The organism is Calditrichota bacterium (assembly GCA_013151735.1).
In the GTDB taxonomy this organism is placed as follows: domain Bacteria; phylum Zhuqueibacterota; class JdFR-76; order JdFR-76; family BMS3Abin05; genus BMS3Abin05.
The window spans coordinates 1-57,671 of sequence record JAADHR010000017.1 but is presented as its reverse complement, the minus strand read 5'-3'; the positions used below and the strand labels follow the sequence as shown (position 1 = coordinate 57,671).

General features: G+C 47.2%; 50 protein-coding genes and 1 pseudogene (1 of these 51 running past the window's edge). 5 read left to right on the top strand and 46 right to left on the bottom strand.

The features are described from left to right. Positions 1–65 carry the 5' portion of a 23S rRNA (adenine(2503)-C(2))-methyltransferase RlmN gene (gene rlmN / locus GXO76_00910; protein NOY76404.1) on the bottom strand. It extends 979 nt beyond the left edge of the window, so 65 of the gene's 1,044 nt are visible here — the first part of the coding sequence; the start codon lies at positions 63–65; the stop codon falls past the left edge of the window. A gap of 220 nt (positions 66–285) precedes the next feature. Between rlmN and GXO76_00905 the strand changes: the two genes are divergently transcribed. The 3 genes from GXO76_00905 to GXO76_00895 all read left to right on the top strand — a co-directional run bounded on the left by GXO76_00905 (position 286) and on the right by GXO76_00895 (position 3,198). Beyond that, a complete protein-coding gene (locus tag GXO76_00905) occupies positions 286–1,284 on the top strand; it encodes a MoxR family ATPase (protein ID NOY76403.1) in 999 nt (332 codons plus the stop codon). Positions 1,285–1,304: 20 nt separating this feature from the next. Further along, on the top strand, positions 1,305–2,216 hold the full coding sequence (locus tag GXO76_00900) for a DUF58 domain-containing protein (GenBank protein NOY76402.1): 912 nt from the start codon (positions 1,305–1,307) through the stop codon (positions 2,214–2,216). A gap of 67 nt (positions 2,217–2,283) precedes the next feature. Beyond that, a complete protein-coding gene (locus GXO76_00895) occupies positions 2,284–3,198 on the top strand; it encodes a calcium/sodium antiporter (GenBank protein NOY76401.1) in 915 nt (304 codons plus the stop codon). Here GXO76_00895 and GXO76_00890 read toward each other — a convergent pair. From GXO76_00890 to GXO76_00800, 19 genes and pseudogenes are all read right to left on the bottom strand, one after another. Then, the gene (locus GXO76_00890) at positions 3,195–4,043 is read right to left on the bottom strand and encodes an SDR family oxidoreductase (GenBank protein NOY76400.1); all 849 of its coding nucleotides are present in this window, start codon (positions 4,041–4,043) and stop codon (positions 3,195–3,197) included. The genes GXO76_00895 and GXO76_00890 overlap by 4 nt on opposite strands. A gap of 98 nt (positions 4,044–4,141) precedes the next feature. After that, the gene (locus GXO76_00885; protein NOY76399.1) at positions 4,142–4,924 is read right to left on the bottom strand and encodes a 2-(1,2-epoxy-1,2-dihydrophenyl)acetyl-CoA isomerase; all 783 of its coding nucleotides are present in this window, start codon (positions 4,922–4,924) and stop codon (positions 4,142–4,144) included. A 109-nt stretch (positions 4,925–5,033) separates the two neighbouring features. Beyond that, positions 5,034–5,579, bottom strand: a complete 546-nt coding sequence (locus tag GXO76_00880) for a DUF1648 domain-containing protein (GenBank protein ID NOY76398.1) — start codon at positions 5,577–5,579, stop codon at positions 5,034–5,036. 82 nt (positions 5,580–5,661) lie between these two features. Further along, entirely contained in the window at positions 5,662–7,107 is a 1,446-nt protein-coding gene (locus tag GXO76_00875) for a TrkH family potassium uptake protein (GenBank protein NOY76397.1), read from the bottom strand. Further along, on the bottom strand, positions 7,104–7,868 hold the full coding sequence (locus GXO76_00870; protein ID NOY76396.1) for a hypothetical protein: 765 nt from the start codon (positions 7,866–7,868) through the stop codon (positions 7,104–7,106). Before GXO76_00870 ends, GXO76_00875 begins: the two co-directional genes overlap by 4 nt. 235 nt (positions 7,869–8,103) lie before the next feature. Then, positions 8,104–9,615, bottom strand: a complete 1,512-nt coding sequence (gene glpK / locus GXO76_00865; GenBank protein NOY76395.1) for a glycerol kinase GlpK — start codon at positions 9,613–9,615, stop codon at positions 8,104–8,106. Positions 9,616–9,629: 14 nt separating this feature from the next. Beyond that, positions 9,630–10,607 carry an NAD(P)H-dependent glycerol-3-phosphate dehydrogenase gene (locus GXO76_00860; GenBank protein ID NOY76394.1) on the bottom strand — a complete coding sequence of 326 codons (978 nt, stop codon included), beginning with the start codon at positions 10,605–10,607 and terminating at the stop codon, positions 9,630–9,632. 2,077 nt (positions 10,608–12,684) lie between these two features. Next, a pseudogene (locus tag GXO76_00855) lies at positions 12,685–12,915 on the bottom strand (hypothetical protein). 183 nt (positions 12,916–13,098) lie between these two features. Next, complete coding sequence (locus tag GXO76_00850) at positions 13,099–14,070, bottom strand: aldo/keto reductase (GenBank protein NOY76393.1); 972 nt, start codon at positions 14,068–14,070, stop codon at positions 13,099–13,101. 323 nt (positions 14,071–14,393) lie between these two features. Continuing rightward, positions 14,394–16,991 carry a PorV/PorQ family protein gene (locus GXO76_00845; GenBank protein ID NOY76392.1) on the bottom strand — a complete coding sequence of 866 codons (2,598 nt, stop codon included), beginning with the start codon at positions 16,989–16,991 and terminating at the stop codon, positions 14,394–14,396. 1 nt (position 16,992) lies between these two features. Next, positions 16,993–20,181 (bottom strand): hypothetical protein, encoded by a 3,189-nt coding sequence (locus tag GXO76_00840; GenBank protein ID NOY76391.1) that lies wholly within the window; start codon positions 20,179–20,181, stop codon positions 16,993–16,995. Between the two features lie 594 nt (positions 20,182–20,775). After that, complete coding sequence (locus GXO76_00835; protein NOY76390.1) at positions 20,776–22,296, bottom strand: trehalose-6-phosphate synthase; 1,521 nt, start codon at positions 22,294–22,296, stop codon at positions 20,776–20,778. An 8-nt stretch (positions 22,297–22,304) separates the two neighbouring features. After that, entirely contained in the window at positions 22,305–23,381 is a 1,077-nt protein-coding gene (locus GXO76_00830; protein ID NOY76389.1) for a mechanosensitive ion channel family protein, read from the bottom strand. Between the two features lie 198 nt (positions 23,382–23,579). Continuing rightward, positions 23,580–24,392, bottom strand: a complete 813-nt coding sequence (otsB, locus tag GXO76_00825; GenBank protein NOY76388.1) for a trehalose-phosphatase — start codon at positions 24,390–24,392, stop codon at positions 23,580–23,582. Next, positions 24,389–25,228, bottom strand: a complete 840-nt coding sequence (locus tag GXO76_00820) for a carbohydrate ABC transporter permease (GenBank protein ID NOY76387.1) — start codon at positions 25,226–25,228, stop codon at positions 24,389–24,391. Before GXO76_00820 ends, otsB begins: the two co-directional genes overlap by 4 nt. Further along, positions 25,225–26,079, bottom strand: coding sequence for a sugar ABC transporter permease (locus GXO76_00815; protein NOY76386.1), 855 nt, complete (start codon positions 26,077–26,079; stop codon positions 25,225–25,227). Before GXO76_00815 ends, GXO76_00820 begins: the two co-directional genes overlap by 4 nt. Further along, positions 26,076–27,302 carry an extracellular solute-binding protein gene (locus GXO76_00810; GenBank protein ID NOY76385.1) on the bottom strand — a complete coding sequence of 409 codons (1,227 nt, stop codon included), beginning with the start codon at positions 27,300–27,302 and terminating at the stop codon, positions 26,076–26,078. The genes GXO76_00815 and GXO76_00810 overlap by 4 nt, the downstream gene beginning before the upstream one ends. Positions 27,303–27,459: 157 nt before the next feature. Beyond that, on the bottom strand, positions 27,460–28,701 hold the full coding sequence (locus GXO76_00805; GenBank protein NOY76384.1) for a glycosyltransferase: 1,242 nt from the start codon (positions 28,699–28,701) through the stop codon (positions 27,460–27,462). Then, entirely contained in the window at positions 28,698–29,375 is a 678-nt protein-coding gene (locus GXO76_00800) for a hypothetical protein (protein NOY76383.1), read from the bottom strand. Before GXO76_00800 ends, GXO76_00805 begins: the two co-directional genes overlap by 4 nt. A 224-nt stretch (positions 29,376–29,599) precedes the next feature. On the opposite strand from GXO76_00800, the gene GXO76_00795 reads away from it, so the two are divergent. Then, on the top strand, positions 29,600–31,102 hold the full coding sequence (locus tag GXO76_00795; protein NOY76382.1) for a B12-binding domain-containing radical SAM protein: 1,503 nt from the start codon (positions 29,600–29,602) through the stop codon (positions 31,100–31,102). Positions 31,103–31,217: 115 nt separating this feature from the next. On the opposite strand, the gene GXO76_00790 is transcribed toward GXO76_00795, so the two are convergent. From GXO76_00790 to ndhC, 26 genes are all read right to left on the bottom strand, one after another. Further along, entirely contained in the window at positions 31,218–32,072 is an 855-nt protein-coding gene (locus GXO76_00790; GenBank protein NOY76381.1) for an RNA polymerase sigma factor RpoD/SigA, read from the bottom strand. 80 nt (positions 32,073–32,152) lie between these two features. After that, positions 32,153–33,205, bottom strand: a complete 1,053-nt coding sequence (locus tag GXO76_00785) for a hypothetical protein (GenBank protein ID NOY76380.1) — start codon at positions 33,203–33,205, stop codon at positions 32,153–32,155. 8 nt (positions 33,206–33,213) lie between these two features. Next, positions 33,214–33,516 (bottom strand): DUF59 domain-containing protein, encoded by a 303-nt coding sequence (locus GXO76_00780; GenBank protein NOY76379.1) that lies wholly within the window; start codon positions 33,514–33,516, stop codon positions 33,214–33,216. A 180-nt stretch (positions 33,517–33,696) separates the two neighbouring features. After that, positions 33,697–34,806, bottom strand: coding sequence for an Mrp/NBP35 family ATP-binding protein (locus GXO76_00775; GenBank protein NOY76378.1), 1,110 nt, complete (start codon positions 34,804–34,806; stop codon positions 33,697–33,699). A gap of 35 nt (positions 34,807–34,841) precedes the next feature. After that, positions 34,842–35,297 (bottom strand): Rrf2 family transcriptional regulator, encoded by a 456-nt coding sequence (locus GXO76_00770; protein NOY76377.1) that lies wholly within the window; start codon positions 35,295–35,297, stop codon positions 34,842–34,844. Between the two features lie 150 nt (positions 35,298–35,447). Continuing rightward, positions 35,448–35,789 (bottom strand): 50S ribosomal protein L19, encoded by a 342-nt coding sequence (gene rplS, locus GXO76_00765; protein NOY76376.1) that lies wholly within the window; start codon positions 35,787–35,789, stop codon positions 35,448–35,450. Between the two features lie 66 nt (positions 35,790–35,855). Then, positions 35,856–36,572 carry a tRNA (guanosine(37)-N1)-methyltransferase TrmD gene (trmD, locus tag GXO76_00760; GenBank protein NOY76375.1) on the bottom strand — a complete coding sequence of 239 codons (717 nt, stop codon included), beginning with the start codon at positions 36,570–36,572 and terminating at the stop codon, positions 35,856–35,858. 7 nt (positions 36,573–36,579) lie between these two features. Continuing rightward, positions 36,580–37,101, bottom strand: a complete 522-nt coding sequence (gene rimM / locus GXO76_00755) for a 16S rRNA processing protein RimM (GenBank protein ID NOY76374.1) — start codon at positions 37,099–37,101, stop codon at positions 36,580–36,582. 22 nt (positions 37,102–37,123) lie between these two features. Next, positions 37,124–37,354: a KH domain-containing protein gene (locus tag GXO76_00750; protein ID NOY76373.1), complete on the bottom strand. Its 231-nt coding sequence runs from the start codon at positions 37,352–37,354 to the stop codon at positions 37,124–37,126. 125 nt (positions 37,355–37,479) lie between these two features. Next, positions 37,480–38,049: a 30S ribosomal protein S16 gene (gene rpsP, locus GXO76_00745; GenBank protein ID NOY76372.1), complete on the bottom strand. Its 570-nt coding sequence runs from the start codon at positions 38,047–38,049 to the stop codon at positions 37,480–37,482. 46 nt (positions 38,050–38,095) lie between these two features. Then, a complete protein-coding gene (gene ffh / locus GXO76_00740; GenBank protein NOY76371.1) occupies positions 38,096–39,430 on the bottom strand; it encodes a signal recognition particle protein in 1,335 nt (444 codons plus the stop codon). Between the two features lie 151 nt (positions 39,431–39,581). Then, the gene (locus GXO76_00735; GenBank protein NOY76370.1) at positions 39,582–41,084 is read right to left on the bottom strand and encodes a leucyl aminopeptidase; all 1,503 of its coding nucleotides are present in this window, start codon (positions 41,082–41,084) and stop codon (positions 39,582–39,584) included. Between the two features lie 195 nt (positions 41,085–41,279). Continuing rightward, positions 41,280–42,746 (bottom strand): NADH-quinone oxidoreductase subunit N, encoded by a 1,467-nt coding sequence (locus GXO76_00730; protein NOY76369.1) that lies wholly within the window; start codon positions 42,744–42,746, stop codon positions 41,280–41,282. A 46-nt stretch (positions 42,747–42,792) separates the two neighbouring features. Continuing rightward, a complete protein-coding gene (locus tag GXO76_00725) occupies positions 42,793–44,358 on the bottom strand; it encodes an NADH-quinone oxidoreductase subunit M (protein NOY76368.1) in 1,566 nt (521 codons plus the stop codon). Between the two features lie 37 nt (positions 44,359–44,395). Beyond that, positions 44,396–46,345, bottom strand: a complete 1,950-nt coding sequence (gene nuoL / locus GXO76_00720; protein ID NOY76367.1) for an NADH-quinone oxidoreductase subunit L — start codon at positions 46,343–46,345, stop codon at positions 44,396–44,398. A gap of 114 nt (positions 46,346–46,459) precedes the next feature. Further along, positions 46,460–46,762: an NADH-quinone oxidoreductase subunit NuoK gene (gene nuoK / locus GXO76_00715; GenBank protein ID NOY76366.1), complete on the bottom strand. Its 303-nt coding sequence runs from the start codon at positions 46,760–46,762 to the stop codon at positions 46,460–46,462. Positions 46,763–46,862: 100 nt separating this feature from the next. Next, positions 46,863–47,387: an NADH-quinone oxidoreductase subunit J gene (locus GXO76_00710; protein NOY76365.1), complete on the bottom strand. Its 525-nt coding sequence runs from the start codon at positions 47,385–47,387 to the stop codon at positions 46,863–46,865. Positions 47,388–47,392: 5 nt separating this feature from the next. Further along, positions 47,393–47,914: an NADH-quinone oxidoreductase subunit I gene (locus GXO76_00705; GenBank protein ID NOY76364.1), complete on the bottom strand. Its 522-nt coding sequence runs from the start codon at positions 47,912–47,914 to the stop codon at positions 47,393–47,395. A 55-nt stretch (positions 47,915–47,969) separates the two neighbouring features. Further along, positions 47,970–49,025: an NADH-quinone oxidoreductase subunit NuoH gene (nuoH, locus tag GXO76_00700; protein NOY76363.1), complete on the bottom strand. Its 1,056-nt coding sequence runs from the start codon at positions 49,023–49,025 to the stop codon at positions 47,970–47,972. A 297-nt stretch (positions 49,026–49,322) separates the two neighbouring features. Then, complete coding sequence (locus tag GXO76_00695) at positions 49,323–50,897, bottom strand: molybdopterin-dependent oxidoreductase (GenBank protein ID NOY76362.1); 1,575 nt, start codon at positions 50,895–50,897, stop codon at positions 49,323–49,325. Beyond that, positions 50,884–52,188, bottom strand: a complete 1,305-nt coding sequence (gene nuoF / locus GXO76_00690; GenBank protein ID NOY76361.1) for an NADH-quinone oxidoreductase subunit NuoF — start codon at positions 52,186–52,188, stop codon at positions 50,884–50,886. Before nuoF ends, GXO76_00695 begins: the two co-directional genes overlap by 14 nt. A 24-nt stretch (positions 52,189–52,212) precedes the next feature. Further along, positions 52,213–52,686, bottom strand: a complete 474-nt coding sequence (gene nuoE / locus GXO76_00685) for an NADH-quinone oxidoreductase subunit NuoE (protein ID NOY76360.1) — start codon at positions 52,684–52,686, stop codon at positions 52,213–52,215. A 71-nt stretch (positions 52,687–52,757) separates the two neighbouring features. Then, a complete protein-coding gene (locus tag GXO76_00680; GenBank protein NOY76359.1) occupies positions 52,758–54,002 on the bottom strand; it encodes an NADH-quinone oxidoreductase subunit D in 1,245 nt (414 codons plus the stop codon). Between the two features lie 12 nt (positions 54,003–54,014). Continuing rightward, a complete protein-coding gene (locus GXO76_00675) occupies positions 54,015–54,530 on the bottom strand; it encodes an NADH-quinone oxidoreductase subunit C (GenBank protein NOY76358.1) in 516 nt (171 codons plus the stop codon). A 3-nt stretch (positions 54,531–54,533) separates the two neighbouring features. Continuing rightward, complete coding sequence (locus GXO76_00670; protein NOY76357.1) at positions 54,534–55,019, bottom strand: NADH-quinone oxidoreductase subunit B; 486 nt, start codon at positions 55,017–55,019, stop codon at positions 54,534–54,536. Beyond that, a complete protein-coding gene (gene ndhC / locus GXO76_00665) occupies positions 55,010–55,375 on the bottom strand; it encodes an NAD(P)H-quinone oxidoreductase subunit 3 (GenBank protein ID NOY76356.1) in 366 nt (121 codons plus the stop codon). Before ndhC ends, GXO76_00670 begins: the two co-directional genes overlap by 10 nt. Before the next feature lie 228 nt (positions 55,376–55,603). On the opposite strand from ndhC, the gene GXO76_00660 reads away from it, so the two are divergent. Continuing rightward, positions 55,604–57,190 (top strand): hypothetical protein, encoded by a 1,587-nt coding sequence (locus GXO76_00660; protein ID NOY76355.1) that lies wholly within the window; start codon positions 55,604–55,606, stop codon positions 57,188–57,190. The last annotated feature ends 481 nt before the right edge of the window (positions 57,191–57,671 follow it).

Sequence of the window (57,671 nt, the reverse complement as noted above, 5' to 3'; positions counted from 1 at the left end):
CCGGTCGCGTTCACAAAATGCTCAAGCTCAGAGAGCGTCATCCCCTTTAGGTTCATTTTTTCCATCGCCATTCCCGTTCATTCCAAATTTATTTTTTAATTTAGGGATTTCGCTTCCGTAATGCAAGGAAAAAGAATTGATTTTCTGAAAAAAATATTGTACTTTTTAGCCACGATTAAGGCGTCAGACGCATCTCCGCGCCTGATTGATCTGATTAAAATATCTCGTTTTCATAAAACAGGTCTCTGTAAAAACGAGACTCTTTTTTTCAGCTTTGGAGGATTTATGGCCGTTAAAGTCAAAGAATTAAGTGATATTGAAAAATTAGAAAAACTGAAATCCGCTTATCAGGACATTTTGCAGGAAATTGCCAAGGTCATCATCGGGCAGAATCAGGTCATCAACGAAATTTTGATAGCCCTGCTTTCCAGGGGTCATTCCCTGCTTGTGGGGGTACCGGGTCTGGCTAAAACACTGCTCATCAGCACGCTGGCCGAGGCGCTTGACCTCAAATTTAACCGCATTCAGTTTACTCCTGATCTCATGCCTTCGGACATCACGGGGACAGAAGTGATTGAGGATGATATTTCCACGGGCAAAAAGGTCTTCAAGTTTGTTAAGGGACCCGTGTTTGCCAACATTGTGCTTGCCGACGAAATTAACCGAACGCCGCCCAAAACGCAGGCGGCCCTTTTGCAGGCCATGCAGGAACACGAAGTTACCGCCGCCGGAGAGACGTACAAACTTTCCGAGCCCTTTTTCGTCTTGGCCACACAGAACCCCATCGAACAGGAAGGAACCTACCCACTGCCGGAAGCCCAATTGGATCGTTTTATGTTTAATCTCTGGGTGGATTATCCTTCGGAAGACGAGGAGGTTCAAATCATCAAATACACAACCTCTGCTTACTTTGAGAAACCCAAAAAAGTGATGAGTGCGGAGGAAATCATTGATTTTCAAAACCTCGTAAGACGGGTACCGGTGGCCACAAATGTGGTTCAGTTTGCGGTAAAACTGGTTCGATTGACCCGGCCCAATCAGGACGATGCCCCGAAATTTGTAAAAGACTGGATTGAATGGGGAGCGGGGCCGCGCGCGTCTCAGTATCTAATTCTGGGAGCAAAGACGCGGTGCATTCTGGAGGGACGCCCCACACCGGAAATCGAGGACGTTAAGGCAGTGGCTGTTCCCGTGCTTCGGCACCGGCTCGTCACTAATTTTAACGCCGAAGCCGATGGCGTTTCTCCCGTGACCATTATTCAAAAATTGCTGGAAAAAGTGTAGGGATTCCAAAAAACAAACTCATGACGGCAGACAAACGAAAAACCTATCGCAAATTTCTTCACCCGGATGTTGTTTCCAGATTGTCAAATATGAATCTTCGGGCACGTTTGGTGGTGGAGGGATTTATTATTGGCCTTCACCGAAGTCCCTACCACGGTTTCAGTGTGGAATTTTCCGAGCACCGCCAGTACATGCCGGGCGACGAGCCCAAACGCATTGACTGGAAGGTTTACGGAAAAACCAACCGATTTTACGTGAAGCAGTTTGAGGAAGAAACCAACCTAAAATCGTACATCCTTCTGGATGCCTCCGCCTCGATGGGATACAAATCGGGACGTATTTCGAAACTGACATACGCCAGCTATCTGGCCGCCTCGCTCACGTATCTGATGCTCCGGCAGCAGGATTCCGTCGGGCTGGTAACCTTCGATCAAAAAATCCGAAAGTACATTCCTCCTCGGGCCGTGTCCAACTACCTGCACGTTATTTTGGGTGAGCTGGACAAAATCCGAAGCGGCCACGAGACAGATGTGAGCGAAACCTTTCACGAACTGGCCGAGCGAATCAAGCGCCGGGGGCTCATTATCGTGCTGTCCGATCTGTTCGACGATCCTCATCGTGTGCTCTCGGGGCTGAAACATTTTCGCCATAAAAAACATGAGGTCATTGTTTTCCACATTCTGGATCCCATGGAGCGAACGTTCACCTTTAAGGGTGAAACCATTTTTAAAGACCTGGAGACAGGGGAAGAAATCTCGACCCAGGCCTGGCACATCCGAAAGGACTACCGCGAACAGATGCAGAATTTCATTGAAACATACAAGCGCCACTGTCTGGAGAACAGAATTGACTACGTGCTTATCGACACGTCTGAACCCTTCGACAAGGCCTTGTTTGATTATCTGGTGAAACGAAAGCGGATCGGTGGTTGAAAAAATAATCTGTCGCGACATTTATGAACAGGCGCAATAAACTCTTATGTAAGGATTTATTCGTTTCATGCTGTTAAATGTGCTACTGCTTTTGATTTCCGTTTTCCTGCTCTGGATGGGTGCCGATTGGCTCGTCGAAAGTGCCTCTTACATCGCCAAAAAACTCAACATCTCCGAACTGGTCATTGGATTAACGGTTGTGGCATTTGGTACCTCTGCCCCGGAATTTGCGGTTACCATTGGAGCGGCTTTAAAGGGACACGCCGCTATTTCCGTGGCCAATGTGGTGGGTTCCGATATTTTTAATCTGGGCTTTATTTTGGGGGGCGTGGTTCTGTTTCGTCCCATTTTTCTTGAAAAAAAGGTGCTCTGGCGCGACGGCTCTTTTCTTCTCCTGCTTTCCGTTTTGTTGCTGGTTTTCTCGTTAAACGGGCGATTTTCCCGCCTGGACGGAGGGATTTTTCTTGTACTTTTTATCGCATATTTGCTTTACCTCTATTTTTCAAAAGAAGAAATCATTGAAGAGGTCCCAATGAAACACCTGGGGTGGAAGGCTTACCCCATGCTGATCATCGGCCTTGCATTCATTTTGGGAGGAGCACACCTTCTGGTGGAAGGCGCCACATCCATCGCCCGGCATTTCGGTGTTTCGGAATGGCTCATTGGCGTGACCATTGTCGCAGCCGGCACCTCTACCCCGGAGCTGGCCACATCCATTGTGGCCACCTACAAGCGAAAACCCGGCCTGTCCATCGGGAATTTGATCGGAAGCGACATCTTCAACATCTCCGGCGTTCTGGGCCTGGCGGCTTTTCTGCGCCCCATGCGGGCCGATCAGGAGATCACCTTCAACCTCTATCTGATGCTTGGGATGATCGTTCTGCTCTTATTCTTTATGCGCACCCGCTGGAAGCTTTCCCGCTGGGAGGGAGCGTTTCTCATCCTCTTCGGACTCATCCGCTGGCTGATCAATATCCGTTAGCGCTTCTTTCGCAAGGCGGCAAACATCTTCTTCAACTCGTCTCTTGGCATCAGTTGTGCCAGAAAATTAAACTGTCCCGCCTGCAAATGTTCCCCTCCGTCAATAGTTACCGTTTCACCGGTAAGATACGGCGCCAAATCGGACATCAAAAAAACAGCCAAATTGGCCAGTTCAATATGCTCACCGTACCGGCCCGTTGGGATTCGCTTCAGATAAATTTCTTCCAATTTCGGATCGGGCATAAGGCGCGCCCAGGCCCCTTTGGTGGGAAACGGCCCGGGGGCAATCGCATTTACACGAATACCGTACGTGGCCCATTCAAAAGCCAGGGTTTTGGTCATGGCTTCCACACCTGCTTTTGCTGCGGCTGAAGGCAGGACAAAGGCCGAACCAAACTGCGTGTAGGTTGTGACGATGTTCAAAATGGTCCCCTTTTCTTTGGCACCGATTAAATGACGGCCAAAATGCTGGCTGCAATTGAACGTTCCGTGCAGTACAATATCCACCACAGCTTTAAACCCCTGAGGCGAGAGGTCTTCCGAAGGCGCGTAAAAATTGCCCGCAGCATTGTTTACCAAACCGTTGAGAACGCCAAATTCGCCCACCAGCCGCTCAACCATCTCACCCACGGCCTTGTAATCCCGAACATCCACCACGTGCGTGAGAATTTTTGTCCCAAATTTCTTCAGTTCTACGGCCGCATCCAGCAGCTTCTGTTCGGTGCGTCCGCAAATGGCCACATTCGCGCCCAGCTCTGCAAATCGCCTGGCCATCGACAATCCCAGGCCGCTGCCGCCACCGGTAATCAGAATGGATTTTCCTTTCAACGTGTCTTTTGTAAACATGGTATCCTCCCTTTCTATGAAACCTTATTTTTCCACAACAACAGAAAGACCCTCCGGCAAATTGGGAATCGCTTTAATAATTTACCAATTCTTCCCGCCTACCGGGTTTTCCATTTGGGCGGGCGCTTTTCCAGAAAGGCCCGGAATCCCTCAAAACCGTCTTCGCTCAAAAAAATCTCCCGCTGCAGCTCTGCCTCCCGCACAAGGGCATCTTCAAAGGAACCCTCCCATCCCGACCAAAAGGCACGTTTCATCCGGGCGAGCGCCAGAGGGGCCTGTCGGGTTAGCTGTCTGGCCAATTCTTCCACGGATTCTTGGAACTGGGCATTGGGATAAATCCGGTTGATAAGCCCCATTTCAAGCGCTCTGGCAGCATTCAGGGTTTCGCCGAGCATGGCCAATTCCATTGCGCGGCCCAGCCCCACAATCCGCGGCAGGGTGTAGGTCCCGCCACCATCCGGAATGAGCCCCACGTGAATGAATATTTCGGAAAATTGTGCCCGTTCCGAGGCCACACGTAAATCGCACATCAGTGCCAAATTCAGCCCAATTCCGGCGGCAATGCCGTCAATTGCCGCAAGAACGGGCAGCGGGCTGTTTTTAATCGCCAGAAGCGCGGGGGAGTAGGCGTCCATCATAATCCGGTAGGCATCTTCCGGGGATACGTTTGCAGCGAATGCGGCCTTAATATCGGCGCCGCTGGAAAAGGCCCCCTCACTACCAGAGATTACAATCACGCGGGACCCGTCTTTTTCGGAGGCTTCAATTTCTTCACGCAGCCGAATCATAGTCTGGGCATCCACCGCATTCTTTACTTCCGGGCGGTTCAGGGTGAGCCAGCAGATTTCATCCTTGCGCATTACACGAATAGTTTCACTCATCTTTTCCTCCCGATTTTCGGTTCATACGCCCCCGGCACGTTCCACAGAACCTGAACATTGTGTTTTAAGACCCACGTTTAAACTGCACAGCAATACCATCCTGAATTTCCTACAGACCTTTTTTGTTTTGGGGACGTCGAAATCTCAAAAATAAACCCGCCGTCCAGAGAAAAATGAAGAGGAGGTAGAGAAGGGCCGGCGTCCAGGCGTTCATGCCTGCAGAATAGTTTTGAGGATTCAAATTGTAGTCAATCACATCCTGCAGCAGGACAAAGATAAAAATCAGGGTGGCGTTTCCAAACCACAAAAGAAAGCTGTTGATGACCCGCAGACTTTTATCCCGCCTCTCAGGAGCCAGCCAATATGCCTTGTTGGGCAGATTGATGAACGTGTTTGGAATTTTGTTCATAATAAATCCGGAAAAATAAAAAAGAAGCGCCAGAAATCCCACGAGAAAGACATCAAGCCGAAGGAAGGCCTGTTTACTCATCCACCCATTGGGTTTTCCGGTGATGTCAAAATGAGAGACCACTTTGTCCGGCAAATGGGAATAGGCAGAAAGAATTTGCCACAGTAACAGCAGCACAATTGCCCAAAACACATACCGGGCCGTTCGTTCCAGGCTGAGCCACATGCGATCGCTAAAAGCATTCATTTTTACCTCCCGAACACACCTGTTTGCTGCAAAGCCATTCCCCCCGCAATTCCTTAATCGGGCTGCGGGAGGAACCGAATTCTCACGCGTGGCGCCAGGTTTTCGGAATAAAGAAAATAATCAAACCAAAAATCTCCAAACGCCCCAATAACATCGTTAATGTGAGGGTTAATTTTCCAAGAGCAGGCAAAGCGGCGAAATTGGATGTTGACCCCACCGTTCCCAGGCCCGGCCCGACGCCTCCCATTGTGGTTGCCGATGCTGAGAATGCGGAAATAATATCCATTCCGAGGGCGGTTAAAATCAAAGTAGCCACAAAGAGAATGCCCAGATAAACCGCGATATAAAGAACACTCATGGCGACGGCATCGTCCCCGATTTTTTTCTCCCCCATTCGAATGGGGAGAATGGCTTTGGGATGCTGGAATTGCCTGATTCTTCGAACAAATGCCTTACTGAAAATCACGATCCGATCTACCTTGATTCCACCGGATGTGGATCCGGCACAGGCACATTGCATCATGAAAAAAAGCAGCAGCAACTGGGAAAGAGGCGGCCAGATAGCCGTGTTGGTAGTTGCAAATCCTGTGGAGGTTCCAATTGACACGATTTGGAAGGCGGCATATCGCAGAGACTGCCACCAGGACTGAAAATGCGATCCGTGAATATTTATGGCGGAAAGCAGAACACCCACGCCAAGGGCACTTATGTAGTACCGAACAACAGGCGATTTCCACAGGGGTTTGGGATGAGCCGAAAAGGCCATGTAAAGCAATCCAAAGTGGGTTCCCGAAAGAACCATAAAAACAATAATCGTCAGCTCAATGGAAACACTGTGATAAAAAGCGATACTGGTATTTTTGGGAGAAAATCCACCGGTTGCGATGGTAGCAAAAGCGTGCGTTACGGCATCGAAGAGATTCATCCCAAACAGGAGGAGGAAGATCGTTTCCAGAACGGTTAGCCCTACGTAAACACTCAAGAGAATTCTCAGTGCTTGTTTGGTACGATACTGAAAATTCTCCATGGCCACCGGTGACATTTCCGAGCGGTACAGTATTCGACTGGCGGCTCCCATTGACGGCAACACGGAAAGTACAAACACAATAATTCCCATTCCACCGATCCAGTGGGTGGCATTTCGCCAAAACAAGAGCCCCAAAGGAAGGGCCTCGATATTATTCAAAATAGAGGAACCCGTCGTCGTGTAGCCCGAAACGCTTTCAAACCAGGCGTTAATGAAACTGAATTCCCCTCCCCAAATAATGTAGGGGATGGTTCCTACCAGACATGAGAGCAGCCAGCCGGACACCACAATCGCCAGTCCCTCATTATTGGAGATGTCCTTAATGGGGGGAACAAACAGAAGCGGGAACAAGCCGAAAAGGAGTACCAACAGGGCGCTGTAGGTTAACGGGATCAGAGCAGCATCGCCGTTTGCGGCCGAAATTCCCGCAGAAATAAATAAAAAAGCCGCATTTAACAGAAGGACATACCCGTTGTAGCGAAAGATGACGTGAAGTCTCATTCTTCAATCTCGCCGTAGTTCATTTTTGAGACCAGAGTCGTAATGGTCGATGCCAGTTCCGCCACCTCATCATCCGTTTCAATTTCAACCTCAAAGGGTCGTCTTTGATCCAGGAGATTTTTTAACCCCTTCGTAATTTTGACAATGGGAGAAAGCAGATAATGATCAATAAAAAAATTGAAGAGAACCAAATAGATGATGGCAGCCAGCATGGCCACCACACCCGGCATAATGATATGATGAACATTGTTCTTTAAGTTTATACCCGTTTTGTACATGTCCCGGTTGCTGATCCGAATGATTTGATGAAGCGATTCTTCGATCCTTATTTCTTTTGGCATCACCTGACGGGCGTACCAGTCCAAATTTCTTTCTCTTTTTGTACCAACAATTGGTTTTTCCCAGAGCAACCGAAAATCACCGTAGTTTTTTTTGATGGAATTTACAAGCGTCCTTTTAGCGTCTGTCTGGTTATGTTTCTCAACCCGCCTCAGATCGATCTGAAAAGCCGAATCGGCCAGGCTTAAGCGCCGGCGCCCTTCTTTCCATTTCCCCTGCAAGAGCTGCAAAATAGCCTCGTTTTCGTTTCTCAATGAAAGGAGCATGCGTTGGGCCGCCTGAATCCCCTTGTAATTTGCGTCCAGTGTTTCCTGAACCGACAGGCGCATGGAGTTTACCTGGTAAATGGACCATATTTCGGCCATGGTCAGAACAACCGCAAGAATTAAAAATCCGATAAAAATCTTCAGTCGCAGCTTCATAAAAATACCTTCAGATTTGATCTCACGCAGATGGATTTGTTTGATCTGTCCCAATAAAACGGATGTCAATTTAAGAATTTTAAGGAAAAGTTGCAATAAAAAATCGGAGTGAAAACATTTTGGGCAATTTTAGTCCGTTTGGTTCGCAATAACAAATACTCATTTTATTCTCAAAAAAGGACTTTTGATACAACCCCCAAGCCAGGGCCTGTTATCCTGTCAAAATCGATTTGGGTCACCCTTCATTTCCGGAGGCACGGTCCTCCGCTGCATTGGCCCAATTCAAGGCCCGCCGGACAGCCTCCTTCCATTTGCGATAAAAGGCTTCCCGGGTTTGGCGGTCCATGGCCGGATCGAACGTCCGGTCAATTTTACGAACCGTCAGAAATTCCTCTTGCGACCAAAAACCGAGGGTCATTCCCGCCAGGCCTGCCGCACCAAAAGCTGTGGTTTCGGTCACGACCGGCCGTTCCACCTGCATGGGCAAAATATCTGCCTGAAATTGCATGAGAAAATTATTTTTGGCCGCGCCTCCATCCACAGCCAGCTTTTTAAAGGGCCGGCCGCCAACCACGTGCTGCATTTCCTCAATCACATCCCGGGTCTGATACGCAAGTGCCTCCAATGCTGCCCGCACAATATGGGCGGGTCCCGTTCCGCGGGTAATTCCCAGAAGGGTTCCTCGGGCGGATGGATCCCAGTAGGGCGCACCCAATCCCGCCAGGGCCGGTACAAAATACACCCCTCCGGTGTCGGATACAGACGTCGCCAGTGGTTCGGACTCCGCTGCTGATTTCAGAAGTCCCAGGCCGTCCCGCAGCCATTGAATGGCCGCTCCTCCGATGAAAACACTCCCCTCCAGCGCGTAGGTTGTTTTCCCATTGATTCGCCAGGCAATGGTGTTCACCAATTTCCCGGAATTGGGGATGTCGCTTCCCGTGGACGTCACCACAAAAAGCCCCGTGCCGTAGGTGTTTTTAATGATGCCCTCCTGCCAGCCTCCGTGGGCAAAAAACGCCGCCTGCTGGTCACCCAGAATTCCGGCAACGGGAATCTCTCGCCCCAAAAGTTCTTTTGTGGTGTGGCCAAAAATCGCCCCGCTTTCCTTCACCTCTGGCAGAATCGCTGCCGGAATATCAAAAATGCGGAGCAAATCTTCATCAAATTCAAGTGAATGAATGTTGTAGCACAGGGTTCGGGAGGCATTTGAGGGTTCGGTGGCGTGCTGTTTTCCGCCCGTCAGATTCCAGAGGATCCAGGTGTCGACCGTTCCAAAAGCCAGGTCGCCGGAAACCGCCTTTCCCCGGGCGCCCGGAACATTTTCCAGAATCCATTTAATTTTGGTTGCGGAAAAATACGGGTCCAGAAACAAACCCGTTTTTTGTTTGATCGACTCTGCGTGCTCCTGCAAGGCGTCGCACATCGACGCCGTCCGCCGGCACTGCCACACAATGGCGTTGTAAATCGGCTTGCCGGTTTTCCTATCCCACAAAATGGTTGTCTCTCGTTGATTCGTAATGCCAATAGCCTCGATATTTTCTGATCCAACCAAGCTCACCACATCCAGAAGAGCCTTGTGAGTGGTCATCCAGATGTCCATCGGATTGTGCTCAACCCAGCCGGGCTTCGGAAAAATCTGAGGAAACTCATAATAGGACTTGGCCAGAATGTCCCCCTCTTTTGAAAAGGCAATTACCCGATTCCCGGTCGTCCCCAAATCTATGGCCAACACCACCTTTTTCTTCATATCCGCTCCTTAATCTATTCGACAAAGTCCTTAATAAACATCTGAACAAAGGTTTCGGCGCTCAGGCGCTCGTGAATAACATCCCACAACCCTCTCGCCAGGGGCATCGAACAATGGTGCTTTTCTGCAAGATACAGCGTCATCTTGAGCGTATTAAATCCCTCAGGCAAAACTCCCATTTTCTGTTCGATTTTCTTGAGAGAAAGCCCCTGCGCCAGAAATTCGCCCATCCGTCGATTGTGGCTGTGCTGGCTCAAGGATGTCGCCAGCAGATCGCCCATCCCTGCAAGATACAGGAAGGTTTCCTTTCGAGCCCCCAGAGCCACCCCTATTTGAGAAATTTCCTCCAGAGCAACCGTCAAGTAAGAGGATCGGAAATTCACACTGTCAATGGCCAGTCCGTCAAAAATTCCCAGACCAATGGCATAAATATTCTTCAGGATTCCACCCAATTCGACGCCAATGGTGTCGTCCGAAAAACGAACCCGAAAATAATCATTTTCCAAAATTCGGGCAATTTGTAAAAGACCGCTTTTGTCTTCGCCGGCAAGCATAACCAGGGTTGGCAGACCGCGGGAAAACTCATTGGCAATAGACGGGCCGGACAGCATCACATGTTGGTTGCCGGGAAAAAGAATCTGCAGCATTTGAAATGAGGTTAAGAGCGTCTCCCGGTCAATCCCTTTGGTCAAATCTACAAACACCTTTCCGGTGGTCTTGTTTGAAAAGGGTTTTAGCACCGATTGAAAAAAGATCGATGGAATGGCCACAAAAATAACCGGACACGTCTCAAACACCCGCTTCAGATCACCGGTCGCTTTTAAGTTGGGATCCAATGTAATACCAGGTAAAAATGGGGTGTTCGTGTGGTTACGGTTGATTTCCTCAACCACACGGGCGTTGTGTTCCCATCCAAGCACAGCGTGTCCGTTTGAAGCCATTACATGTGCAATGGCTGATCCCATATTTCCAAGACCGACCAAACCAATCATTAGGCAGAATCTCCAATCTTTTTGCTCGATTCCAAACGGAATCATTCCATTTTATAAATCATCCCATCCGAATCGAATCAACCGGCTATCCCGCTCCCCCGCCGCCGCTGGCTGCACCGCCGCCTCCTCCGGCAGAAGCTCCTCCGCCTGCTCCCGAAGCCGAACTTAATGCAGAGGTGGTTGCCGAAATAGCAGTTAAAAATGAGTGACTAAACGCCTCCGAGGAAAAGGTTCCGCGGCCGGTGTAAATATACCATCCAATATAATTCTGATAGGTTTCTTCCGGAATTTGTTCCACTAATTTTTGAATGGATTTTCGGGGCACGCTCAGCGTAACGGAATAAATCAAATAATCGTTTATTGTATCGAGCAGCTGGGAGTGATCGCCTTGCAAGAATTGTGTCTTTTGAAGGTATTTTTTCAGTGCTTTCCACTGCTGTGCCAGAGCTTCGCCCTCTTTTGTCCGGTGAGGAATGAAAAAAGACAAAATAAGAATAAGAAGACCCGTCACTCCCAAAACAACAGCCCACTCCTCCACAAGAAATGCAGCGGGAACCGTCAAAGCAAAGAATCCGACAGCAAGCACAACAGAAAGGATCATTCCGCGTCTGCTGGTTTCGTCGAACCAGTTTTTGGCTTTTGCAGCGTTTTGAACATCTTTTTTCCAGTTTCGGAAAAATTTTAAGAATTTATTTCGATTCTTTCGGATGGATTCCAGATCGATTGATGAATTTCCGCCCGCCAACTCATCAAACAGGAAGGAAATCAGATGCCTCTCAAAATCCAATAACGTGTCCTTTTGCTCTTCGAAAGCCTTTCGGTTCAATTCCAGACGATAGTGTGGTTTTTTCCGGGTCTTTCCCCAGATGGATTTTTTTTCGTCTTCATCCTCGTAAAAAGTCAAAATACCCATTTGGGCAAACCTCAGAATGGTTCCCATCAGGGCATTCCCGTAAATTTGCCGATTGTTCATCAGATAGCCCACAAAAGCCGGGGGCAACCGCTCCGGGATATCGGAGGACATGTAGTTTTTGTGGATAACCCCGGGACGCTTTCCATATTTTTGGTAGATACGCCACCACAGCAGCAATCCGAACAAACTCAGACCGATGATCACCCATCTTCCGGACGCTTTTCTCTGGCGTCGATTTTTCTCTTTCCGGATGACCTCCTGCCGTGCCTGGTTGGCCTGCGCTGCCCATTTTGCTTCTTCTTGCAGAATCTCGTCTTTCACCCGCTTGTGAATTAGCGGCAATTCAGGAAATATTTCCGGCGGGTACAAGGCTCGCACTTCCAGATACGACTTTTTGGGCAGCCGGACACATTGGATATCAATCGTCCCGTCGACGCCAATGTGAGACGAGGCCCAAAGCGGCCCGTGCACCCATTCTTTTATTTCCGATCGGGTTAATGTAACGGGTGGAATCAGAGAAATCTCAATGCGGTGCTGGGGGATTCCCCAATCTTTACTGATAAATTGATAATACAAAACGGCCGCATCCTCATACCGTCGAACCGCATTCTCAACCCGATAGTGAATCGTAAAAGTCCGCGTTTGATTTTTGGCTTTAAAAAACCATCGAATTTCCGTTTGATTTTTTTTCTGAATAATCTGGTAGGTGCCCGGTTTTTTCGATTGAGAGAAACGGTAGGACTGACTTCCCTCGGATATCAAAAAATCTGCAAATTTCACCTGTCCATTTAAGGGAAACGTGCGGTAGGCAAAGTGGAAACGGCCTCTAAATTTGAATGCGCGCGTCTCTGTTACGCTCATACTGCCATCGGATTGCAGCCGGGCCTGAATGGCCACACGGGTGATAGCATACGTTTTGTTTCCTGCCAGAAGCCGCCCATTCTGAAACATGAGGGAAAAGAGAAGAATCGTGACAAGAATAGCAATTCTTCGAATACTTTTTCCTGAGATGCGGGGCATAAAAAAAGTCCTTTGTTTGGGAATAAGAAACCCAAGATAGCGACCGATTAAATGATACTATCTTTTGGGTAAAGAGCGAACCTCCTGAACCACATTCCACACCAGACAGGAAGATACGGGAGTTTTTGCGAAGTTTTCCCAGTTTCGGTTGAGTATCCCGCCCAGATATTGACCGGTAAAAAACGCTCCCACTAAAACAGGGTAGGAAATCAGCTGAAATCCCAGTCCGCTGAAGATGCGCAGCGCAATAACAAACGGCACTGGAATATGAACAGCCAACGCCCACTGTAAAGAAAATTTTTTCACGTGGGCCCGCCAGTACCCAAATGGCAGATTCAAGATAAAAATAGCCACTGCTACCCAGAAAAGTTTCATTGGAACCAACCCCTTTAGTTTTAAAGAATGAGTCTGCTCTAAAAAGCCTTTGCTCACGAATTTTCACGAATGGGTTCTGTTGGAACTAAATTCGTGCTGTTTTGTCATTCGTGGTTTTTAGAGCGAATTCAAGAATGAAACCAACTTTTACAATCCGTTTTGCAAAAAAAGTATAATCACTTTTTACCAGGCATACGCCTCCGGTGCCTCACCGCCGGGGCCCGGCCAGATTTCATCCAGTTTCTGAAGCACCTCATCCGACAACCGAATTTCAAGCGACCGCTGCGCCTCTTCCAATTGCTCACGCGTTCGTGGACCAATGATGGGAGCTGTAACCCCCGGCCGGTTCAACAGCCAGGCCAGAGCCACGTTGGCCGGACGTTCTCCCATGTCAGCGCAGAGGGTTTCGTACGCCTCAAGTTTGGAGTGGTATTTTTTCACTTTTTCCAAAACAAGTTTCTCAGCTCTTCGACCCTGAGAGAGTTTGTTCAAAACACCCCCCAGAAGTCCTCCGCCAAGCGGGCTCCAGGGAATAATTCCAAGCCCAAGTTCACGGCAGACAGGTACCACCTCCAGCTCAATTGTCCTGGCCGTCAAATTGTAAAGACTCTGTTCGGAAATCAAGCCCATAAAATTTCTCTTTTTAGCTTCGCATTGCGCATGGGCGATCTGCCAACCGGCAAAATTACTGCTTCCAAAATACAGGACTTTCCCCTCCCGATGTAATTGTTCCATTGCCTGCCAGATTTCTTCCCAGGGGGTCTCACGGTCGATGTGGTGCATCTGATATAAATCGATATGATCGGTTCGCAGCCGTTTTAAACTGTCCTCACATGCCCGTTTGATATGGTAAGCGGAAAGCCCCCGGTCATTTGGACCCTCCCCCATCTTGCCATACACCTTTGTGGCCAACACGATACGTTCACGCCTGCCATTTCCCTGGGCCAACCATCGTCCGATGATTTGCTCGGTTACACCCTCCCCTATTTTCCAGCCATACACATTGGCGGTATCAAAAAAATTGATTCCCAGCTCCAGGGCCCGGTCCATAATAGCAAAACTGTCCGATTCTTCCGTTAGCGGACCAAAATTCATCGTACCCAAACAAAGACGGCTCACTTTTATGCCACTGCGTCCGAGATGTGTGTACTCCATATTCGTTCCTCCCTGAGTTCTTTAGCGGGTTCGATAAAAATTCTTCTTGCCCCCACGCAAAATCTCATAAATTAATCTATCAAAACAAAATGCCGTTTGCGGAATTTCGTTTTTTAACCAAACACTTATATTAAATTGCAACATATTTGGGGAAAATTCAAGTAAAATTTGGGTTGGTGTGGCAAGACGTCCCCGGCACGTACTATGAACACAAAAAAGGCCATCCCGGATGGGATGACCTTTTTAATCGTTCCCCTAAATTGGTTCTTAATTCAAAAGGTGCAAAACACTGTTTATTACTGAAAAAGATTGAACTCGAGCCTCTATTTACACGGCCTCGGATGAATCACAATTCTCCGATTTTTTTGCCGGCCTTCTTCTGTTTTATTCGTAGCAATGGGCCGTCTTTCCCCATATCCAATGGTGTAAATATGGACCTCTTTTACTTCTGAAGCCGCGTGTTGTCTGAGCCAGGTTATGAGCCATTTTTTCACTGACTTAGCCCGCCGAATGGAGAGACGCATGTTATAGGCGTCGGAACCGATGCTGTCGGTATGTCCCTCAATGCAGATTGGGATCCGGGGAGAGGCTTCAATAAAATTGGCCCACTGTTCCAAGAGCTTCCGGGCCTGCGGCCTGACATTGGAACTGTCAAATCCGAAATACACGGCTGTGTCGGGTGTTCCGATTACAAGAACAGAGACGCTGTCCACATTATTAAAAAAGGAGGTATCGTTGATGGCCGTCACATTGCTCTTGTTTAAGAATGGTTTGGGATTTCTATCTACGAAATCCGGTGCTTTGGCCTTGAGTACGATAACGAGAGAATCTCCCGTAGCCAGGGAATCAAACTTCCAGAACAGCAGATTACCCGAAAGAGAGTCCGGTTGAATAGAGGTGCTTACAATTTTTATCCCTGAGGGCAGCTTATCTTTGATCGAAATGGATCGGGCTGGCCGGGGCCCCTTATTCTTCACATTAATTTTATAGGAAAATTCTTTTCCGGCCATAATCGTTTTGGGAACCGGAAGACGGGTCACTTTTTCGCTATTTTCGGATCCCTGTTGACGGGACAGCTTAATTTCCACCCTGCGGTTAATCGCAAATTCTGCCTCCGTTGTGGCATTCTTTATAAGAGGCCGGCTTTCGCCGTATCCGATGGCCGTTAACCGGGACGAATCCACAGCCGGTACGGCAATCAAATAATCCTTTGCACGATCGACACGCCGCTGAGACAGCCTTAAATTGTAGGCGGCAGATCCGCGTTTGTCGGTGTGTCCCCCCAGTTCCACGTGCGTGGATCGGAGCTCCTTGGAATTGAGAGCCATCCCAAGAATGTTTAGCATTTCTTTTGCGCGGGGAGTCAATCGAGCCGAATCAAACGGAAAATGAATATTTACATCCAGCGGAGGAAGAGCAGCCGTTTTGGCCAGCATCAGGTCAGCGGTTGTGTCCGGAGGAACGGGAATCTCTTTGGCTATCACTCTAAAATGTTGAATTTTTTGTCCCGATTTTACTGCAAACCGAATGTGATCATCGTCATCTCTTGCCCAAACCGACCAAAAATAATTTCCGATTGGCAGGGGTGACAACTCCACACGAAATTTGCGCCGCTCCTTACCTTCATGAATTTTCACAGAGGGCGTCAGCGCAAACACAACGGCGTCTTCTGGTTTTTGGGAGAGATCAACCTTTTTTTGATCCAATTTTTTCAGATAATTAGCCAGACTCAGGCTGTCTTTTGTCAGATAAAATCCGTACTGCACCTCATCAAAAAGATCGGGGTCGCGAGTTACTTGCCAGCGAAGGGTAACGCTGTCTTCGGTGGTGTAGGTTTCAATCTTCCCGGGTGTTTGATACTCAAATTTTTCGGGACCAATCGGATAATCGGTTACACTGATCCGAGAAGCATTCGAGAAGAAATCCATATTTTGAAGGGCGGCAATATCAAATTTGAGTGCGTGTTTGCGCCCCGGCAGAAAATCTTTCAAAGCCGTGCTGTAATCGTCCAGCCGAATTCCCATTCCGAAAGAATATTTACTAAGAAGGGCATTTTGAAAATTGTAACCGCCGCGGATGGAAATTCTCTTACCAAGGGAAATTTCAGAACCCAGGCTCAATGATGTTTTTTCATCGCGGATTTTCCGAACATCCAGCGAAAGTTGAATCTGGAATCCGTTATGAGTCCCGGTGTAAAAGGCCACACCGCCACGGTACGTCCGCGGCAGCGGTGTGGCTACATCGATAAACCGCATGGAATTTCCCAACTGGGTCACGGCCAATCCTGCAGAAAAAATACCATATTTAAACAAACCATTTTTCCAATTCAGGAAATGAAATCGGTGCGTCCGGTACAAAACCCCCATGTCCAAAATCACGGCATTAGCGGTGTACTGCGCCAAATTGCTACGAAAGTATTTCGCGTTAATACCAAATGAAACATTCCTTGAGAATCTTGGAAAGGACGACCCCACACTGACCAGGGCCAGCAAATCACTGGCAGATGCCGGTGGAGTTGCGCCTCGGGAACTGTCAAATTCTTTTACGCCCTGGTAATTCACCCCGAACATGATGCGCGATCTGTTGTTCCAAGGAAGCGACAAACCCCGCCCATAATTTAATGAAATGTTGTAGATATCCGTAATCCATTTCGTGTAGGTTAAAGAATACTGCCACTCACGCGCAAATCCTGTGGCCGCCGGATTGGCATAATAGGCATAATCTTCATCCAAAAGCCCCGTCAGACTCCCGGACATGGATTGCTGCCGAGCACCTGGCAATATCTTTAAAAAGGCCACACCGGAACGAACCTGTGCAACGGAATTTCCTCCAATCGCACTGACCACAAGCGCAAAAACGATCGCTAAAGCAATTTTGAAAACAGATGTTTTCTCGTTGGTAATTCTATTCACTCGTTTCATGTTACCTCACCAGAATTACTTTTTTCCAACAGTTCAAATTGCCGGATTTAATCGTAATAATATACACGCCGCTGCCAACTTTCTTGCCATCTGGCATTTGGCCATTCCACCGATAGGTGTTCCATCCGGCGGAAAAATCGCCTTCAACAATTTTCATAATATGGTATCCGGAAATATCGTACAGATCAATTCTTGCCCGGCGGTTGGAACTCAATTTAAATCGTATTCCGAGTGGAGTCCCTACTTCTGCCTTGAAAACATTTCGATCCAACAGACAATCATTACTGCTCTTCACTAAAACCCGAGCCTGAGCTGTTTGACGATTCCCGCAACGATCTTGCGTGTGAAGCTCAAAAATAATGGCCTCCTGAAGCGCCCGTGTAATAAGCCGTGTTTCGGTAAATACCGGCTGGAGCGTGATCCATTGATCCGGAACATTTCCGGTACGACGGATAAAGGCATCGGCGTAACTGGAATCTATTTTTCCATTTACAAACCGGACATCAACATCCCAGGATACCACGCCCTTGGGAAGCCAGACACGTACCTGAACGCTATCCCCTACTTCCACAAAAGCCGGTGAAACCTCTATTTTAGGAGATTCCGGAGAGAAAAATGCACAAGAATTGAATCCAAACACCTGGGTGCTATCCGCATTGTTTGCCTGGTTCGTATCGTCATCCGCCTGTACCATGGCCTTGCTAAAAAGCTCAACCGGAGCAGCCGGAAGTTTATCTGAAACGCGAGCGGAAAATGTGAGATTAACGGTTTCCGATGGAGCCAGTTTATCAAAAGCCCAAAAGACTGTATCGCCATTTACATATTGAATAGCAGGGGAAAAATGGTTAAACGTAGCCGAGTCGGGTTGGGTGGCCCAAATCCGGACATGTCGGGCCGTGTCCGGGCCTGCATTTCTAACCATAATTTCGTAGGAATAGGATGTGCCCTCCAATACAGCAGGAACCGTTTTCCCCTGGTAGACCACAGAGGTATCGGTATGAACCGTATATTTCAGGCTCACATCACATTTTTCAATAATTCTCTTTACAAAAAGCGTATCGCGCACCAATCCCGCATGTCCGCAAGCATCCTGCGTGCGCAATTCAAAAACAATGGGTTCCTGATTTGCCTCTGTCAAAAGCTGTGTGTTGGTGAAACTCGGCCGGATGGTCAACCACTGGTCGGCCACATTGCCGGTTGACTGGATAAACGCATCCCCGTAGCTTGAATCGACGCGGCCGTCCACCGTGTACACACGAATGTCCCACCAGGTGACGCGTTTGGGAAGGCGCACGCGGACCACTGCGCTGTCTCCTTCAAATACCGAATTCGGCACAAGCTGGATTTGCGGCGCTTCCGGGGTAAAAAATGTACACCGATCAAACGCCAGAACCCGTGTACTGTCGATATTATTCGCCTGATTCGTATCCGCTTTGGCCTGTATTCCGGCTTTGCTCAGCAATTGAATAGGGGAAACAGGAATAGAGTCCGCTACCGTTGCTTGAAATGTAATTTCTCTGTCACTTCCGGGAGACATTTTATCAAATGTCCAGAAAGCCGTATCCGACTTTAAAACCTGAGGAGAAGGCACAAAACTGCTCCAGGTTACAGAATCCGGCCGGATAACCCAAAGCCGAACACTCCGGGCGGTATCCGGCCCGGTATTGGTGAGATCAATTTTGTAGGAATAGCTTTCTCCTTCCATCACGGCAGGAACATCCGCCCCCTGATAATGAACGATCGTATCCGTTTGAGCCGTGTAGTTCAGGGCCAAATCGCACTTCTCCCGATTTACGGTTACCGTATCGTATGCCACATTCGAATATCCGCATGAATCTGTTGAAAAAAGCTCAAACACGATTTGTTCGTGATCCGCCGCCGTTAACAGTTTCGTATTCGTGAAACGAGGGTGAACAGTCAACCACTGGTCGGCCACATTGCCGGTTGACTGGATAAACGCGTCCCCGTAACTTGAATCGACGGTTCCGTCCGCATAATGGACCCGTAAATCCCAGGCCATCACCCGTTTGGGAAGTCGAACCCGGATGAAAAGGCTTTGATTCTCAAAAACGGACTGTGAACTTGCTTGAATTTGCGGGGCTTCCGGGGTAAAAAAATCACACGGACTATACGCATAAACAATCGTGGAATCTTCATTATTGACAAGATTGGTGTCGCATTTGGATTCAACCCAGGCGCGGCTAAAAAGGCGATGAGGGGTTACAACCAGATTCGTAAAAGACTTGGCATCAATCAAAATGGTTTGCTCCGCCCCGGGAGAAAGAGAATCAATTTGCCAGAATACGGTATCGTTTCGGGTTGTGTCCGGTGCAGGCCGAATATTAAAAAAGGTGGTGGAATCGGGAATGAGCGCTTTTATTTTAAACCGAATGAGTCTGCCCTTTCCAACATTTTTCACCCTTAATACATAGGAATACGGTCTGCCCTCTTTCACGGCTTTCACCATTTGCCCCCCCACATCGATGAGTGTATCTGCACTTGCGGAATAGGTTAACGCTGCATCAAAGGGATTGGTTACTTTTATTAGAATGACCTGTTTAAAATGGACGCTTTCAGGATTCGAATGAATCGAGACACTGTCCGTATTCCCATTCCAGAATATTGGAAAACGAACGGCAATTTTGGCATAATGATTCAGGATAATTGTGTTGATTCCCTTTTTGAAATAAAATGTACCTGCGTACCGGATTTGGGAATCTTCTGAATCCGGAGCGGTCGTATCAATAACGACCTTGTACGGTCCCAGGTTGGCATCGCATGCATTAATAAGGGAACTATCCGGATAACGAATTTGCAGAAAAAAGCTTTCGTTATGCTGATCCTTATCATTTAAAACCTGGGTAAAAATCCTAAAAAAGCCGGAACTTTGCACTTTAATATTCGCGACTTCTTTTGAAATCTTGGGTAGATAATCTGCAATAACATAAATTTTGGACGGATCGCGGGGAAACGCGGTTGTATCACCGGTCACCTCAATGGTATCAATGGTGCCGGTCACAGACTCGCTTGATTGATTCTCGAACACATTTTGTGCGGTTTTACTCATTTGTGGCCAATTTTTTGACTGAGATTCGACTCCCAAAGGAGCAGCCATTCCATTCATTTGAAACAGCAAGACAATGGCTGCCAATAAAATGAAAACACGCCGGTTTGCAAATGAACTATCCATTTTATTTGAATCCCTTTTTTAATAAAATCAGCTAATTTGCAGTTTAATACTACCTGCCGATTCATGTCTTTTTTCTAACTACCTGATTATTATCGGAAGAAAGCCCTAAAAAGATAATCAAGAACAAGAACCACACCTCATTCTTTTAGGCTTTCTTTCGTTTTAGGTGTCTAATTGTCGAAGAGCATCCGGAACTTTCCGCCAAAAAAATGTTCGTATTTTCTTCGCTAAATCACCACAAAATTCATACCAGAACACATTAATAATTTTTTTAAATCCCTATTTTGTGGGATATTATATTAACTTGTTATTAATATAATGTCTTATAATTTAATGAGTTATTTCTTCATTAGTTAATTATTCTTATTTATGTTCAATTCGTTTAGAAAGAATTGTCACATTTGATGTGCCGTGTCTCTCTATGAAACATCTTATTTGAAATTGAGAATTTAAGCGTGAGTGAAAAATGGGGGAGAATTCGAATGGTTCTGCATGGGGAAATGAAAATGGGGGCCCGGTTGCCCTACCCGTTTATTCTTCAGTCCGGCAGAAAGCCAAACCACAACTATTTGTTTGCTTTGAGAAATACGGATTCTAACCATTTTCGGAAAAACTTTCTTCGTCGTCATATATTGGGATATAATCTTCAACGATTGGAAAATTGTCCAAACGTTTGGCAATGGCGGCCAATAGAAAGGAATTGACCCACCAGTAAATATCTGTTTTTCGGATGGATTGGCGGAGTTTGTGCATGCGCATTCGACGCTCTTCTGGAGTCATAGAATAGGCACGATAAATCGCATCGGCCACACCTTCAATATCGTAAGGATTAATCAATATGGCGCTTTTTTGAAACTGAGCCGCCACACCTGCGAATTCGCTGACCACAACCACGCCATTTTCCTCAATATTTGAGGCACAATATTCCTTGGAAACCAGATTCATTCCATCCTTGGGAGGCGTAACCAGCAGTATTTCGGCTGTGCGATAGTGGGCCACCAATTCCACACGTCCCAGGCTCTGGAAGCGGTAATAAATCGGGATCCACCCTGAACGCGTAAACTGGCCGTTAATCTCGCCCACCAGTTGTTCGATCTCTTCCTTTAGTGCAGCATACATGGGAATACTGCGCCGGCTTGGAACTAGAATCTGAGCCAAAATAACATTGCCCTGCAGCTCCGGGTAACGAAGCAGGGCATTCCGATAAGCATTTAATTTTTCAATAATTCCTTTTGAATAATCCAGCCGGTCTATACCCAAAATAATTTTAACTTCCGGCAGATTTTCGTGAATGTACCAGGCTTCTTTGGAAACCCTTTCCGTTTTGGCCAGGTTTGCAAATTCATGATAATCAATACTGATGGGGAAAACCCCAACCCGAATCTCACGATTCTCCGTTTTAATTCGAATAACCTGTCCCTTGCCCTGAATAGACATATCATGCATGAGGGTTCGAACGCATTGAATGAAGTTGCGGCGGTCTCTGAGGGTTTGAAATCCGACCAAATCATATTGAAACAGGAGACGCAAAATCTGAAACCGCCAGGGCAGTTTCAAAAAAATGTCCAGAGGGGGAAACGGAATATGCAAAAAGAAGCCCAATTTTGACTTGTCTCCCATTTCGCGAAGCTCTTTTGCGACACCAATTAGATGATAGTCGTGAATCCAGATAAAATCCCGGCCGCTGCTGTTCGCCTGAACAACCTCAGCAAATTTCTTATTCACCCGCGTGTAGAATTTCCAGTATTCGGGTCGAAAATTACAAAAGGGGACAAAATCGTGAAATAGGGGCCAAAGCACTTCATTCGAAAAACCCATGTAGTATTTTTTGATTTCTTCCTCTGTAAGCAGAACGGGTTTAAGCCGATAGCCGGAGTCCCGGGTTGCACTTTTTAGAAGGGCATCCAGGTTGAGACCTTCTTCGGCATGTATTCCCGGCCAGCCAATCCATAAACCGCCGCGATTTTTTAATACAGGCGCCAGGGCCGTTACGAGTCCACCGGAGCCCGATTCCACGTGCCAATTTCCGGATTCATCTTTTGTAACCGCAATAGGCAACCGATTGGAAACAATAATTACTTTGCTTCTCGGATGATCATCCTTCTGTTCAAACATGTCGTTTCCTATTCCTGTTTATTTTGGTCTGTTTGATTTTCTTTTTCCAGATAAACGGTCTGCGTCGGAAATGCGAACTCAATTCCTTCTTTCGTAAATTTCCGAAAGATTTCCAGATTGATCGCCTGATGAATGTCCATATAAACGTTGTAATCGGGATTTTTTACCCAGTACACCGTCTCGAAGTTGAGAGAATAATCACCATAGGATTTAAAATGAGCCCGGTCAAAACGGACCTGCTCTTTCGATTCAACAATTTCCCGGATCATTCCCGGAATGGCCGCCAACTTCTCGTAGGGGGTGTTGTAGGTCACCCCGATTGAAAAAACGACCCGTCTTTCGTACATTCGCTTGTAATTTCGAATACGGCTTTTTAATAAATCATTATTAGCAAAAATAAGCTGTTCGCCGGAAAGACTGCGAACCCGGGTCGTTTTCAAACCGATATGCTCCACGGTCCCGAGATAGTTGTCAATAATAATAAAATCCCCCAAAACAAAGGGCTTGTCCAGTACAATTGAAAGTGAAGCAAACAAATCACTCAAAACATTTTGAACAGCCAGAGCCACAGCAATTCCACCGATTCCCAAACCGGTAATAAGGGCCGTAATGTTAATTCCCAGATTATCCAGTGAGAGCAGAATGATGATCGAATAAAGGATGAGCCGCCCCACAAATGCAATGGCGACCATGGTTGTGGCTTCGGACGGATCCTTTTCAGTGCTCTTTTTTTTGTACAAATCGAGCCCAAATGAAATGAGTGCATTCCCCCAAACAGCCACCTGAAAGAGAAGAACAATAATGACGATGCTCTGAATAATATGCCGGGTGGTCAGCGGGAGGCTCAATACAAGCGACCCCAAAAAAATGGCCATGAATACAAGCATCAGGAAGGTGGTTTTTTCGAGGAACAATAAAATGATGTCGTCTGCGGAACTTTTGGTGCGTTTTGCCAATACGCCCAATTTACGAATAACAAATTTCTTGATAATCTTGAAAGCCACCAAACTGACCAGGAAAATCAAGACGGCAATGATCCAGGTTTTTACACTGTTATTGTAAACCATCCAATCCAAAAATTTCATTCACAGTCCTCCGTTGAAGATTTTACCACAATCCATTGCGGCAATTGTTCAGGCTGTTTATTAGTCAACGCGCCACGGCCAACTTACCGCATGACAAACACCCATCCATTGCAATTGGAACTGAACACCGTTTGTGTAATTGCAGTAAACCTGCGCATTACTTATTATAAATATTAAATATACTCATTTAGAACCATTTTATCCAGTAAAAATTTTACAGGTATTTTCCCATTTGTGCAGAAACTCCAAAAGCTCTTCCGGGGGAACCAGATGCACATCGGCTGCTGTGGGGCGAAAATCTCTGCGGACCAGAATCCCCACGCCTCGTCCCCGAAGGGCCCGAAAGGCATCCTCGTCCGTTAAATCATCTCCCAGATAAACGGCCACCCCGCCATCCGATTCATCCAGCAATTGCCTGACCACTTTGCCTTTATTCACACCCGGCAGCCGAAATTCCACCCCGCCGTCAAACAGGAGAAGTTCCAGATGATGCTGTCGGGCAGGTTCACTCCACGCGTCCAAAATCTCCGTTTTCATCCTTTCCCGCTCGGCTTCGTTCAAGCTCCGCCAGTGGAAAGCCACCCCGCCGGGTTTCACCTCACAGGCCTCATCCCAACCCTTTTTGTGTGCCCACTTTTGCACATCCGAAAAAAACTGTTGTACAGCCAATCCAACCGAATGCAGGCGATACGTTCCGTCAGGAAGCTGGTGCTCAAGTCCGTGGGAGCCCCAGATTTCGGGCAACGAGGAAAGCCCCAGCAGGGGGAGCAAATCGGTTACGGCACGGCCGCTGACAATGACCACACGTGAGGTTCCGGCAGCTATTAAATGATCTAAAATTTCAGAAACTCCGGGATACGGCACAGCCTGGTCGCGCTCCACCCGAAAAGGCGCCAGGGTTCCATCGTAATCGAGCATGAGAAGCCGCTTTTCCGGTGGAGTTTTTTCCAGAGCCCGAAACAAATCCATCAAAATCGGGGTGTTCGCCAATTTTTTTTCGAAATCCGTCATTCTTTCAGCACTCCAGAGATCATTCCTTTCATCATAAATCGCTGCAAAAAGGCAATAACAAAAACAGCGGGAACAAGCATCAAGGTTGCCAGTACACTTGCCGAACCAATTTGCCCGTATTCGGTGTAATAATAAATCAGCGGGGGCATGGTTCGGTGGGTTAACTGGATGAGCAGGGCATAAGTAAATTCATCCCAGGACAGTAAGAAAATCAAAATAAAAGCGGCGCTGAGTGCGCCTTTGGCCACGGGAAGGGAAATCCTGAAAAATACACGGGCCGTTGAACAGCCATCCACGTACGCTGCTTCTTCCAACTCCCGGGGAACATCCGAAAAGGAAGCAAATGCAATCAGAATGGCAAAGGGGAGTCCCAATGTCAGATGCGCCAAAATAAGGCCCAAACCCATCGGGTGATTGTAGAGTTGAAGGGGAATGAGAATAGCCGTCAGGGGAATGGCAATGGCAATAGGAGGCAGTACACGGCTGATCAGCGCCGAGCGGGTGGCTATGCCGCCAATTTTTTGGGACCGGGCAGCCGCCCAGCCCGCCGGGAAACCCAGTGCAAGGGAAAGGAGGGTTGTCCCCAATGCCACCCAAAAGCTGAGAGCAAGGTGCGAAAACAGCGCCTGTGTTTGCCACAGGATGTGAAAATTCAGAAGCGTCAGCTTTTGTGGCAGTACCCGCAAAGGCCACAAAACAGACTCGCGCTCCGGTGTTATCGCCTGACGAATAACCAGAAGAATCGGGAAGATATTGATTGCAAACAGAGAAAGCAATCCCAGGCCGGAAAAGACGTATGAAAACTTAAACCTTCGATGGTGAGTCGTCTGGTTCATTTGCGATTCACCCTCCTTCCGGCAAACAGAAAGGCGGCCCCTGTGGCCAGCACCAGAAAAAAGGCCAGGCTTAGCGCAGCGGCATTGGCCTGAGCGGGATTGTTAACATCGACCTTGTAATGGTAGGCAACAGACGTAACGACCGGCAATCCCTCAACCCCCACCAAAATAAGGGGCGTAGCAAATATTCGAAAGGCGTCGATAGCACGCAAGGCAACAGCGATCAGGAGAGCCGGAATAATCAGCGGAAGCTGAATGAAACGTGCTACCTGCCATCCCGTTGCGCCGTCCACTTTTGCGGCATCCAGAAAACTCTCGGGCAATTGTTCAAGGGCCACCAGAACAATCAGAAAAACCACAGGGGTAACCCGCCAGGCATCGATTAGAATAATCATAAAAAGCGTGAGAACACGCCCGGGTTGAAACCAATTAACCAGACCGGCGCTGCCTGTCACAGAAAAAAGAAGGCTGTTCAAATAACCGTGCTCCCGAAAAACCAGTTTCATCGTAAGAATGTAAACAATTTCAGGCACAGCGTAAGGAACGATGGCGACCGTTCGCCAAAGGGTTTTTCCTCGCCTCAACCTGTAAAATCCCAGAGCCATTCCCACGCCAATGAGTGTTTCAAGCAGCACACTGCAAACCGGGATCACAAGGTTGTTCTGAAGCGCCTTTCGATAGAGGGGATCAGAAAAAACAGTCCGAAAATTCTGAGTGGTAAAATGTCCGGCAACCGTCGTCAGAGACGAACGAAGGGCTTCTCCCAACGGCCAAATTTGTAAGAAAAGAAACAGGAGGGCCGGACATGCAAATAGCCCGTACGTTATTTTTCGACGGGACAGGTAGTTCATTTTAATGGCATCTGTCTGAGTCCGTTAATTTTTTCCTGCATCTGTTTGACTACCGTTGTAATATCCTGGTTTTCAAAAATGATCCGATAGAATCCATCCTGCCAGATTTGACTCACCTCCGGATAAAACGAAACCGGAGGGCGGGCACGCACAAACTCCCGCATCGCCAAAAAGCCCTCAAAATCCTTTTGATCTTTTTCGCTGAGAGCCTTCCACCCCTCGTCGCGGATCGGGAACCAGCCCAGCCCGGCCACCATCCTTTTTTGCACGGCGGGAGATGTCAAATAGGTCAACAGGCGGGCGGCCATTTTCGGATGCGGCGCCGTTTTGGGGATGCCAAGGTACCCGCCGCCAAGAATGGTCGCACTCCCGGCCGGCCCGGCTGGCAACGGAGCCGTTTCAAACGGATGATGCAGCAATCCCTTCTCCCGTAACAAAGGCACAACAAACGGCCAATTTTCGTGCAGGAGAATTTCATCGTGTTCTTCCGCCTGAAGAATGGAGTTTTCTTTGTACGATTGTACAGCCGGATTAAAAAATCGGGACAATTTTTTGAGAAAAACGAAGGTTTTCACAACCTCCGGGCTCTCCGGGTGCAGGGGATCACCGCCCGCCTGCCAGATGAACGGAAACAAATCGCAAACGAGGCCTTCGTATTTTGCCGCTTTAAAACCGATGCTTCCCGGATGGCTTTTGGCAACGGCCATCAGCTCCTGCCAGTTTGAGGGAGGATTGGGTATTTTGGCCCGATTGTAGACAAGCGCCTGCCAGTTCAGACGATGAGGAAGATACAGCATGTGAGGCGGATTTCCCAAAAACCCGGCCTGCCAGGCAGCAGGCTGAACATGTTTTTTTAATGAATCAAGCGGACCGGCAAGTGAATCGAGGGGCTGCATAAACCGGCTCATCAGCGGCAGCATGTAGATGTCCAATTCTACAAGATCCAATTCACCCCTGCCTGCCTGAGCCTCAGCCTCAATAACGGAGCGAATCTGATCGTACTGCTGAGCCACTAAATTTACAGAAATGCCGCTTTCTTTTGAAAAATCATCCAGAATTTTCCGATAGCCTACCTGTTCCGACGGAAGCAGGGCAACGGCCAGTGTGAGCTTTGGGGTTTTTGGAGAGCGAGAACAGGAAAAAATCGGAAGAATAAAAATGGCTGCACCTGCAAGTGCCGCAATCTGTCGGATACGATTTAAGATGCGATTTTGCCCAAACATGTCTTCTCCTCCCAAGGAAACACTTTCAGAATCGACCCCCATATTGCGCTGTTTTGGCGGCAGTCCCGCCCACACCCTCGGCTAAGCGGCCCGTTCGTTTCACGTTTGTCCGGATCATTTCATTTTGGCTGAATACACTTCCTGTTTCAGGGCGACCCTATTTCAAATCAATCCGTTCGCGATTTCCTTCCAGGATGTCAATCATCAGTGTAAGGTACTCCCGCAAATGCCGGGTAATCAGGAAATTCTCCAGAACAAACCGATGGGCCTTTTCTCCCATAATTTTCCGCTGCTCGTGATTGTAAAACAGGTACCGAATGCGGAGGGCGGCCCCTTCCGGGGTATCCACCAGAAAGCCTGTGTGGTGATTCACAACCTGCAAACGAATCCCCCCCACATTTCCCCCAATAACGGGCTTCCCTTTCCAAAGTGCTTCTGTTACCGTCAGGCCAAAACCTTCTTTAACGGATTTCTGAAGAACAACATCTGCCGCTCGCTGGAGCGCATTAATCGTTCGATGCGCATCGGACGGCAGCAGCAAAATGGTAATGTCCTTGTCATCATTTGCAGCTTCGTACACCTCGCTGAGTACGATTTCCCCCTCCGGATCATCTGTGGCTTCTCCACCCGCCAACACCAGCTGTAAACCCGGCACAAATTTACGGGCCAGCCGGTAAGCACGAATGACCCCCACAGGATCTTTAAAGCGATCAAAACGAGAAACCTGAACAATAAGCGGGCGTTCCGGGTCCAGGTCAAATCGCTCGTACACCGAATTTGCCTCTTCTGCAGGCAGTTCCAAATTTTTATCGCTGAGGGGATCAATGCTGGGTGCAATCAGGTACTGGAGGTGTGGTAGCGATTGGGCAAAATCGGCCAGCGAGAAAATACTCGCATCGTATCCTTCAACAAACCCTCTAAGATATTTCCACACCGGCCGATAGGGTCGGCTCACATCGATGTGGCATCGCCAAATCCATTTTCCTTTTCGATTCGAACAAAGCCGCAGCATGGGAGCCGGCTGTGGATCATGAATAAAAACAATGTCCGCATCCTCCAAAATAGGGCAGAGCTTCTCAGCATTTTGGGCATTTGTTTCTTCATAAACCTTCAGGAGAGAAGCAGGAATTTCAACCGGATTGCCCTGAAGGCCGTTATGAAAACTCTTTGTGCACTTAAAAAAGGCCTCATTCCCTTTGATGACCTCCCACTGAGCATGGATTCCCAAATCCTGCATTAAGGGAACTAATTTATTGAGGATTTCAGCAACCCCTCCGCCCAATCGGGTGGAATTGACGTGAACCACCTTTTTCCCCTTAAGAGGTTCCGCCAACTGTAAGAGATGGTCTATGACCGTGTCGCCGGTCACTTTTGCATAATGCTTAAGGGTTGTCTTCATTTTTTGCTCCGATCAAAATAGGATTTGAAAATCTGCGAAAGCTGTTCCCGTAATTGCGACAATGTTTGAAAATAGGGGTCCAAACCGGCTATTTGCTCACAAAGTTCGGAATATTCGCCATTAAAGCCGGTAAGCCATTCCCGGAAATCGTCCACTTTATCCGGTGTCCGGCGCATGGCGTCAATGAAATGATAAAAAATACTGCCAACAGACATGCTTGGAATCGCCCCGGATAATTCCCTGGGATGGGTCATCGACTTCTTGGTTGTAAACACAACAATCTGAGAGGTCATAAAATTGAATTGTTGGTCGGCTTTTGCCCAGGGGACCATTTCGCTTTCATCCAAACGCTCCTCGATAACCTCGATTATTTCCTGGCGAAGGTCCTCAATACTTCCGAATTCCCGCGGGTCGATTGCCCCCAGCCGCTCCGCAATTTTTCCATCGTGCAGGGCGTGCCTCCCCCATGAGGCAAAATCGTTGTTGTACTCCGGATCATCAAATCCCGGGCGCAAACGCCCTCCCCAGAAATGATAGTAAATGCTCCCGGGGTCAATTGTTTTGATTCGATCCCGCAATTCCCTCAAGTTTTGTGCCTTTTCGCCCGTTGCAATGGCAATTAACGCGCAGTCTTTTACAACAAAGGGTTTTCTCTCCATCTGACTATTCGGCATAACTGAACTCCTGTGCCTTGGAAAATTGAATGAGTATCTGTGAGGTTTCTTAAATTTATAAAAATATTTTCACGATTACAAGACTGTTTTGCATTTCACGCCGTTCATTCGCAAAATCATTTTCCTCCTTTAATATTTTCGTTGCATTCAGGAAGAATTTTTAGTATTATTTTATCTACTAATAACACAAAACATCCCGGATAACAATTTTTTGAGGCATGATCATGAATATCCTTCTCGTTTACCCGCAATATCCCGAAACTTTTTGGAGTTTCAAACATGCACTAAAGTTTATTTCAAAAAAGGCCTCCATTCCACCTCTTGGGCTTTTAACCATCGCGTCCATGATTCCCAAAGACTGGCCCATGAAATTAATTGACATGAATGTTGATTCCCTGAAAGACAAAGATGTCCAGTGGGCCGATTTGGTCCTGATTAGCGCCATGGTAGTTCAGCGCACATCTGCCGAAGAGGTGATCGAGCGGGCACACGCCTTTGGCAAAAAGGTGGTGGCCGGAGGGCCGCTCTTCACAGAAGAACCGGATCATTTCCCCCAGGTTGACTACCTCGTTTTGGACGAAGGCGAAATTACATTTCCCCGATTCTTGGATGATCTGGCCAACGGAACGCCCAAATCAATCTATCGCTCGGCGGAGCATCCGGACATCACGCAAACACCGCCGCCCAAATGGGAACTTATTAATCTTAAAAAATATGCCACAATGGCGCTTCAGTATTCCAGAGGGTGCCCTTACAATTGCGAATTTTGCGATATTGTGGTTTTGTACGGACATCGCCCCCGAACAAAAACAAAAGAACAGATCCTAAACGAACTGGAACAGCTTTACAAAGCGGGCTGGCGGGATGCCATCTTTTTCGTGGACGACAATTTTATCGGAAATAAAAAGAAGTTAAAAGATGAGGTTCTCCCGGCAATTATTGATTGGATGAAAAAGAAAAAATATCCCTTTTATTTGAACACGGAAGTTTCCATTAATCTTGCAAAGGATGACGTGCTGCTGCAGCAAATGATCGATGCCGGTTTTCGAAAGGTCTTTGTCGGAATCGAAACTCCCAATGAAGAAAGCCTGAAAGAATGCAAAAAACTGCAAAACACCGATCTGGATATGATTTCGTCCATCCGGAAAATCCAGGCAGCCGGGATGGAAGTACAAGGTGGATTTATTGTGGGATTCGATCATGACACACCTTCTATTTTTGAAACACAAATCCGATTTATTCAAACCAGTGGTATTATGACGGCCATGGTGGGTCTGCTCAATGCCCCCCGAGGAACACGGCTGTACAACCGCCTAAAATCGGAAAAGCGCCTCCTGGGTGACATTTCGGGCGACAATCTGGATTTTTCGACAAACTTTATTCCCAAAATGAACTACCAGAAATTGCTGGAGGGGTACCGGCATATTCTGGAAACGATTTATTCGCCCAAAGAATATTACCAGCGCCTGAAGGTCTATCTGAGCAATTATAACATGCCCGAAATTAACCACGTGTCTTTTCACTTTTTTTACGTGAAAGCCCTTCTAAAATCCATTTGGGTTCTTGGAATTCGCTGCAAATTCCGGCAGTACTATTGGAAAATCCTGGGTTGGAGCCTGATTAAACGGCCCAAACTTCTTTCAGTGGCCATTACACAATCCATTTATGGCTATCATTTTCGGAAAATTCTGGAAAACTACACCCGGGAACCCCTGCTTGAGCAGTAATTTATTTTTGTCGGATGGGAAAACCGGAATGGTTTGAAAGTTACGCGTGGATTTTCTGAAAGTGGAGATATTATTAAAAAGGCCGAATTTTCATTCGGCCTTTTTTAACGGGTCATTAACCCAGAAATTGTTTAAGCGCTTTCCCCTTGGTGGTTCGGCGCAATTTGATCAACGCCATTTCCTTAATCTGGCGAACGCGCTCCCGGCTTAATCCAAGACGGTCGCCAATTTCACTTAGTGTAAGCGGGCGTTCTTCTCCGATACCAAAATAGAGCCGCAAGATCGTACCCTCGCGTGTGGGCAACGAATTCAAGACCCGATTAATTTCCACATGGAGCGATTCCACCTGCAAATTCTCATCGGGCTGCGGCGATTGATCATTCGGGATGAAATCCATCAGGGTCGAATCAATATCGTCTCCAATCATCTCATCCAGAGACAGATCGCGCCCAAAATTTCTCATGATACTGGACAAATCAGAATGGGAAATTCCCAACGCAACCGCCACTTCTTCCAGACTGGGATCGCGCCCAAGATCATTCCGAAGCTCATTGAAGGTTTTCTCAACCTTGAAAACATCCCAAACCTTGTTAAAGGGCAGCCGAACCATCTTGGATTGATTGACAATCGCCTCCATGATGGCCTGACGCACCCACCACACTGCGTAGGAAATAAAGCGAAACCCTCTGGTACTGTCAAATTTTTTTGCTGCTTTGATGAGGCCAATGTTGCCTTCATTAATCAAATCTTCCAGAGGCAAACCGCGGTTCTGATATTCCTTTGCAATCGATACCACAAACCGCAAATTGGATTCGACCAGGCGATTTAATGCTTCTTCGCTTCCCTCTTTTACCCGCTCGGCCAATTCGATTTCTTCTTCAGGCGTTAAAAGAGGAACTTTTTGAATATCCTGTAAATAATTCGCTAAAGAAGCCTTATACGTGTAACGATATTTTGGATCTTTTTTCATTTCGTATCCCTGTATGGTTCATATTTTTTGATTTCAATCCTAATATAAATAGGACTCCCTGACACCCAAATCATTTGTTTTTACAATCGCCAGGCTTCGAGAGTTCCATTTTTTATGGGTTCAACATCAATTTCTTCCACTTTTTTTTCGCTTTTATACCGAACTCTCACAACCGGCTGATTTTTTGCATCTGAGTAGCGGGCTGTAATAGCTGCGACAATTGGAATGTCCGACTCGCTCACCAGGCCTTCGGCCAGGGTTAGGGGCCCGCTGTCATCGACTACTTCAAACGACCAGCGTCCGTCTTCGAAATTGGCCAAAAAATTATTTTCCAATTCATCGCGGCCCACGATCACCTTCAATGTGTCCGACACCCTAAAATGCCGCCCCACTTTCAGTAGAATCATATCGTCCAATGTCAGAGATTCTTTATCACGATATTTAAATAAATCTTTCAGGCGCCGGGCATAATTTTGATCCGTTAAATAGCAGCACCCTCCGGCAGGCTGGGGATAATCATCAATGCCCAATTCTTTTGCCAGAGCCATTTGCTTTTTTCGGGATCGGCCCGAAATATCCTGCAGGCCCTCCCGGCGGATCCAGCCCTCTTCTTCAGGCCGTGTTGGAGGAAGTAATTTCCCGGATAGCGGACGCACAATCAGTTTTTCCAGACCGGCTTCCTTTTCAATCAGCCGCAGGGTTCCAAAATGCTGGGTCATTGGGCGCTGGGCCAACACTTCACCCGTAATAATAAACCGGGCGCCGATTTCATCCATGTATTCCTTGGCCTTTTTCAGCATGAATATCCGACAGTCGATACAGGGATTGATTGCCGATCCGTAACCGTGCTTCGGATGAATAAGAACCGTCCGAATATAATCGTCGGAGATATCCCTGAATTCTATTGGAATGTGCGTCTGTCTGCCTGCCCGAAGCGGTTCATTTTGTTCAGGGCATTGCTTTGTTTTTTTTCGCTTTAAGGCCCGCCTCGGATCGGCATAGCAGAAACCGGTCACAAACGTGATGCCGTAAACCTCAATTCCCTGCAGTACCATAAGTTTAACGGCCAGTGTGCTGTCCAGACCACCGGAAACCATGGCCACGGCTTTGATTTTTTCATCCCTCAATTTCATTCCCTTGGCTAATCCTCAAAACCCAGCTTGGTTTTGGCTTCTTGGCTCATCATTGACGGATTCCAGGGCGGATCCCACACAACATCGACAAAAACATCCTTTACTCCATCAACGCCCATTACTTTTTGACGAATATCCTCAACAATAAACGAAGACATCGGGCACCCCGGAGCCGTCAAGGTCATCTTGATCTTGACCACATCGTCATCCAGTTTCATATCATACACCAATCCCAAATCCACAATATTGACCGGGATTTCAGGATCATAGCAGTTTTTCAACATTTCCCAAACTTCTTTTTCGTCTACCATATAATGACTCCTTCATCTATAAAATCGCATACATTCCTTGAGAAAATCAATCGCTGAAAGCGTTAGGATGATTGAACCGCAATAACGTATTTTTTCTAACGATAAACGGGGCTATTTGTTTCCCATTTTCTACGCTCTCACACACTCATAACGCCTAAATGAACACATAAACTTCAGGTGCTAACCCAAATTCACATGAATCCCGCCGGCGGGCTCTTCTGCCTTTACGGATTTTTCAATAACACTGTCTGCCAGATTGTAAAATGCCTTGGCGTTTGGAGAATCAGGACGCGATTCCACGATCGGACGTCCGACATCTCCTCCAATTCGAATCTCTACATCCAACGGAACTTCGCCCAGGAACGGTACGCCGAGACGCTTGCTTTCCCGTTCCCCTCCCCCGTGGCTGAAAATATCCGTGCGCTCACCGCAATGCGGACAAACAAAATAGCTCATATTCTCGATAATCCCAATCACGGGAACGTTCACTTTTTGATACATAATGACCCCTTTCACGGCATCGGAAAGGGCTACGTCCTGTGGAGTTGTTACAATAATTGCGCCAGACAAATCCAGAAGTTGAGCAATGCTCAACTGAACATCGCCGGTGCCCGGAGGCATGTCAATAATGAAATAGTCCAGCTCTCCCCAGGCCACATCCCGCAACAGTTGTTCCACCGCTTTGGCAACCAGGGGCCCCCTCCAAATCAACGGCGTGTCTTCCGGCAAAAGAAATCCAAGAGACATTAATTTGATGCCGTAAACATCAAACGGAATGAGTTTTTCATTCTCCATCGCCGGCGTGCCTTTAACCCCCGCCATCATCGGCAGGTTTGGGCCGTAAATATCCGAGTCCAATAAACCGACGGTGTTTCCCCGCTTGGCCAGGGCAATGGCCAAATTTAAGGCAACGGTCGATTTGCCGACCCCTCCTTTGCCGCTGGTAATTGCAATTTTATTCTTGATATTCGATAAATACTTTTCCTTGCCGCCCGTGCTTTTGCTCTTGATGTTTTTGGCTGCTTTGGCCTTCTGGACGGTCACATTCACCCGAACCTCTTTCACCCCGGGCATTGCTTCCAAAACGGCCTTGGCGTCCTTTTCAATTTGCGGGCCGGTTGTATCATCGTTTGTAATCACATTCATTGTTACCGTGATTACCCCATCCTCACTTTTTGCATCCTTCACGACTCCAAACGAGACAATGTCCCGACTGAAGCCAGGATATTTGACCTTCTTTAATTCCTCTAAAATATTTTCCTTCGTCAAATTGCTTCCATTATTGGACATGCAAACAATCTCCTCTCATTAAACGCTCTATTTTTTTACGGATTTTGCACAGATGTTTCCAACCACTTCATCTGAGTCTTTAATTCTTTTGCATTTTTGACCAGGTCTTCCAGTGAAATTTCTTCTAAAATTTCATACATCTTTTCTTCCGCTTTTTTCATGGTGGCAGAAATCAGGCAGTCCACAGCAAAATCGCAATCACGGCGATCGTGATCACACGCAAACAGGGGCGATGTTCCCTCAATGGCCTGAACAATGTCTTTCAAGGTGATGTCTTTCATCGGAATGGCCAGATGATAGCCGCCTTTTGCACCCCGATAAGACCGGACCAGCCCTGCTTTTACAAGATTTTGAAAGATCTTTGCCAAATAGGATTCGGAAATATTTTGTGCCTTTGCAATTTCCGAGACCAAAACGGTCTGGCGCTTATTGTTCACAGCCAGGTAAAACAAACTGTGAATGGCATATTCTGTACTTTGAGACAACTGCATATTTTTTCGCCATAAAGATAATTCGGATAATTATTGTCCTAATATACAACATTCATGATAAAATAGCAAGAAAAAAATTTTGCACCCCTCAAAAAAAAACCGTCAATCGGAAAAGATGACGGTTTTTCTGGAAGGCAAAGAAATTGCCCTTTAACGTTTTTCTGGAATTCGGGCGGCTTTACCCCGCAGCCCGCGCAAATAAAATATCTTGGCCCGCCGGACTTTGCCCCGTCGCAGCAAATCCACCTTTTGAATGTTGGGTGAATGGAATGCAAAAATGCGCTCCACCCCAATTCCGTTGGAAATTTTACGAACGGTAAACGTCTTGTTGATTCCGCTGCCGCGCTTCTGAAGAACCACGCCCTGGAAAACCTGTATTCTCTCCTTATCACCCTCACGAACCTTTACATGAACCGCAATGGTATCGCCGGGGCCAAATTCCGGAATATCTGATCGCAATTGATCCACTCCAATTGCTTCTAATTTGCCCATTTTCAGTCACCTCCAAACTCTATTGATTTTTTTACGATTTTTTCCTAATTTACCCGACTGCCGTTTTCACTTTCCGCGTTTTTTCACAGATTCGGACGAATATGCCTCCAGCAAATCTTTACGTTTTTCCCGGGTCTTTTCGAGTGCCCGATCCTTTCGCCATTCCTCTATTTTTTGATGGTGCCCCGACAGCAGAATATCCGGCACGCGAAGGCCTCTGTATTCTTCCGGCCGTGTGTAATGGGGATAATCCAGCAGATCTTGCTGAAACGAATCTGTCGCCGCTGATTGAAAATCGCCAATTACATCAGGAATAAGCCGCACAACCGCGTCAATCACAACCAGCGTTGGCAATTCTCCCCCTGTTAAAACATAATCGCCAATTGAAATTTCATCCGTAACCAGCGCCTCGATTACCCGCTCATCCACACCCTTGTAATGCCCGCAAAGAAAGATCAGGTGGTCCCACTCTGTAAGGTCATTGGCCATTTTTTGATGAAAGGTCTTCCCCTGGGGAGACATAAAAATAACCTTGCGTCTTTCAGAGGGGAATTCGGCCACAATTTTATCCACTGCCCGAAAAAAAGGCTCAGGTTTCATAATCATTCCTGAGCCACCACCATAGGGGTAATCATCTACCTGATGGTGTCGATCGGTTGTAAACTCACGCAAATCGTGAATAACAATCGTGACCAGGCCCTTTTCCTGGGCTCGCTTCAGAATGCTTTCTTGCAAAGGGCTTTTAATCAGCTCAGGAAAAGCCGTGACAATATCTATTCGCATTGACATTTCACTCCAAAAGCCCTTCAATTGGCTGAATCAGCACAACCCCCTTGTCAATATCAATACTTTTAACAAATTCTTCCACAAAAGGAACCAACACATCCTTATGAGCCGGAGTTTCTATAACAAACACATCATTATTCGTAATCGTGAGGACGTCCTTCACCATTCCGATAAATTGTCCGTCCAGTGTTTTTGCTTGTAAACCCACAAGATCAAAGATATAGTATCGACCTTCCGGTAAAGGCAGGCACTCTTCCCTCGGAATTTGAATGTCCCAATTCCGAAATTGCTCAGCAGCCACACGCGACTGACAGGTATCCAGTTGAAGGATCAGCGCATCACGATGGTATCTTGTCCGGAGCACGTGTGCGATGACCTGTTCGCCTTGAGGAGACCGCAAAAAAACTCGATTAAGAAGCGAAAATCGCTTAGGATCATCCGTTGTCGGCAAAACCTTTACTTCACCGGTAATGCCGTGAGGTTTGATAATTACACCAACGGTAATAAGATCCTCAGAAGATTTCATTTAAAAGAACAATTTACGCTGATTATTCAAGAATTTCCAGAACCGCTCGTTTGCCCGTTTTTGCAGAGGCAGCCGCCAGCAGTGTGCGAATGGACTTTGCGGTTTGACCGCGCTTGCCAATCACTTTGCCCAAATCGCCATCGCCGACACGAAGTTCGTACACAACCGTCCGCTCTCCGTCGATCTCCGTCACCTCAACTTCTTCCGGTTTATCGACCAGATGCTTCGCGATAAATTCGACGAACTCTTTCATGTTAATCCCTCCTTGATTAGGTTCCAGCTATTGCTTTACTAAGATCCGGACTCACAAGATAATGAACCTCCGCAATCCTAAACCTTTATTTTATTAAATCGCTAAGGGCAAAAAAGTTCCAGTTTTTACGCTTCTTTGGTATCCGATTCTTCTTGAACGTCAGACGCGGTCTCTTCTGCTTTCTCCTCGGGAGCCGGTTCTGCTGAAACCTCTTCCTTGGCTTCCGCCTCAGCCGGGGCCGCTTCTTCTGCCGGAGCCGTTTCAGAAGGTGCGCTTTCGGGCTGAGCCTCTTCTTTTGGAGCTGTTTCTTCTTTCACAGCCGCCTCTTCTTCCGCACCCTTTTCCTGCACCTGCTCTGACTTGCGTTTGCGTTCCAATTGAATAACTTCTAATTTCTTAAGCTCTTCTTGAATTCGCTCTTCGTCAAAACCCTTTTTTATCAAATCCCACTTAAACATAATGCCTTCGTGACGAAGTAAACTCCGAACGGTTTCTGAAGGCTGTGCACCAACACCCAACCAATAAAAGATTCGTTCCTCATTTAATTTTACATCAATCGGATCGGAAAGAGGATTGTAATATCCCAAATTTTCGATATATTCCCCATCTCTTTTCTTGCGGCCATCCACGGCCACCACTCGATAAAAGGGTTTTTTCTTCCGACCCATTCGTGTAAGACGCAATCTTACTGCCAAAATTGTCCTCCTTTATTTAAGCGTTTTTTAGTGATTTACAGTCCAATTAAAATGGAAGATTTCCGCCCATAAGCCCGCGCAAACTCCGCTTTCCACCTTTGGAAAATCGCTTCATCATCTTTTGCATTTCATTAAACTGGCTGATCAGCCGGTTTACGTCCTGAACCGTGGTTCCACTTCCTTTTGCAATCCGCCGCTTGCGGCTTCCATTTAGTATCCTGGGATTTCGGCGTTCTTCTTTTGTCATCGATTGAATAATCGCTTCTACCTTAACAAGAGCCTTTTCGTCAATATTCACCTTTCCCAGAGGTGAAGCCCCCAAGCCCGGGATCATTCCAATGATTTGTTCCAGGGGTCCCATCCTCTTAATTTGGCGCAGCTGCCCCAAAAAATCATCAAAGGTAAGGCGCTTTTTCCGAATGGCTTCTTCCATCCGGCGGGTTTCTTCTTCATCCGCAGCCAGCTGGGCCTTTTCCACCAGAGAGACGACGTCCCCCATTCCCAGAATCCGGGAAGCCATTCTGTCCGGATAAAACGATTCCAGCGCATTAAATTTTTCGCCCACCCCCACAAAAACGATGGGTTTACCGGTAACCGCTTTAATGGAAAGCGCCGCCCCTCCACGGGCATCGCCATCCATTTTCGTAAGAACCACCCCATCGTAATCCAGCCACTTTTGAAATTCTGTCGCCGCCTTCACGGCATCCTGTCCGGTCATGCCGTCAGCCACGAAGAAAATATTGTTGGGCTTTGTTTTCGCCTTAATTTCGGCCAGTTCTTCCATCATTTTTTCGTCAATATGAAGACGACCGGCCGTATCGAAAATCACGACATCCTGCCCGTTCTTGCGGGCAAATTGGATGGAATGCTGAGTAATCTTAACGGGATTTTCCCCTTCTTCCGAAAATACGGGAATTCCCAATTGTTTTCCAATTGTTTTCAGTTGGTCAACCGCGGCGGGGCGATAAATATCGGCTGCTACCATCAGCGGTGAATGCTTCTGGCCGCGAAGATAAAGCGCCAATTTCCCAACAAAGGTTGTTTTCCCTGAGCCCTGTAATCCCGTTATCATAAAAATCGTTGGCGGGATATTGGCAAAACGCAAATGCGCGGCCGATTGTCCCAGCAAGCGGGTCAGTTCATCATAAATAATCTTGACAATTTGTTGGCCGGGCGTAATGCTTTTCAGGACGTCCTGTCCAACAGCCTTTTCTTGAACGGTTTTTATAAATTCTTTTGCAACCTTGTAATTAACATCGGCTTCCAAAAGAATTTGCCGAATTTCTCTCAGAGAATCTGAAATATTTTTTTCAGAAAGTTTACCCTGCCCCTTAATTTTTCTGAGGACACCGTCAAGTTTACGGGTTAAATCTTCAAACATTGCCTGTTAAAATCCAGTTCCGAATTTAGCTAAGTTTAAGTGTTTAAAAAAATTATCACATTCTTCCATAGTGTGTAAATTTAATAAAATTTATTTCATTATGCAAGCCTTTTTTCCTAAAAAATAATTTACATTGGTTCTTAATTAAATTTTATCCTTCGGCATTTATTAGTTTTCTCAGATAAGCAACCATCAACCGCACCCCAAACCCTGTGGCTCCTTTGGGAGAATAGGGTAAATCTTGTGTTGTCCAGGCCACACCGGCGATGTCCAGATGAGCCCACTTGGTATTTTCGACAAAATTCTCCAGAAAAGCGCCGGCAACAGGCAGGCCCCCCGGTCCGCCTCCGATGTTTTTCATATCGGCGATATCGCTTTTCAACTGGTCGTGATAGGCTTTCCACAGGGGAATGGGCCACACCTTTTCCCCTGTTTCTTCAGACAGCTTTTGAAGATCGTCGATAACATCCGGGGCATTCCCCATAACGGCAGCTCCGGCATGTCCAAGCGCAACCACGGCGGCGCCGGTCAGAGTCGCCAGATCAATCAGGATGTCGGGTTTGTATTTTGCAGAAAAGGTTATTGCATCGGCCAGAACAAGCCGCCCTTCCGCGTCGGTATTCAGAATTTCAATCGTTTGGCCCGAAAGAGAGGTTACAATATCACCGGGTTTGTAGGCAGATGCCCCGGGAAGATTTTCGGCAGCGGGAATGATCCCAATCACGTGAAGCCGAAGTTTCAGCAAAGCAACGGCCTTCAGAATCCCGAAAACGGCCGCGCCTCCGGCCATATCGTACTTCATTTCGTCCATATTTTTACTTGATTTTAAAGAGATTCCGCCGCTGTCAAATGTAATTCCCTTTCCGATCAAAACAACGGTCGGTGCTGTTTTTCTCGGCGTTCCGTGTTCCAAAATAATGAGTGCCGGTTCTTCAGCGCTGCCCTTGGAAACGGCCAAAAGCGCCCCCATTCCCAACTTTCGCAAGGCGTTCTTGCCCAGCACGTCCACGGACAGCCCAAGCTCTTGTCCCATTTCTTTGGCTGTATTTGCCAGCATGGCCGGAGTCGCCACATTTGACGGGTGATTGGCCAGATCGCGGCTGAAAGCCGTTGCGTCTACCAAATGGCGTCCCAGGCGGATTCCGCTATCCAATTCCGGCACGGAAGCATCCAATGTCCAAAGGCTTACCGTTTCCACGCCCTTTTCAGCCGCTTCCTTTTTCTTGTAGAGGTTAAATTCGTAGCTCCCCAGCCCAAAACCTTCAACGATTATCCGGGCTGTCTTTTCATCTGAAAATCCCTCCTCTTTAAAATGGCGAAACGAAATGAGCACGGTTTTCATTTTCCGCTTCTTCATTTCAGCTGCCGCGGTCCCCATGGCCCTGCGCAGCATCTCCTCCCCAAAATCCTCTTTTTTCCCCAGGCCCACTAATGTAATCCGTCTGAGTTTCCATTCTTCCCGGGGAATGGGAAACGTAAGAACCGTATTTTCTTTTCCTTCAAAATCCTTGGTCTGAATCAGACGTGCCGAAATGAAGGACTTTAAAAAATCGGGAATCCCTGTTCTATCGGCATTTTCCCCTTCAAAAAGGGGAAAAATGAGAGAATCTCCCTGCAATTCGTCAAAATTCTTTTGAATAACGGACCACTCCATTCTTGTCCCTTTCAAAATTGTTTTTACTCGGATGTTATTCGTCCCATGGAATGGAAATCGAAATGTTTGGCCTTTTTCGCAAAAATCCACAAAAACACCCAAAGGAAATCCAAATAAAAACAGGGTCTTGATGATCAAGACCCTGTCACATTCTATAGGGGTTTTATACCAAAGGCAACCGTTGCCTTCAAGAAATTAAAGAAGCGAAATCAACACGGCCGTTTTCTGAAAAAGGGCCATCATGCTGGATGGGAAGATCCCCATGTAAAGAACACCCAGCATTGCAATCAGCAACGCCAAACCGACTCCCCAAGAGGTTGTGGGCATCTCGAAAACCTTGCCCCCCTCCGGTTCCTGCATGTACATGGCCACAACGACGCGCAAATAGTAGTACGCCGACATCACGGAATTGAGTACACTTAAAATAACCAGCCAGACAAAACCGGCTTTTAAGGCGGCGCTGAACATGTAGAATTTGCCCACAAAGCCCGCTGTTGGCGGCACACCTGCCAGCGAGAACATAAATACGGCCATGGCCAAAGCGGCAAAGGGATATTTGTATCCGATACCGCGGTAACTTTCAATTTTGAGATTTTCGACTTTACCGGAAATGCCCAGATACGAAACCACCCCAAAGGCACCCAGATTCATAAACGTGTAGGCCAGCAGGTAAAAAAGGATTGCGGAGCGCCCCATTTCGTTACCTGCCAAAACTGCTACCAAAATATAACCGGCATGAGCGATGCTGGAGTAAGCCAGCATTCGTTTGATGTTGCGCTGAACCAGTGCAACGACATTGCCTACCGTCATGGTTAAAAAGGCCAACACCCAGATAGCCGTTGTCCATTCCTGTGTGGAAAATGCGGCGACCGAAACAAACAAGCGAATTAACACCGCGAATGCGGCTGCTTTAGCCCCGACAGACATAAAAGCCGTAACGGGTGTGGGCGCCCCCTGGTACACATCCGGTGTCCATTGATGAAAGGGCACAAATGCAGCTTTAAACGAAAGCCCAATCATAAAAAGAATAATACCGGCCACAAACATGACATTTGTAAAACCATGAGAGTTTACATAATTCAAAATCCCTTCAAACGTGAAAGACCCCGTTGCACCGTAAATAAGGGCAATTCCATAAAGCAAAAATCCCGTTGAAAAGGCCCCCAACAAGAAATACTTGAGAGCGGCTTCTATGGAATCGGCCCGCATCTTTCGAAAACCCGTCAAAATGTACAGACTGATGGAAAAGAGCTCTAATCCCAAAAAAACGACCAGGAGATTCAATCCCTGAACCATGACCATCATCCCTGAAAGCCCAAACAGCAGAAGCGCGTAAAAGTCACCATAACTCACGTAGGTGTCTTCCACGTGATTCAAGGCCAACAAAATGGCCAAAAAGGCGGCAATTATAAAAATCAATTGAAATGCAAGTGTAATGTTATCATTCCCGACCATTCCGTTAAAGCCTGTAATGTGTCTTCCCCACATCCCTCCCAATTCCTTCAGCGTAACAATGAGGCCGACGATTCCGACAATCGCCAGTATTTCTCTTTGAATTTTGGGCAAAAACAAACCCAGAAACAAGATTACCGATGCCGTGATGACGACGGTTAGTGCTGGGGCAATGGCCGCAAAATTTATTTGAGGAATGATTAAGTCCATTCTTTCTCCTTCATTCGCACACTCAAAATCGACAATTATTCGGAAATTATTTTACAAATGTATTTTTCAAAACGAACCTGGATGAGGCCTGTTTTTCGAGAGACAGCACCTGCTCTTGCTTTGCCTGACGATTCTTTAGCAGATCCACCACTGATTTCTCTGTCTTTTTCAGAAAATAGTTGGGATACAACCCAATCCAAAAAATCACCAGGACAATCGGAACCAGAACAACAATTTCTCTCAAATTCAGGTCTTTCAGGTTTTTGTTTTCATCCTTGTTTAACGGGCCAAAGTTAACCCGGTGGTAAGTCCAAAGCATGTAAACCGCACCGAGAATGATTCCTGTGGCTGCAAAAATGGCAAAAATTTTATGTGCTTCAAAAGCACCCAGAAGAATTAAGAATTCACCGACAAATCCGTTCAGGCCCGGCAGTCCGATTGAAGAGAGGGTGACAATCATAAAAAATGTCGCAAAAATCGGGATTTGTTTGGCGAGGCCTCCAAAATCGGCAATCAGGCGGGTGTGGCGTCTTTCGTAAATCATTCCAACCACAAGAAACAACGCCCCGGTAGAAAGCCCGTGGTTGACCATTTGGATAAGTCCGCCCTGGAGACCCTTAATATTCAGGGCAAAAATTCCGAGCATTACGTATCCCAGATGGCTTACACTGGAATAGGCAACCAGTTTCTTCAGATCGGGCTGGACCATTGAAACAAGTGCCCCGTAGATAATTCCGATGATTGCCAGGATGGAAATGAAGGCCACAAATTCGGTGCTTACATTCGGAAACAGGGTCAGGCAAAAGCGCAGAAAGCCGTAGGTTCCCATCTTCAGCAAAACACCGGCCAGAATCACACTGCCGCCGGTAGGCGCTTCCACATGGGCATCGGGCAACCATGTGTGGAAGGGGAACATCGGCACCTTAATGGCAAAGGCCAGAGCGAAGGCCAAAAACAGCCAGAATTGGGATCGAACCGGCAGCAAGACCGATTGAATATCCAGTAAATCAAAGCTGTAAACGCCCGTTGCGTGGTAATGAATAAAATAAAGGGTAATGATGGCCACAAGCATAAGCACACCACCGAACATGGTGTACAAAAAGAATTTCAGAGCGGCGTAAATTCGGCGGGGTCCGCCCCAAACGCCGATAATAAAATACATGGGAATCAACATGCCTTCCCAAAAAACATAAAAGAGTACCAGATCCAAAGACAGAAAAACACCCAGCATTCCGGTTTCCAGCATCAGAAAAACAATCATGTATTCCTTGACCCGCTTCTGAATGTACGTCCAGGATGAAAGAATCACAATTGGCATCAGGAAGGTCGTCAGCATAACCATTAACAGGCTAATGCCATCCACACCCAGGTGGTAATGGATGCCAAGGGATGGAATCCAATTCACCTTTTCCTGAAACTGAAATGCCGACGTGCCGGATTGAAATCCCAGTAGAATAGGCAGGGAAACCAGAAAAACAAGCGTTGTCAGAACGAGCGTGTAATACCGGATAAATTCCTCTTTTTCTCTGGATACAAACAGGAGAATAATTGCACCAAAGATGGGCAAAAATGTAATCGTTGTTAAAATGTGATTTTGTATGAATTCTATCATCGGTTAGACTCCGCTGAAATCTTTTTCGAACACACCATTACATGAAAATAATGTAGAACACCAGAATAACCACACCAATTACAAAAGATAGTGCATAATTTTGCACAAAACCCGTTTGCCATCTTCGCACGACACGGCCTGTTCCTCTTGCAACATATCCCGTGCCGTTGACGATTCCGTCGATGATCTTAACATCCACAAACTTCCAGAGAAAACTCTTCGAAATGGCCGCAATCGGATTAACAATGAGGGTTTCGTAGATTTCGTCCACGTAGTATTTATTGAACACCAACTCGTACACATATTTGATCTTTTGTGCCCAAATCTTCGGTAATTCCGGTTTTTTCAAATACATCAGGTAGGCGAACCCAATGCCCACCAGAACAACGACCAGTGTTAATGCCATTAAAGACCATTCCAGTCCGTGAGCGCTTTCTTCGGTTACACGGGGAACCAATCCGGCTGCCTGCCGAAGGGCCAGACTTTTTTCAAAAACCGGATCCAGAAAGTGCTCAAAGCCATTGCCTCCCCCAAGAATCTTTGGAATGCCCACATATCCGCCAATGACGGACAACACTCCCAAAATGATCAGAGGAATGGTCATGACAGATGGGGACTCATGCACGTGTTCGGCGATCTCTTTTTCGGCACGAAGCTCTCCGTGAAAGGTCATGTAAACGGCACGGAACATGTAAAATGCCGTCAGCCCGGCCGTGATAACACCCACTAACCAAATCCAGAAATTTCCGTAGGGACTGGAGAAAGACTGCCACAGGATCTCATCTTTCGAGAAGAATCCGGAGAACCCGGGAATACCCGAAATAGCCAGAGTGGCCGCCAAAAATGTCCAATAGGTAATCGGCATTTTCTTTTTCAGCCCCCCCATCATGCGCATGTCCGTGTTATTGGACATGGCGTGCATCACGCTGCCGGCTCCCATAAACAAAAGGGCTTTAAAAAAGGCGTGAGTCATCAGGTGGAAAATACCTGCTGCAAATGCGCCCACGCCCACAGCCACAAACATGTACCCTAACTGGCTGATGGTTGAATAGGCCAGTACGCGTTTAATATCGAACTGGGTCATGCCGATGGTTGCAGCAAAGAAGGCCGTTGTAACCCCGATAACGGCGACCAGTCCCATGGAAATCGGGGCCAGTGTGTACAAGATATTGGTCCGGGCCACCATGTAAACGCCGGCTGTCACCATGGTTGCTGCATGGATTAAAGCCGAGACGGGCGTTGGACCCGCCATGGCATCGGGCAACCATACGTACAGCGGAATTTGCGCCGATTTTCCCATCGCTCCGATAAACAAAAGTGAGGTGATGATTGTAATAACGGGAGCACCAATGGAATATCTTGCAGCAGCCGCACTGAAAACATCGTGAAAATTGAGTGTATGAAATGTAACAAAAATCAAGAAGATGCCAATCAGAAAACCAAAATCACCGATTCGGTTGACCACGAACGCCTTGCGTCCGGCGTAGGCATTGTAATTATCCTCGTACCAGAAACCAATCAACAAATACGAACACAGCCCGACACCTTCCCAACCCACAAACATCATCAGAAAGTTATCGGCCGTAATCAGCAACAGCATGGAGAAAACGAATAAATTCAAATAGGTAAAGAACCGGTTGAATCCCCGGTCACCGTGCATGTAGCCAATGGAATAAATGTGAATAACAAAGGAAACGCCCGTGACCACCAACATCATGATAATGGAAAGCTGATCAACCAGGAAAGAGATCTGGGCTGTAAAATTACCGGCAACAATCCAATTGTACAGTGTTTTTGTAGCCACGCGGTGTTCCGGCGGGAGTTTCAACATATCAATAAAAATTAGGCAGGCTACGGCAAAGGACAGCCCGATCATGGTACTGCCAATAATACCGACAATTTTACGCCCGATGTATTTCCCAAACAAACCGTTTATAATCACACCAATCAGCGGAAACAAAGGGACTAACCAAATCCATTCCGACATAACCATCCCTCACTTAGCTATTTGAACCGAATACATTCACATTCTTCAGCGCAACCCCGCAAAAAGCCGGGTGCGACGACAAACACGTTCGCCCCTGTTATCTTGTACGAACCATTATCCCCGCAGCAGATTAATCTCATCCACATGCACGGTTGCCCGTAATCGGTAGGCTGAGATAATCAACGCGAGCCCCACGGCAACCTCGGCTGCGGCAACCGTCATCACAAAAAGCATAAAGATCTGCCCATCCAGCGATTGGAGCTGTTTCGCCAGAACAACCAAGGTCAGATTGACTGAATTCAACATGAGCTCGATGGACATAAAAATCACAATGGCATTCCGGCGAATGAGAACGCCAATCACGCCGATGGCAAATAAAATTGCTGCCAAAATCAAAAGATTGGATATTGGTACCATCGTTTCCTCTATTCTGATTAAAATCGTCTATCCCAACATCTCCATAAAACACGGAAGCGGGGTGTACGGACCATACGGCTTTAAGCCCACTCCCGGTAGATCAGGATTCCTTTGGTAATTTTTTCCGACCCAGCACGATGGCTCCAATCATGCCTACAAGAAGCAGAATGGATGCCAGCTCAAATGGAAACAGATATTTTGTAAAGAGCAGGTTTCCAATCGCCTGCACACTGCCAATGGAATCGATCCGGGATTGGGGGAAATTTCCAATGGCTCCGGATAGGGTGCCCGATTTCAAAACCAGGAAGCTTTCCAAAAGCAGCAGAATTCCGAACAAGATTCCAAAAAACACCTGTGCGGGGCGTCCGATGGGCAGCCGGATTTCGCTGCGCAGGTTCAGCAACATGATGACGAACATAAACAGAACCATAATCGCACCGGCATAAACCATCACCTGAATAATGGACAAAAACTGAGCCCCTAAAAGTGCGTAAATAGAGGCCAGACTAATAAACGTTACAATTAAAAACAGGGCACTGTAAACCGGATTTTTATGAAAAATCATTCCCAGAGCCGAGAGAATGGCTAATATTCCAAAAAGATAAAGAAGAACGGTGACCATGATTGTGTTTACCTTTTTTTATTTTCTTCCAATTGTCGCTTGTAATAATTTCCATCTTTGGTCAGGTCGTAATTTTTCAGGAGTCGTTCCTTGTCCCAGATGAGACTTTCACGGGAATAATCGGCAAAATCGTAAATTTCGGTCAATTCGATGGCATCTTCCGGGCAGGCCTCCTGACACATTCCACACAAAATGCACCGCAGCATATCAATTTTATACCAGACCGGATATTTTTCCCGATCATCCCAGGGAGCTGCACCGCCTTGCATGGAAATGGCATGTGCGGGACAGGCCGTGGCGCACATTTCGCAGGCTACACATTTTTCCCGACCCTGTTCATCCCGGTTCAAACGAATGGCGCCCCGATGCCCGGGCGGCGGGAACCACTTTTCATCCGGATATTCCAGCGTAATGTGTTTCTTGAACAAATGCCCAAATGTAATGGTCAGGCCGCTCAAAATGGCTGGAATATATAACGAATCCCAAAGGGTGGGTTTTATGGTAACGCGTTTTACTCTTTTTACCTTCATAAAGACCTCAATCTATTTTGAATCGGATTTTTCCTGAATTGATTTTCTCCAGGCTCTACACAAAGAAAACCATCACAATTGCCGTAATAACAATATTTACCAATGCCAGTGGCAGAAGAGACTTCCACCCGATTCGCATCAATTGATCGTACCGAAACCGGGGGAGCGTCCAGCGAATCCAGAGATAGAAAAACAAGAAAAAGCCCGTTTTTACGGCAAATGCAATCATTCCGAGCACCACTCCCCAGGCTCCCAACGCGCTTTCATTGACCCACGGGAAATCCCATCCGCCAAAAAACAGGGTGGCAATCAGTGCCGACGAGGTGATTAAACCGGCATATTCGCCCAAAAAGAAAAGGGCAAATTTCATACTGCCGTATTCGGTGTGGTATCCGCCCACCAGCTCGGGCTCCGCTTCCGGCAAATCGAACGGAAGGCGGTTGCTCTCTGCAAAGGACGCAATCAAAAAAATAATGAACCCAAGGGGCTGCAAAACAACTCCCCACCGAGGCAAGACCCCCCACAACAGATTATTCTGATAGGTCACAATATCACTCAGACGAAGTGAGCCGACAATCATCAAGATGCCGATGATGGATAAACCCAGCGAAAGCTCGTAGCTGATCATCTGTGCGCCTGATCTCAACCCTCCCATGAGGGGATATTTGCTGTTTGATGACCAGCCTGCCAGAACGATTCCATACACCACAAAGGAGGTTAATGCAAAAATGTAAAGAATACCAATATTCAGATTGGCAATCTGCATTTGAAACGAATGGCCCCAGGCCGAAAATGTAGGGCCTACCGGAATAATCGCATACGTCAGAAAAGCCGGGAAAAAGACCACCGCAGGTGCCAGCAGATAGAGGAATTTATCCGATTTGGCAGGGATAATATCTTCTTTGGTAAAAAATTTCACGCCGTCGGCAATGGGTTGAAACAGGCCCTGAGGCCCCACCCGATTGGGACCCAGCCGATCTTGCATAAAGGCGCTGACACGTCGTTCTGCCAAGGTCAAATAGGCCAGAATCGTAAAGTTTACTCCAAAAACAATGGCTATTTTTACAACAATAATGACAACATCTAAAATAATGTTCCCTGTCTGCGTCATTTTATTCCCTTAAGTTTAATATCAGCCATTTTTTCGCTGGATTTGTTAAACTCACTTGCAAAAAAAGCACAAGTAAAGAAAGTGTTTATTTAAACCTGGGTCGCTTCGACTCCGCTCAGCGACCCATCAAACCGTTCCCTGAGCGAAGTCGAAGGGAACGAAGTTCTCATGCCAATGAAACATGCATTCAAACTCTGTTAGCGGTCGTCGAGTGATCCGCCAGGTCACTGAGCGTAGTCGAAGTGGGCGGATCGTATCGAGACGACCCTTTTCCCTAAATAATTCGCTTCGACTCGGCTAAGCAATCTGAATGCCCTGGTCCCCTAATTTGAAATAGGACAGTCCCTTAAAGGCCTTTTCATTTTCCGCCAGGTCATTCATGACATCCGACGCCGAGGCCATTTTCCAGTCCGGATTAAAGCGTTTGCCCAATTCAACCAAAATGGCCCAATCCTCTTTGGACTGCCCCGGAGATTGAAGGGCTTTGGAAAATCGCTGAACACGCCCGGAGTGATTGGTAAAGGTTCCTGTTTTTTCGGCAAAATAGGTCCCCGGCAGTACCACGTGAGCCAGTTTGGCTATATCCGACATATAAAAATCCTGGACCGCCAAAAACTCCAGCTTTTTCAGGCTTTTCTTTTGAGCATCCGTGAGTTTGAAATCGACATCGGCATTCAAAACATACAGTGCTTTGATGTCCCCCTTTTCAATGGCCTTCCAGAAATCGGTGTTTAATTTTCCGAAAATGAGTTCGGCCCCTTTGCGATTGGGACTTTTATCGGCGTAAATGGTAAATCCACTCTTGAAGCTTAGATCCTCGCCTTCGGGGACAGGCGCATACACAAACAAATTGGTGCTTCCGATTTCATCTTTGACTATTTTCTTTAAAAGATAATTCTCCTCGTTGGAAGCAAAAACCGATCCCACGGCTCCAATAAATTTGGCTCCGTCCGATTTCTTAATGAGCGCCAGCCTGTCATGAACAATTGAAAGGGCTTCATCCCAACTGGTGACATTCAATTTATCACCGGCCCGTTTAAGCGGTGATTCCACACGCGTTAAATCTTCATATTTATGGAACAGATACCGGCCGTCGTCGCAAATCCAAAATTCATTAACCTCCATATTTTGACGGCTCCGCGTCCGATAGATTTTGTTATTTTGCGTTTGAAGATCAACATTGCAACCGGCACTGCATCCCGGACAAACACTTTTTGTGTGATCCAGATGCCACACCCGGGCCTGATAAATAAAATCCTTATCCAGGAGGGCTCCCACCGGGCAAATCTCCGTAATATTGCCGTCCATCTTCGTGTGAAGTTCCTTGCCCGGAAAAACAGAGATTTCGCTTTTGTAACCCCGGTTTTCCACGAAGAGATATTCATCTCCCACCACATCCTTGTAAAAGCGAACGCACCGGGTACACATAATGCACCGATTCGTTACATAGTGGATATTTCCCCCCAATTCCTTCGTCGGGCGAACACGCTTGTCCTCTTTGCGAAATCGGCTGTGGGCCGTTCCGTAGGTGTAATCATAATCCTGAAGGTAGCACTCACCGGCCTTGTCACAAACAGGGCAATCCAACGGATGGTTAATCAACAAAAATTCCAGAACATCTTTCCGCGCTTTTTGAACGGCCGGCGTATCCGTATGCACAACCATTCCGTCGGCAGCCATGGTGGAACAGGCCGTTTCCAGCTTGCGGTGTCCCTCAATTTCAACCAGGCACATACGGCAGCTTCCGGCAATGCTCAATGCCGGGTGATAACAATAATGCGGAATTTCAATTCCCAGTTTCTTTGCAGCCTGAAGTACAGACATACCGGGTTTTACAGTAATTTCCTTACCGTCTATCTTAAGCGTTGGCATCGGTAACCTTTATACTCTTATCTTTTTTAACTGGACATTTATGTTGCTTGGCGTGTTCAATGAATTCATCTCTGAACTTTTGCACAAAACTTTTTGCAGGCATCGCGGCGGCGTCCCCAAGCGGACAAATGGTTCGCCCCATAATATTGCCGGCAATATCGGCCAGTAGATCCACATCTTCAACCGTCCCCTCACCATGCTCCAACCGGCGCAGCAGCTTCACCATCCACATGGTCCCCTCGCGGCAGGGCGTACACTGTCCGCAGGACTCGTGGGCGTAAAATCGCTCAAGGTTGTAAAGTGCATCCACCATGCAGGTGGTTTCATCCATGACGATGGTTCCCGCAGAGCCGAACATGGTGCCGATAGCCGCAAGCGAATCGTAATCCATCGACACATCAATTTCGTCGGGACGCAGAACCGGTGTGGACGATCCGCCCGGAATCACGCCTTTTAATTGATGGCCCTTGTAAATGCCACCGGCATGTTCATAAATGAGTTCTTTCAAATTCATTCCCATTTCGAACTCAAACAGCCCGGGGCGATTCACGTGCCCGGAGACACAATAGAGCTTAATTCCGGCATTTTTGGGATTTGGACCCAACTGGGAGTACCAGTCACCGCCCCGCTCCATGATCAGAGGAACATTGGCCAGTGTTTCTACATTATTAATAATAGTCGGACTTTTGAACAGGCCAACCACAGCCGGGAACGGCGGTTTGAGTCGGGGCCAGCCGCGTTTCCCTTCCAGAGATTCCAGCAATCCGGTTTCCTCTCCACAGATGTAGGCTCCGCCCCCACGATGAACGTAGATGTCCAAATCGTAGCCGCTGCCCAGGATATTTTTGCCCAGAAATCCCTTTTCCCGGGCTTCAGCCAGGGCTTCTTCCAATATCCGGGCTCCCTGAACAAACTCGCCGCGGATGTAAATATAGGCCAGATGAGAACGAATGGCGTAGGAAGAAATAATCATTCCTTCAATAAGCATGTGAGGTTCATGCTCAATAATATAGCGGTCTTTAAATGTTCCCGGTTCCGATTCATCGGCATTACAGACCAGATATTTTGGGTTGGGGTTGTCCTGTGGAACAAAACTCCATTTTAATCCGGTCGGAAATCCGGCGCCCCCCCGTCCGCGCAATCCCGATTTTTTGACTTCCTCAATGACATCATTGGGTTCAAAACTCTTAAGCGTCTTTTTTAACGCTTCGTATCCGCCGTGAGCCAGATAGAAGTCAATGGTTTTGGATTCCGGATTCCCGCGATTTTTCAGAAAATATAATTCGCTCATTCAACATCCTTTTCTGAATGTCTTTTACTCTAAACTATCCAGGATTTTATCGATTTTTTCAACCGTCAATTGCTCGTAATAATCGTCGTTAATTTGCATAACGGGTGCTGTTCCGCAGGAACCAAGGCACTCTACCTTTTTCAAAGTAAATTTTTTATCCGGGGTGGTTTCGCCCACATCAATCGCTAATTTTTTCTTAATGTGATCGACCACCGTTTCGGCTCCCATGAGCTGGCACGAAAGGGTCGAACACACCTGGATCACATATTTTCCTTCAGGTTCTCTGGGGAAAAGCGTGTAGAAACTCACCACATTGGCCACCCGCGTGACGTGTAAATCCAAGAGTTGACTGATGTAGGTCATCACTTCGGGAGAAATCTGACCAAATTCACGTTTCGCGAGGTGAAGCGTCGGTAACATGGCCGCTTCTTTTGTAGGATAATGGTTTAAGATTTCTGCAAATTCTTGCTTCGCTGCTTCCGAAAATTCTACAGCCATTTTTTATGCATTGCTCCTTGCCGTTGGATGTTTCACATCTCACTAAAGCGAAATAGATTTGGCCGGCCGGTTTACCTGTCCAGTTCTCCGGCGATAATATTCAAACTACTCAGCACAGCCACCGTGTCTGAAAGCAGTCTCCCTTCCAGAATTTTGGGTAGAATCTGATAGTTATAAAATGAAGGAGGACGTACACGGAAGCGATAAGGCCCGTTTCCGCCGTTACTGATGATATAATAGGAAAGCTCCCCATTGGGCGATTCGGTAGGCACATAGGCCTCCCCTTTGCCCGTACGAGGACCCCGATTGGTCATAATTATTTCAAACTGATGAATCAAGCCTTCAATTGTATTGTACACATCGTCCTTTTTCGGCAGCATAACCTTGGTGTCCGGATCGACATTCATTTCGCCTTCCGGCATTTTTTCCAACGCCTGCTTGATAATGTGGGTGGATTGACGCATTTCTTCCATGCGGACCAGATACCGGTCGTACACATCTCCCACTTCACCCACGGGAATCTCAAAATCGACCGTATCGTAAAGAGAATAGGGCTCTGCCTGGCGAATGTCCCATTCCACGCCCGAGGCGCGTGCCACCGGACCGGTAAGCCCGTACTGAAACACATCCTCTTTCGAAATCACGCCCACATCTTTTGTACGATTCAACCAGATCTTGTTTCGGGTAAGCAGGCGCTCTACTTCATCGAGTGTATCTTCAAAGGTCGCCAGAAACGCGTTCAGTTTTTGGAAGAAGGCCGGCGGGATGTTTTCCCGATCCCGGGGAACGCCGCCGATCCGCGCGTACGAAACCGTCAGGCGTGTGCCGCTGATGATTTCGAACATTTGGTAGATATTTTCGCGCTCTTTCCACAGGTAGAGGAACGGGGTAAAAGCCCCCAGATCGACACCCTGTGTGCCGATACAAACCAGATGATCACTGATTCGGGATAATTCCGCCAGAAGAATCCTGAAATACTTGGCCCGCTCCGTCACTTCGATGCCGAAGAGCTTTTCCACGGCCAGGATGTAGCTGAAATTGTTGTTCAAAGGGGAGACGTAATTCATCCGGTCGGTAATCGTCACTACCTGATTGTAGGTGCGATGTTCCCCCAGTTTTTCAAATCCGTGATGCAGATAGCCGAGTTCCGGCATCACTTTGGTAATAACCTCTCCGTCCAGTTCCATTACCAGGCGGAGCGTACCGTGGGTCGCCGGATGAGACGGCCCAAAGTTAAGAAGCATTTTCTCTTCATGGGGCGTATATTCAAAATCAAACTGTTCTTCATCAACTAAAGCGTCAAACGATTTTTCCATAAGTATCTGCCTCTATTGAGCATTTTCTCGAGTAACTTTCAAAAAACTCTCCCGATAACCGGTTCCTTCCAGCGGATAATCTTTCTTTAAAGGATGTCCTTCAAAATCATCGGGACACAAAATGCGCCGCATGTCGGGATGATGATTAAACGTAATCCCAAACATGTCGAAGACCTCCCGTTCGGCCCAGTTGGCCCCGGCCCAGAGCGAAACCACACTGTCGATTTTTTCATCCCCCTCAGGAACAAAGGCTTTTATCCGGATACGCTGGTTGTGGACCATCGAATACAGATGATAAACCACAGCAAAGCGCTCAAAGCCTCCCATCTCCAGATAATCCACTCCGCAGAGGTCTATGAAGAGTTCAAATTTAAGATCATCCTCTTCTTTCAGAAAACGAAGGATGTCCACGATTTTGTCGCGTTTTACGGAAATAGTCGTTTCGCCGAGAGCCTCAGACACATCCAGGATTTGATCTGAAAATGCGCTTTTTACCTTCTCAACAACACGGTTTTTTGTATCGGTCATTGTTTACGCTCGTTTTTTGCTTAATGAACGTTCTTTTTCAATCTTTTTTTGAATTTTCAGGACGGCATCAATCAGTGTTTCCGGACGGGGCGGGCAACCCGGAACATACACATCCACCGGGATAAAATTGTCGATACCTTGAATGGTCGAGTAGGTATTAAATACCCCGCCGGAGGAAGCACAGGCTCCCATTGAGATGACCCATTTGGGCTCTGACATTTGGCGGTAGATTTTTTGAAGGATTGGCATCATCTTGATGCTGACGCGTCCCGCAACAATCATGAGGTCGGATTGCCGGGGAGAAAAACGGATGGCTTCGGCTCCGAAACGAGCCAGATCGTACTTGGGCCCCAGGGTAGCCATCAATTCAATGGCACAACAGGCCGTACCAAATGGCATCGGCCAGAGTGAATTTTTTCGGGACCAATTTACAAATTTATCTATGGTTGTGGTTAAAATATTATCACCCAGCTTGCTCTCTACTGCCATTCCAGAGCTCCTTTCTTCCAGGCATAGATGTATCCGATGAGAAGAATTCCAATAAAGACGATCATTTCAATCAGGATAAAGCTGCTCTTCGACAAGAAACTTTTGTAAATGACGGCCCAAGGATAAAAAAACACCACTTCCAGATCAAAAATAATAAACAACATGGCAATGATGTAAAATCGGATTGAAAAGGGGGCTCGTGCCTCACCAACCGGCTCAACACCGGATTCGTAGGGATCTAATTTGATTTTACCCGGGCGTTTGGGGCCGATTAACTGGGTTCCGACAATGATGACCATAACCACGCCGGCTGTGATCAGCATAAAAATAAAGATGGGGAGCCATTCGTTGACCATTTTAAAACCTTTAATTTATAGAATATAATGAACAAACCGATCTCTACCCAATTTTCGTCGGTAAATTTAAGGAATTAAATTTTAAAAATCAAACAGTTTTTTTTCTTTTTCAAAATTTTTGTAATTTTTTTTGACTTTAACAAATTCCAATCCTATTTTGGAAAAGGGGACAATATATGAATCATTCAATAATCTTCCGAATTACAAAAAGCAAAAGGAACCCAAATTATGTCCATTCGAATTAAATCCGGAACCGAGTTTATCGATGAGCTTTACCCCCGTGTAAAAGGGTTTCTTGAACACGACACACTGGACCTCATCATTGACGGGCAGTCAATACGCGGCTACCGGTCACCGGATTCCCGGGCCGTCTGGATTCGCGACTACTCGGACATGATGCGCGGTTTCAAATATTTTGAAACCGATCTCAAAAGTACGGTGGCGCATTTCGCCGAAACGCAGGCGCAAAACGGCCGGATTTTCGACTACTTCACCACCTTTCCGGAAAAGCTCCCCTGTGAGCGGGAAAACTGGGCCAAGTACGTGCGCGTGCCGGTGGAAGCGGATGTGGAGTACCGATTCGTTAAAGCCGCCTACCAGGCCTGGCAGGCCACCGGCGACGACGCCTGGATGGAAACCCTGCTTCCCCACCTGGAAAAGGCGCTGGGTTATGTATTCACCCATCCCTGGCGCTGGGACGAAACGCACCAACTCGTCAAACGCGCCTACACCATCGACACCTGGGATTTTGCCTACACCGCCGGACAGCACGACTGGCTGCAATTTCAGATCGACCCCAATACCTTCTGGGGCATTTTCCACGGGGATAACAGCGGCACCTACGAGGCCGGTCTGCTGCTGGCCCGCCTCTACGAGTATTTTGATCAGCCTAAAAAAAGCAATGCGTGGATAAGAAAGGCAGAATCTCTTAAAAATCACTTGAATAAAGTTTGCTGGAACGGACGGTTTTACACCCATTTTGTGAAGCTCACGCCTGTGGAAATTCCGGGTGTAGACGAAGCCGAACAGCTCAGTTTGAGCAATCCGATGGCCATTAACCGGAATGCTGCCACACACGACATGGCGGTTTCCATTATTCGAGAATATTTACGGCGAAAAGAAGCGCGCGGCCTGGCCTACGAATGGTTTTCCATCGATCCGCCCTTTCCCGACGGCCTTTTTGGGGATGAAAAATTGGTGGCCGGCGCCTACATCAATGGCGGGATTTTTCCCCTGGCCGGGGGAGAACTGGCCCGCGCCGCCTTTGAACACGGATTTGAATGGTATGGGGTGGACATCCTCAGGCGCTACTATGAGTTGATCGCCCAAACCGGTGAAACCTACCTGTGGTATTTTCCGGACGGACGGCCCTCCTCAGTGGAAACCAGCACCAGTCCGGAAGCCATGCCCACAGACGGCTGGGGCTCCAGCGCCATGCTGTACGCGCTGGTAGAGGGACTGGCCGGGGTGCAAGACCGGCACAAACAATTTGAAACGGTTGGCCTTTCCCCTCGCTGGCCGGCTGCCGGAATTTCTGAGGCAGATGTTGAAGTGGGGTACGATGCATCAGGAGCGGGATTCCGTTACACCTATCATTTAAATGAGGAGTTTCTCACTCTGAATGTGGAGGCATCTCAGGCAACTATTGATTGCCACGTGCTTTTACCCGAAGACAAAACGACAACTAATGTAACGGTTGACGGAAAACCAACCCATTTTAATTGGCAAGACATTGAAATGAGCCGGTATGTGGATTTTAAAACAACTGTCCGGGGGAAAGCAGTTATTCGGATTCATCTAAAAGCGCGGGATTGAGCAGGGAAACCTTTGCCTCCCGTCCGCCAGGGGCCTGAGCCTGTCGAAGGCCGGGCGGATTACATCAAAATAAAGCCGAGAATGCGCGAATGATTTTGTAGGGGCGATTCACGAATCGCCCTTTTAAAAAGCAACTTTGCGAAGGTTATGGTTCCACAAAATTACACCGTTGAAGAATACTATTTACGTTTGGGTATAAACATCATTTATTAAAAAAGCCTTCGCAAGGTTAATGATTTGAACGGTTCAACCCCATTCGGGGTTGTTGAGGAATTTGTTGGTTACCATTTTCTACAAACGTTCAACGCCTGCGGCGTTGTTTGTGGGTTATTTTGTTTTGGTTATTGGGAAATTGTAATTTGGAATTTATTTGATTATTGAGATTTGGCATTTGGAATTTCCCTTTACGTCGTTGCGTCCCCGCGGTGGATTTTTTAGCAAGCCGCGAATGCGCGAATGATTTTGTACGCAGGCATAAAGC

Excerpts from the sequence above, each read along its gene's own strand:
- GXO76_00735 (NOY76370.1), bottom strand. The coding sequence starts at position 41,084 with ATGGAGTGGTCCGTTATTCAAAAGAATTTTGACGAATTGCAGGGAGAT.
- GXO76_00750 (NOY76373.1), bottom strand. The coding sequence starts at position 37,354 with ATGAAAGAGTTCGTCGAATTTATCGCGAAGCATCTGGTCGATAAACCG.
- trmD (NOY76375.1), bottom strand. The coding sequence starts at position 36,572 with ATGCGAATAGATATTGTCACGGCTTTTCCTGAGCTGATTAAAAGCCCT.
- GXO76_00885 (NOY76399.1), bottom strand. The coding sequence starts at position 4,924 with ATGAGTGAAACTATTCGTGTAATGCGCAAGGATGAAATCTGCTGGCTC.
- GXO76_00850 (NOY76393.1), bottom strand. The coding sequence starts at position 14,070 with ATGGAGTACACACATCTCGGACGCAGTGGCATAAAAGTGAGCCGTCTT.
- GXO76_00840 (NOY76391.1), bottom strand. The coding sequence starts at position 20,181 with ATGGATAGTTCATTTGCAAACCGGCGTGTTTTCATTTTATTGGCAGCC.
- GXO76_00705 (NOY76364.1), bottom strand. The coding sequence starts at position 47,914 with ATGAAGGTAAAAAGAGTAAAACGCGTTACCATAAAACCCACCCTTTGG.
- GXO76_00875 (NOY76397.1), bottom strand. The coding sequence starts at position 7,107 with ATGAGACTTCACGTCATCTTTCGCTACAACGGGTATGTCCTTCTGTTA.
- GXO76_00695 (NOY76362.1), bottom strand. The coding sequence starts at position 50,897 with ATGCCAACGCTTAAGATAGACGGTAAGGAAATTACTGTAAAACCCGGT.
- GXO76_00895 (NOY76401.1), top strand. The coding sequence starts at position 2,284 with ATGCTGTTAAATGTGCTACTGCTTTTGATTTCCGTTTTCCTGCTCTGG.
- GXO76_00670 (NOY76357.1), bottom strand. The coding sequence starts at position 55,019 with ATGGCAGTAGAGAGCAAGCTGGGTGATAATATTTTAACCACAACCATA.
- GXO76_00845 (NOY76392.1), bottom strand. The coding sequence starts at position 16,991 with ATGAAACGAGTGAATAGAATTACCAACGAGAAAACATCTGTTTTCAAA.
- GXO76_00790 (NOY76381.1), bottom strand. The coding sequence starts at position 32,072 with ATGAAAAAAGATCCAAAATATCGTTACACGTATAAGGCTTCTTTAGCG.
- GXO76_00905 (NOY76403.1), top strand. The coding sequence starts at position 286 with ATGGCCGTTAAAGTCAAAGAATTAAGTGATATTGAAAAATTAGAAAAA.
- GXO76_00660 (NOY76355.1), top strand. The coding sequence starts at position 55,604 with ATGTCCATTCGAATTAAATCCGGAACCGAGTTTATCGATGAGCTTTAC.
- nuoF (NOY76361.1), bottom strand. The coding sequence starts at position 52,188 with ATGAGCGAATTATATTTTCTGAAAAATCGCGGGAATCCGGAATCCAAA.
- GXO76_00860 (NOY76394.1), bottom strand. The coding sequence starts at position 10,607 with ATGATTGGTTTGGTCGGTCTTGGAAATATGGGATCAGCCATTGCACAT.
- GXO76_00890 (NOY76400.1), bottom strand. The coding sequence starts at position 4,043 with ATGTTTACAAAAGACACGTTGAAAGGAAAATCCATTCTGATTACCGGT.
- GXO76_00815 (NOY76386.1), bottom strand. The coding sequence starts at position 26,079 with ATGAACTACCTGTCCCGTCGAAAAATAACGTACGGGCTATTTGCATGT.
- GXO76_00785 (NOY76380.1), bottom strand. The coding sequence starts at position 33,205 with ATGAAATTGAGGGATGAAAAAATCAAAGCCGTGGCCATGGTTTCCGGT.
- rimM (NOY76374.1), bottom strand. The coding sequence starts at position 37,101 with ATGAAATCTTCTGAGGATCTTATTACCGTTGGTGTAATTATCAAACCT.
- nuoL (NOY76367.1), bottom strand. The coding sequence starts at position 46,345 with ATGTCGGAATGGATTTGGTTAGTCCCTTTGTTTCCGCTGATTGGTGTG.
- GXO76_00680 (NOY76359.1), bottom strand. The coding sequence starts at position 54,002 with ATGGAAAAATCGTTTGACGCTTTAGTTGATGAAGAACAGTTTGATTTT.
- GXO76_00810 (NOY76385.1), bottom strand. The coding sequence starts at position 27,302 with ATGTTTGGGCAAAATCGCATCTTAAATCGTATCCGACAGATTGCGGCA.
- rplS (NOY76376.1), bottom strand. The coding sequence starts at position 35,789 with ATGGGCAAATTAGAAGCAATTGGAGTGGATCAATTGCGATCAGATATT.
- GXO76_00675 (NOY76358.1), bottom strand. The coding sequence starts at position 54,530 with ATGACCGATACAAAAAACCGTGTTGTTGAGAAGGTAAAAAGCGCATTT.
- GXO76_00770 (NOY76377.1), bottom strand. The coding sequence starts at position 35,297 with ATGCAGTTGTCTCAAAGTACAGAATATGCCATTCACAGTTTGTTTTAC.
- GXO76_00780 (NOY76379.1), bottom strand. The coding sequence starts at position 33,516 with ATGGTAGACGAAAAAGAAGTTTGGGAAATGTTGAAAAACTGCTATGAT.
- GXO76_00820 (NOY76387.1), bottom strand. The coding sequence starts at position 25,228 with ATGAACCAGACGACTCACCATCGAAGGTTTAAGTTTTCATACGTCTTT.
- GXO76_00900 (NOY76402.1), top strand. The coding sequence starts at position 1,305 with ATGACGGCAGACAAACGAAAAACCTATCGCAAATTTCTTCACCCGGAT.
- nuoH (NOY76363.1), bottom strand. The coding sequence starts at position 49,025 with ATGACGCAGACAGGGAACATTATTTTAGATGTTGTCATTATTGTTGTA.
- ndhC (NOY76356.1), bottom strand. The coding sequence starts at position 55,375 with ATGGTCAACGAATGGCTCCCCATCTTTATTTTTATGCTGATCACAGCC.
- ffh (NOY76371.1), bottom strand. The coding sequence starts at position 39,430 with ATGTTTGAAGATTTAACCCGTAAACTTGACGGTGTCCTCAGAAAAATT.
- GXO76_00830 (NOY76389.1), bottom strand. The coding sequence starts at position 23,381 with ATGAAATTTTTGGATTGGATGGTTTACAATAACAGTGTAAAAACCTGG.
- GXO76_00805 (NOY76384.1), bottom strand. The coding sequence starts at position 28,701 with ATGAAGACAACCCTTAAGCATTATGCAAAAGTGACCGGCGACACGGTC.
- nuoE (NOY76360.1), bottom strand. The coding sequence starts at position 52,686 with ATGGCTGTAGAATTTTCGGAAGCAGCGAAGCAAGAATTTGCAGAAATC.
- GXO76_00880 (NOY76398.1), bottom strand. The coding sequence starts at position 5,579 with ATGAATGCTTTTAGCGATCGCATGTGGCTCAGCCTGGAACGAACGGCC.
- GXO76_00775 (NOY76378.1), bottom strand. The coding sequence starts at position 34,806 with ATGTCCAATAATGGAAGCAATTTGACGAAGGAAAATATTTTAGAGGAA.
- GXO76_00800 (NOY76383.1), bottom strand. The coding sequence starts at position 29,375 with ATGCCGAATAGTCAGATGGAGAGAAAACCCTTTGTTGTAAAAGACTGC.
- GXO76_00725 (NOY76368.1), bottom strand. The coding sequence starts at position 44,358 with ATGATAGAATTCATACAAAATCACATTTTAACAACGATTACATTTTTG.
- GXO76_00795 (NOY76382.1), top strand. The coding sequence starts at position 29,600 with ATGAATATCCTTCTCGTTTACCCGCAATATCCCGAAACTTTTTGGAGT.
- GXO76_00730 (NOY76369.1), bottom strand. The coding sequence starts at position 42,746 with ATGGACTTAATCATTCCTCAAATAAATTTTGCGGCCATTGCCCCAGCA.
- glpK (NOY76395.1), bottom strand. The coding sequence starts at position 9,615 with ATGAAGAAAAAGGTGGTGTTGGCCATAGATTTGGGGACGACCGGGAAT.
- GXO76_00835 (NOY76390.1), bottom strand. The coding sequence starts at position 22,296 with ATGTTTGAACAGAAGGATGATCATCCGAGAAGCAAAGTAATTATTGTT.
- GXO76_00870 (NOY76396.1), bottom strand. The coding sequence starts at position 7,868 with ATGAAGCTGCGACTGAAGATTTTTATCGGATTTTTAATTCTTGCGGTT.
- nuoK (NOY76366.1), bottom strand. The coding sequence starts at position 46,762 with ATGGTACCAATATCCAATCTTTTGATTTTGGCAGCAATTTTATTTGCC.
- otsB (NOY76388.1), bottom strand. The coding sequence starts at position 24,392 with ATGACGGATTTCGAAAAAAAATTGGCGAACACCCCGATTTTGATGGAT.